50 protein-coding genes are annotated in these 57671 nt (G+C 38.9%); 47 read left to right on the forward strand and 3 right to left on the reverse strand.

The window, feature by feature from the left end:
• The 26 genes from FAY33_RS17030 to gltA form a co-directional block, all read left to right on the forward strand.
• Positions 1–1403: PAAR-like protein (locus FAY33_RS17030; RefSeq protein WP_143322491.1), on the forward strand; the 1403-nt coding region annotated here is incomplete at its 5' end.
• A gap of 14 nt (positions 1404–1417) precedes the next feature.
• Complete coding sequence (locus FAY33_RS17035) at positions 1418–2626, forward strand: tetratricopeptide repeat protein (RefSeq protein WP_143322436.1); 1209 nt, start codon at positions 1418–1420, stop codon at positions 2624–2626.
• 50 nt (positions 2627–2676) lie between these two features.
• Positions 2677–3210 carry a DUF2628 domain-containing protein gene (locus FAY33_RS17040; RefSeq protein ID WP_143322437.1) on the forward strand — a complete coding sequence of 178 codons (534 nt, stop codon included), beginning with the start codon at positions 2677–2679 and terminating at the stop codon, positions 3208–3210.
• Between the two features lie 40 nt (positions 3211–3250).
• The gene (locus tag FAY33_RS17045) at positions 3251–3850 is read left to right on the forward strand and encodes a hypothetical protein (protein ID WP_143322438.1); all 600 of its coding nucleotides are present in this window, start codon (positions 3251–3253) and stop codon (positions 3848–3850) included.
• Positions 3822–8846, forward strand: coding sequence for a DUF6531 domain-containing protein (locus FAY33_RS17050; protein WP_143322439.1), 5025 nt, complete (start codon positions 3822–3824; stop codon positions 8844–8846). The genes FAY33_RS17045 and FAY33_RS17050 overlap by 29 nt, the downstream gene beginning before the upstream one ends.
• A 31-nt stretch (positions 8847–8877) precedes the next feature.
• Complete coding sequence (locus FAY33_RS17055; RefSeq protein ID WP_143322440.1) at positions 8878–9648, forward strand: hypothetical protein; 771 nt, start codon at positions 8878–8880, stop codon at positions 9646–9648.
• Between the two features lie 96 nt (positions 9649–9744).
• Entirely contained in the window at positions 9745–10851 is a 1107-nt protein-coding gene (locus tag FAY33_RS17060) for an RHS repeat protein (protein WP_143322441.1), read from the forward strand.
• Between the two features lie 169 nt (positions 10852–11020).
• Complete coding sequence (locus FAY33_RS17065; protein WP_143322442.1) at positions 11021–11311, forward strand: hypothetical protein; 291 nt, start codon at positions 11021–11023, stop codon at positions 11309–11311.
• Positions 11312–11557: 246 nt separating this feature from the next.
• On the forward strand, positions 11558–11752 hold the full coding sequence (locus FAY33_RS17070) for a hypothetical protein (protein ID WP_143322443.1): 195 nt from the start codon (positions 11558–11560) through the stop codon (positions 11750–11752).
• A gap of 232 nt (positions 11753–11984) precedes the next feature.
• Positions 11985–14972, forward strand: a complete 2988-nt coding sequence (locus FAY33_RS17075; protein ID WP_143322444.1) for an AAA domain-containing protein — start codon at positions 11985–11987, stop codon at positions 14970–14972.
• A gap of 42 nt (positions 14973–15014) precedes the next feature.
• Positions 15015–17633, forward strand: coding sequence for a molecular chaperone (locus FAY33_RS17080; RefSeq protein WP_143322445.1), 2619 nt, complete (start codon positions 15015–15017; stop codon positions 17631–17633).
• Positions 17634–17700: 67 nt separating this feature from the next.
• Positions 17701–18477 (forward strand): hypothetical protein, encoded by a 777-nt coding sequence (locus FAY33_RS17085; protein WP_143322446.1) that lies wholly within the window; start codon positions 17701–17703, stop codon positions 18475–18477.
• A 250-nt stretch (positions 18478–18727) separates the two neighbouring features.
• Positions 18728–19546 carry an alpha/beta hydrolase gene (locus FAY33_RS17090; RefSeq protein WP_143322447.1) on the forward strand — a complete coding sequence of 273 codons (819 nt, stop codon included), beginning with the start codon at positions 18728–18730 and terminating at the stop codon, positions 19544–19546.
• Between the two features lie 262 nt (positions 19547–19808).
• Complete coding sequence (locus tag FAY33_RS17095) at positions 19809–21443, forward strand: ABC transporter substrate-binding protein (RefSeq protein WP_143322448.1); 1635 nt, start codon at positions 19809–19811, stop codon at positions 21441–21443.
• A 176-nt stretch (positions 21444–21619) separates the two neighbouring features.
• Positions 21620–22570 (forward strand): ABC transporter permease, encoded by a 951-nt coding sequence (locus FAY33_RS17100; RefSeq protein WP_243126815.1) that lies wholly within the window; start codon positions 21620–21622, stop codon positions 22568–22570.
• A gap of 11 nt (positions 22571–22581) precedes the next feature.
• Positions 22582–23415: an ABC transporter permease gene (locus FAY33_RS17105; RefSeq protein ID WP_143322450.1), complete on the forward strand. Its 834-nt coding sequence runs from the start codon at positions 22582–22584 to the stop codon at positions 23413–23415.
• A gap of 10 nt (positions 23416–23425) precedes the next feature.
• Complete coding sequence (locus FAY33_RS17110) at positions 23426–24403, forward strand: ABC transporter ATP-binding protein (RefSeq protein WP_143322451.1); 978 nt, start codon at positions 23426–23428, stop codon at positions 24401–24403.
• Positions 24388–25359 carry an ABC transporter ATP-binding protein gene (locus FAY33_RS17115; RefSeq protein ID WP_143322452.1) on the forward strand — a complete coding sequence of 324 codons (972 nt, stop codon included), beginning with the start codon at positions 24388–24390 and terminating at the stop codon, positions 25357–25359. Before FAY33_RS17110 ends, FAY33_RS17115 begins: the two co-directional genes overlap by 16 nt.
• Before the next feature lie 101 nt (positions 25360–25460).
• A complete protein-coding gene (gene recQ, locus FAY33_RS17120) occupies positions 25461–27290 on the forward strand; it encodes a DNA helicase RecQ (protein WP_143322453.1) in 1830 nt (609 codons plus the stop codon).
• Positions 27291–27368: 78 nt separating this feature from the next.
• On the forward strand, positions 27369–28481 hold the full coding sequence (locus FAY33_RS17125) for a TRAP transporter substrate-binding protein (RefSeq protein ID WP_185967677.1): 1113 nt from the start codon (positions 27369–27371) through the stop codon (positions 28479–28481).
• A 103-nt stretch (positions 28482–28584) separates the two neighbouring features.
• Positions 28585–29754, forward strand: a complete 1170-nt coding sequence (locus tag FAY33_RS17130; RefSeq protein WP_143322455.1) for an exonuclease SbcCD subunit D — start codon at positions 28585–28587, stop codon at positions 29752–29754.
• Entirely contained in the window at positions 29751–32909 is a 3159-nt protein-coding gene (locus tag FAY33_RS17135) for an SMC family ATPase (protein ID WP_143322456.1), read from the forward strand. The genes FAY33_RS17130 and FAY33_RS17135 overlap by 4 nt, the downstream gene beginning before the upstream one ends.
• Before the next feature lie 94 nt (positions 32910–33003).
• A complete protein-coding gene (locus FAY33_RS17140) occupies positions 33004–33621 on the forward strand; it encodes a hypothetical protein (protein WP_143322457.1) in 618 nt (205 codons plus the stop codon).
• 20 nt (positions 33622–33641) lie between these two features.
• Positions 33642–34139 (forward strand): dihydrofolate reductase, encoded by a 498-nt coding sequence (locus tag FAY33_RS17145; protein ID WP_143322458.1) that lies wholly within the window; start codon positions 33642–33644, stop codon positions 34137–34139.
• 156 nt (positions 34140–34295) lie between these two features.
• Positions 34296–35186 carry a sulfide/dihydroorotate dehydrogenase-like FAD/NAD-binding protein gene (locus FAY33_RS17150; protein WP_143322459.1) on the forward strand — a complete coding sequence of 297 codons (891 nt, stop codon included), beginning with the start codon at positions 34296–34298 and terminating at the stop codon, positions 35184–35186.
• Positions 35186–36574 carry an NADPH-dependent glutamate synthase gene (gene gltA / locus FAY33_RS17155; protein WP_143322460.1) on the forward strand — a complete coding sequence of 463 codons (1389 nt, stop codon included), beginning with the start codon at positions 35186–35188 and terminating at the stop codon, positions 36572–36574. The genes FAY33_RS17150 and gltA overlap by 1 nt, the downstream gene beginning before the upstream one ends.
• A 53-nt stretch (positions 36575–36627) precedes the next feature.
• On the opposite strand, the gene FAY33_RS17160 is transcribed toward gltA, so the two are convergent.
• Entirely contained in the window at positions 36628–36918 is a 291-nt protein-coding gene (locus FAY33_RS17160; protein WP_143322461.1) for a hypothetical protein, read from the reverse strand.
• A gap of 267 nt (positions 36919–37185) precedes the next feature.
• On the opposite strand from FAY33_RS17160, the gene FAY33_RS17165 reads away from it, so the two are divergent.
• From FAY33_RS17165 to FAY33_RS17180, 4 genes are all read left to right on the forward strand, one after another.
• The gene (locus FAY33_RS17165; protein ID WP_185967678.1) at positions 37186–38436 is read left to right on the forward strand and encodes a C40 family peptidase; all 1251 of its coding nucleotides are present in this window, start codon (positions 37186–37188) and stop codon (positions 38434–38436) included.
• Positions 38437–38615: 179 nt separating this feature from the next.
• Positions 38616–39308 carry a hypothetical protein gene (locus FAY33_RS17170; RefSeq protein WP_143322463.1) on the forward strand — a complete coding sequence of 231 codons (693 nt, stop codon included), beginning with the start codon at positions 38616–38618 and terminating at the stop codon, positions 39306–39308.
• Positions 39309–39381: 73 nt separating this feature from the next.
• A complete protein-coding gene (locus tag FAY33_RS17175; RefSeq protein ID WP_143322464.1) occupies positions 39382–40392 on the forward strand; it encodes a GGGtGRT protein in 1011 nt (336 codons plus the stop codon).
• 253 nt (positions 40393–40645) lie between these two features.
• Complete coding sequence (locus FAY33_RS17180) at positions 40646–41035, forward strand: DUF6483 family protein (protein ID WP_143322465.1); 390 nt, start codon at positions 40646–40648, stop codon at positions 41033–41035.
• Between the two features lie 107 nt (positions 41036–41142).
• Here FAY33_RS17180 and FAY33_RS19600 read toward each other — a convergent pair whose 3' ends face one another.
• A complete protein-coding gene (locus FAY33_RS19600) occupies positions 41143–41304 on the reverse strand; it encodes a hypothetical protein (protein ID WP_185967680.1) in 162 nt (53 codons plus the stop codon).
• Between the two features lie 62 nt (positions 41305–41366).
• Complete coding sequence (locus tag FAY33_RS17185; RefSeq protein ID WP_143322466.1) at positions 41367–42158, reverse strand: superoxide dismutase; 792 nt, start codon at positions 42156–42158, stop codon at positions 41367–41369.
• Between the two features lie 295 nt (positions 42159–42453).
• Between FAY33_RS17185 and FAY33_RS17190 the strand changes: the two genes are divergently transcribed.
• From FAY33_RS17190 to FAY33_RS17275, 17 genes are all read left to right on the forward strand, one after another.
• The gene (locus FAY33_RS17190) at positions 42454–43362 is read left to right on the forward strand and encodes a LysR family transcriptional regulator (RefSeq protein WP_143322467.1); all 909 of its coding nucleotides are present in this window, start codon (positions 42454–42456) and stop codon (positions 43360–43362) included.
• 111 nt (positions 43363–43473) lie between these two features.
• Positions 43474–44628 carry a PLP-dependent aspartate aminotransferase family protein gene (locus FAY33_RS17195; protein ID WP_143322492.1) on the forward strand — a complete coding sequence of 385 codons (1155 nt, stop codon included), beginning with the start codon at positions 43474–43476 and terminating at the stop codon, positions 44626–44628.
• Positions 44621–45805, forward strand: coding sequence for a MalY/PatB family protein (locus tag FAY33_RS17200; RefSeq protein ID WP_143322468.1), 1185 nt, complete (start codon positions 44621–44623; stop codon positions 45803–45805). Before FAY33_RS17195 ends, FAY33_RS17200 begins: the two co-directional genes overlap by 8 nt.
• A 329-nt stretch (positions 45806–46134) precedes the next feature.
• Positions 46135–47067 (forward strand): cysteine synthase A, encoded by a 933-nt coding sequence (cysK, locus tag FAY33_RS17205; protein ID WP_143322469.1) that lies wholly within the window; start codon positions 46135–46137, stop codon positions 47065–47067.
• Positions 47068–47549: 482 nt separating this feature from the next.
• Complete coding sequence (locus FAY33_RS17215) at positions 47550–48293, forward strand: amino acid ABC transporter permease (protein ID WP_143322470.1); 744 nt, start codon at positions 47550–47552, stop codon at positions 48291–48293.
• Positions 48280–49044 carry an amino acid ABC transporter ATP-binding protein gene (locus FAY33_RS17220; RefSeq protein WP_143322471.1) on the forward strand — a complete coding sequence of 255 codons (765 nt, stop codon included), beginning with the start codon at positions 48280–48282 and terminating at the stop codon, positions 49042–49044. Before FAY33_RS17215 ends, FAY33_RS17220 begins: the two co-directional genes overlap by 14 nt.
• Positions 49034–49216 carry a hypothetical protein gene (locus FAY33_RS17225; protein WP_143322472.1) on the forward strand — a complete coding sequence of 61 codons (183 nt, stop codon included), beginning with the start codon at positions 49034–49036 and terminating at the stop codon, positions 49214–49216. The genes FAY33_RS17220 and FAY33_RS17225 overlap by 11 nt, the downstream gene beginning before the upstream one ends.
• Complete coding sequence (locus FAY33_RS17230; RefSeq protein ID WP_243126816.1) at positions 49188–50351, forward strand: M20/M25/M40 family metallo-hydrolase; 1164 nt, start codon at positions 49188–49190, stop codon at positions 50349–50351. Before FAY33_RS17225 ends, FAY33_RS17230 begins: the two co-directional genes overlap by 29 nt.
• A gap of 479 nt (positions 50352–50830) precedes the next feature.
• A complete protein-coding gene (locus FAY33_RS17235) occupies positions 50831–51385 on the forward strand; it encodes a DUF3793 family protein (protein ID WP_143322473.1) in 555 nt (184 codons plus the stop codon).
• Between the two features lie 31 nt (positions 51386–51416).
• Positions 51417–51839 (forward strand): flavodoxin, encoded by a 423-nt coding sequence (locus tag FAY33_RS17240; protein WP_143322474.1) that lies wholly within the window; start codon positions 51417–51419, stop codon positions 51837–51839.
• Between the two features lie 399 nt (positions 51840–52238).
• Positions 52239–52478, forward strand: coding sequence for a hypothetical protein (locus FAY33_RS17245; protein WP_143322475.1), 240 nt, complete (start codon positions 52239–52241; stop codon positions 52476–52478).
• A gap of 436 nt (positions 52479–52914) precedes the next feature.
• On the forward strand, positions 52915–53535 hold the full coding sequence (gene lexA / locus FAY33_RS17250; RefSeq protein ID WP_143322476.1) for a transcriptional repressor LexA: 621 nt from the start codon (positions 52915–52917) through the stop codon (positions 53533–53535).
• Between the two features lie 112 nt (positions 53536–53647).
• Positions 53648–54901 (forward strand): DNA polymerase IV, encoded by a 1254-nt coding sequence (locus tag FAY33_RS17255; RefSeq protein ID WP_347562714.1) that lies wholly within the window; start codon positions 53648–53650, stop codon positions 54899–54901.
• 8 nt (positions 54902–54909) lie between these two features.
• Complete coding sequence (locus FAY33_RS17260) at positions 54910–55221, forward strand: hypothetical protein (protein WP_143322478.1); 312 nt, start codon at positions 54910–54912, stop codon at positions 55219–55221.
• Between the two features lie 69 nt (positions 55222–55290).
• Positions 55291–55848 carry an SOS response-associated peptidase gene (locus FAY33_RS17265; protein ID WP_143322479.1) on the forward strand — a complete coding sequence of 186 codons (558 nt, stop codon included), beginning with the start codon at positions 55291–55293 and terminating at the stop codon, positions 55846–55848.
• 68 nt (positions 55849–55916) lie between these two features.
• The gene (locus FAY33_RS17270; RefSeq protein WP_143322480.1) at positions 55917–56693 is read left to right on the forward strand and encodes a Ku protein; all 777 of its coding nucleotides are present in this window, start codon (positions 55917–55919) and stop codon (positions 56691–56693) included.
• Positions 56693–57622 carry a DNA ligase gene (locus FAY33_RS17275; RefSeq protein WP_143322481.1) on the forward strand — a complete coding sequence of 310 codons (930 nt, stop codon included), beginning with the start codon at positions 56693–56695 and terminating at the stop codon, positions 57620–57622. Before FAY33_RS17270 ends, FAY33_RS17275 begins: the two co-directional genes overlap by 1 nt.
• The last annotated feature ends 49 nt before the right edge of the window (positions 57623–57671 follow it).

Here is a 57671-nt window from a genome sequence, read left to right on the forward strand (position 1 = left end):
CATGCTCAAATGGAGAGAAAAAGGCTGTATTAAACCTCCCTGTGGATCATGGGCAATACCTTCAGGGAAATCCTCAGATCAATACTCAGGATAGTAAGCTAGAAAACCTTGAAGGCTTTGGGATCTGTAAGCTAACAAATAAAAAGTGTGTTCCTCAGCTGTCTCCATGGCTAAATGGAAATCAAAATAAAAAGATATGGAATCAGGCCACTTTAAAGATGGAAGCAACGGTAGTAGATACTGAATCTTATTGTGTTTGTTTGAAAAATCAGGGAATTATTTCTGCAAATAGTTCTGGGCAAACAGTTTTAAAGCAAGATCCTCATTCCGTGTATATAACTACTGATAGAACTGCAATTGTAGTAAATGGTATTCATTTTGATATATACAATCCAAATAGTGAAACAGTTAATAACACTGTAACAATAAAACAGCGTGAAGATTGGTATACAATAATGGAATATACAATGACTGAGGTGGAATTTAGTTTGTCTCAGGCACTGTTAGGAGTTAAATTTGAATTGGAGGATTTTAGTAGGGAAGAAGTATCTTCATATTCAAATCAAAGTGTTAAATATCCAAATGGAAAAAGTAAGACCACGCCTAAGAAAAATAAATTTGTAGATAGCCATACACCATCTGGAAGTAAAGCAGGTAATACAGTGATTTTATCTTCGGCAATATGGTTGGCAGAGAGTGTATTACAACAAATTGCAGATGCGGTTGAGTATACTCATGTGACATTTTATTTCCAGAAGGCGAATACTGGAAAACGTCGAGTAGTCTTACTTGGTGGTACAAAGTCTGATTATTGGAAGTATGTGAATTATGAGTTTTATAAAATGGAAAGAAGTTATTTGTATCATATTGTTCCTGAAAATCTGACCATTGTAACTAGAAATGGGATGAAGGAGACTGTGAAGGATTTAATTTTATATTATATAAGTAAAATTAAAAAAGGACAATCAAATGCAAAGTTATTGGTAAGTGAAGAAGAAATGTGGCTTAAGGATAACGAGTATTATGATTTGACTGTATATCTGTCTCCTCAAAGAAAAGCGGATTATCATCAGATGATTCTTTACTCTTATAATTCAAATTTATGTCAAATGCCTATAATTTATCCAGAAGAATCGTTAACAATTATTAAACGAAAAGGAATCTATCCTTTTGATAAACGTATTAAATTAATTGAATTAATATACAGTACTTGGACGCTTCAAGGAGATAAAAAATTCTGGAATATTTTTGATAAGGCACTGAAGCAACAATATATGAATAATAAAAAACCCTCAATTAGCGATCCCTCTAATGCAACCTTCACTTTTTCCAATTTAAAAGATGAAATTCCTAAAGGGGGAAAGCCAAAATCGGCATTTGATTTAATGAAGACAAATCATTAAGGAAGGGAAGCTATATGAATAATTTCAAATGTTTTTTACTTGTATGTCTGATCATAATTTTAATAACGGGATGCAAAAAAGAGGCACAACTTGCAGATGATACATGGTACATAGTAGATGATTATGCAATCCTTATGTTGTCTAAAGCAACGGAGGAAGAGGCTTATAAATCTTTAATGATTGAATTGAAAGGAAATAAGGAATCACTGGAAGATGCGATTATTACTCTTGAATCAATGAATCAAAATGCAGGAGTAAAAAATGCTGTGGGTGTAGGATATTTACGTTTAAGAAATTATGATAAAGCAGAAGAAAATTTTCGGGAAGCATTATCTCTTGCACAATCATATGAAGATAAAGCGTGTATTTTATCAAATTTATCAGAGGTTATGTTATATAAAGAAGATCTGGATTCTGCAGAAGAATTTGTGGAAGAGGCGCTTGAGTTAAAAGTGTCTGATCCATTAATAAATTTAATTTTAGAATCTAATCTGTCAGTAATACAATTACCAGAGGAAGAAAATTATGTCCAGAGAATATCGAAAATAAAAAAGTTAATAAAAAGAGAAAAGAATATATTAGGATCAAGCCAATTTGTTAGTATACTCAATTATAAAACATTGGGTAATGCTTGTTATCTTGATAATAATATGAAAAAGTTTGAATATTATATGAATAGAGCAATTAAGTTGAATTATAAAACTTATAAATACACGAGTGTGGAGGCTTGTTTATACCAAACAATAGCATTAAATTTATCATATTCTTCTTCATCTAAAGATTTAAATAGGGCTCTTGACAATATAAATAAAAATATAGAATTGTTAAGTAAATGGCAAGTAAAAGACCATTATGATCTATTAAATTCTTATGAAATTAGGGGCAATATTTATCTGAATTTGTATAATGAGGATAAAGCATTGGAAGATTATCAGCATGTTTTAGATCAATGCTCTCCTTATGATGACTTAGCAGCCGTATCTTATTATAATATGGCAAAAGCTTATGAGTATTCAGCTAATAATGAATTAATTGCAGGGTCATATGCAAAAGCCTATTTTATATGGAAAAGGGAAGGCTGGGTGGAATCAAACCAGGAAATAGAAGCAGCCTTAAGACAAATATATGATCGTCAAAATGACGGAAAAGAAAACTATGACAATTGGTTTAATCATCAAATAGAAGAAGCAGAGCAGGAGTTGGTGATTAAGTGGAAGCAGTAATATAAATTAAAAATTTTTATAATGTTTCATAACAATAATGGGAGGTTGTAATGGAAAACAATAATCAGGAAGTCAGAAGTACAGATGTACAGGAAATAAGTTATCAACTGTCTTCCAATTTACAAGAATATCTGGAGCGGTTTGAACAGATAGAAAAAGGGGGAAATAGATTTAACTTTTCAGCCGCCTTTTTTCAGCACTTATGGTTGGCATACCAGTTTATGTTTGGGGATTATATAGTCATATGTATAATAGGTCTTACACTAAAGCTTATTCTGATAATATGGGGGCTTTTATACACCGGTGCTGTGAAGGGGGCAATTGTAACGTATTTATGGATTTGGTTCTTCTTTTGGTTAATAAAATTTATTTTATTAGGATGCTTTGGAGACAGACTTCTTTATAGGAGCATAAAAAAGAGAATCAAAGATAACCGAAAGGGAGTGGTGGGGCTAATCACCCGAATGACTTCCTCTGATAAAACTGTGGTATTTCGTGGGACTGCTGTAGTAACAGGTGCAATTATTTGGATGGTACTATCAAATGGTGTACTTCCTATTCTTATTGATTGGATTCTTTACTGATAAAGAGTGGAGAATATTACACTTAGAAAAAGGAGATTTTATGACACGTCTGGAAGCTATGGAGCAGTATTTAAGACCATTTTTATACAATCAGGTAAGGAAAAAAGTGATATGTATGGAGAGTCGGATAACTGATTGTGTACCAAAAGAAATAGAGGATCTGTTATGGGCGGCTGTTCAGAGACAAAGGACAGATACTTGGACACCTGCATATCTCTCTGTATTTCATTTACACAGCAGCTTGCTGACCGGTACTTACAAGTATCAGATTTGCCTTATGAATGAACAGATATATTTTGATGATGATTTTGAAGAGGAAAACTGGTTTCCCGCTTTTCTATATAGTACCATGGCTGATGAACGAGCAGCATTGTCTCAAGAACTAAAGAAGAATTTTGTGAGGGTTAAGGAATATGAAATCAATTATGGACTCCGTCAGCTGGCAAAGGAATATAAGAAAGTGATGGAAGTGTGCCTGATTAAAATGCTATGTCATATGCATGAGAATCCAGCGTTTATGGGGTTAAGAAAACAAGAACCATTCCATTTTATATTTGGAGATTATATGGGAGAAATAAAATCTATTTTAGAATACAAAGGGGGAAATATTTATGTCAGCAAAGAATGTATTTGGAAATAGCTTTACCGTAAATCAGGAAATAAACATAATAGGAAAAAAGACAGAGATGAAATCCAAAGGTGGAAACTGGCCGAACCTTTCTTTGGGAGAGGTTGCAGTACCGGTTGAGCTTTCTGATATGATTCCTGTTGTCCTTGGTGCAATACCAGCCTTTTCAGGTAGCGGAAATATTTCATCAGAACTAATGGCTGCAATGGGGGCGGTAAGCGCTGCAGGAACCGTTCTGGTAAACCAAAATCAGGCCACAGGTCAGTACACTGCTGAATATATTCTTTCTTTGATGAAGGTCATGAATGGTGCATATGCAAAAGGAGGAAATCTAAGTGAGGATGAGCTGAAGAAATTGATGATGCTTCTCATGGCACAGATGCTAGAAAAGGCCGGACCTGGATTTTCCAACTGGAATCAGGTATTAAAGGAGCTTATGCAGAATGCTTCACTGGAGGATTTCATGAAGGGAGTACAGTCAGCAGTCTGTGCTCTTACGGGAGATCCTGTCAATGCAAACACTGGAAATTTCATTTATGAGAAAGAGGATATAGAAATCAAGTGTTCGGTTCCTCTCCTTTTTAAACGGACTTATAACCGGATTGATAAAAGAGAAGGTTGTATGGGAAGAGGATGGCGGCATAATTATGAGATAGAGCTTCTGATTGAAGACGACCGTTATACTATTATTTGGGAAGATGGACGAGAAGAGATTTATATGCGCCTGAAAGATGGTGGTACGGAGGCATTATTTGGCTGTATCAGCCGTCTGGAAAAAGTAGAAAAGGGATTTTCCTATAAGACTCAGCAAGGTCTCATTTATGATTTTAATCAGCAGGGGCAGTTGTTGAATAAAAGAGATTTAAGTGGAAAAGAAATTCATTTTTCCTACGGAAAAAATGGAAAGCTGGCATATGTTTCAAATGGATATGGGGCAACTCTGAATTACAACTACGACAGTACTTCAGGTTGTTTGACATCCATATCCGATCATAGCGGTCGAAGTGTTATACTCAGTTATCAACTAGGTCAGCTGTGTAGTGTGACAAATGCTGGGGGGGAAAGCTATTGCTACTATTATAATGATGAGAAAATGCTTTACCGGATTCAGAATCCAAGAGGAGTATTTGTCCTTGAAAATAAATATGATGATCAAGGACGCACCGTATGTCAGTTCTTTGCCGATGGAGGGGAAATTCATTATGATTATCAGAAGGAGAATAGCCGTACCCTCGTTACAGATCAAAACAGCAATAAGGTTGCTTACATTCATGATGAGAGATTTCGCAATATCAAGACCGTTTTTGAAGATGGAGAGGAAGAATTTGTATATAATGAGCGAAATCAGATGACCCATCATACAGACAAGAATAGGAACCAGACAAGATATTTCTATGATGATAAAGGAAATATGTCCAAGGTCATTTACCCGGACGGTTCCAAAAGCAACATGACTTATGATGTCAATAACCGCCTTCTTACATGGTCTGTAAATGGTGCCCAGAAGCTAAAGAATGTGTATGATACAAAGGGAAATCTCATAAGAACGTCAGATGCATTAAATCGTGAAAAAGAATTTGAATATGACAGCAAGGGAAATGTTTTAAAAGCAAAATTACCAGATGGAAGTGTGATTTCCTTAAAATATGATATTCGGGGAAACATTACTGATTATATTGACGAGTCAGGCCGAAAGATTAATTATGAATATGATGATTGCAACAGGGTAATCCGGACCATCGATGGGAACAGGCATTCCACAATCTTTGCCTATGACAAATGTGACCGTATTACCTGTGTGACCAATGCCCAGGGGAAAAGGCGTATTTATGAATACACAAAAAATGGAAAAGTAAAAAAAATCATAGATTTTAATGGAGCTGTTACCAGTCAGAGTTATAACTGTATGAATATGGTGGAAGCTTACACTGGGCCGGACGGGGAGAAATTCACCATGGAATATGACCAGATGCAGAATGTAACCCGCCGAATCCTGCCAAACGGAGGAGAATTGGCCTACGCTTATGATAACCTTAATCGCATGCAACAAATCACGCTTCCCACAGGGGGAGTCATTCATTATGAATATGATCCTAACGGAAACTGCACTGCGGTAACGGATCCTAATGGAAATCACACTGTCATGGAGTATGATGAACGGAACCAGATGACGAAAATAATTGATCCTTCTGGTGCGGCCACCGGTTATGATTATGATTTGGAAGGTCATTTAATTGGAATTACAAATGCCATGGGAAAAACTCATACCTATGTTTATGACGAGGCAGGGCAGCTGATCAGTGAGACGGATATTTTAGGAAATAAGACCTGCTATGAGTATAATGAGTTGGGAAAATGCATTTGTATGACAGATCCGGAGAAGCGAAAGACTGTTTATGAATATGCGCAGGGTGGGGATTTGTCCAGAATTATTTACCCCGATGGAACATCAGAAGCCTATTGGTATGACGAAAATGGGAATCTGATACGACGCCAGAATCATAAAGGTGATTTCATTGAAATTATCTATGACTGTGTGAATCAGCCAATAAAGGTGAAAAGCAGTTTTGGACAGGAAAAGAGCTATACATATAATGCTGCGGGAAAAGTGACTTCCATGACCGATCCTCTGGGGCATGTGATTCATTATGAATACTCTCCTGGCGGGAAGCTGACCTCAGTGATTGATGCGGCAGGAAACCGGACGGAATATGCTTATGATGGTATGGGAGAATTAATTACCATTTGCCAGCATGAGGGAAAGAGCATCCTGCTAAATGGAACGGAGAATTTCCAGGGAAAAAGCATTTTTGATAAAAATCAGGTTCATATGACCCAATATGAACGTAATCTCCTTGGGAAGATTGAGACAATCACCAATCCCCTTGGCATTAAGGAGCATTTTTCCTATGATTTAGCTGGAAAAATGACCTTGAAAAAGGATGGAGAAGGATATGAAACTTATTATGCTTACAATCCCCAGGGAGAAATGGAGCAGATCACTTATGCCGACGGGCGAAGCGTTGCATTTTCTTACAATCCCTTACGGCAGTTGATTGAAGTACAGGACTGGCTGGGAACAACCAGAATAGAGCCGGATGAAGTAGGAAGAGCAAAGAAGATTATTGATTATAAAGGACGTGAAGTCTCTTATCAGTGGGGAAAATTAGGAGAGAGAAAAGCACTGACATATCCAGATGGACAAATTGTATCTTATGAATATGACGAGCTGATTCGATTAAGCAGTTTGAGAGATGGAGAGAGAGAAATTCAATATTCTTATGATGAAAATGGCTATTTATCGAAAAAGATTTTTTCCAACGGAATTGTCACCAGTTACGATTATAATTCGGTTGGACAGCTAAACAGACTGACCCATCATCAAGACGGCAAAATATTAGATCAATATGAATATGATTATGACCTTATGGGAAATAAAACTTCCATAAGAAAACAACGAAAGGCAGATGTCTCCTCAGCAAACGGAATTTCACGGGAAATAAGCAGGAAAGTTCAGGAGGAAAGCGGTTTTTATCAGTATCAATATGACTCGATGAATCGTCTTACAGAAGTAAAAAAGGATCGGGAGCGTATAAACAAATATGAATATGATGCCTTTGGAAACCGGGTAAGAAAACAGGCAGGGACAAAGAATATCCGCTATCATTACAATGTGGCAAACCAATTGATTCGTGAGGAGGGAATCTTTCCGGAGCAATCGTATCAGTATGATGGAAGAGGAAACCTAACCGCTGTTCTTTGTGGAGAGGAAGAGGTGAACCGGTATATCTATGATGAAACGAATCGATTAGCGGAAGGATTTAATAAAAAAGGGCAGGCTTCCAAATATCAGTACGATGGACTAGGTAACCGGATTGGAAAGCAGGAATTTACTGTCTCTGATTTGAAATCTGGCCTTGGGATTCAGCCAGAAATGATATTAATGGAACAGCCGGACAGAGAAGTAGATTATCTTCTGGACCTGACCAGGAATTATCATAATCTATTGAAAAAAGCCGAGACATCAGGAGAGAGCGTGGACTCTCAAACTTATGTCTGGGATAACAATGTTGTATTTATGACAGAAAAGGAAAATTCACATGTTTTTATGCAAGACGAATTGGGGAGTACGGTTCGTTTAACAGGGATTTATGATCAACGGCAGACTATATATGGATATGATGAATTTGGACAGGATTTGTATCAAAATCAGGGGGAGGTTCAGCCGTTTGGGTATACTGGGTATCAAAGCGACAACATAGCGAATACATATTTTGCGCAGGCAAGAGAATATTTGCCTGGAATTGGGAGATTTAATGAAAATGATCTTATCTCTGGAACTAAATTAGATCCAATAACATTAAATCGGTATTGCTATTGCAGAAGTAATCCGTTGAATTGGTTGGACTTGAATGGATTAAAACCACAAAAATCAGATAATTTAGCAAGTGACTTTTGGCAGTGGTTATTTGAAGATAGTTATATTATTTCCCATAAAGATAAAAAAAGAAAAAAGAATGATATCAATAAAGTTTCTGTTAGGAGTAGAGAACTCTTTATAGAATCTTTGCAATGGGTGAATAACGGCGTAGAATCTGTAACTAATGAGATTGATTCAATATTTGATGCGAGCGTAGATGCAGGTATTGGGGTTGGTGGATCTTTGTCTGTGGGACCAGTAAAAGGAACTCTTTTGTTAAAACTAGGCTACTATGAGGTGGATGAGCACGGAAGAATGGAATTGAAAACGGCAGGTGAAATTGGTGTTGACTTTTCAGGAAACGTAGGGGCATCTGCAGAAGCTGGATATAATCATAAAACAGGAAAACCATATGGTTCAATTGGATTAGACCAGTATACATTTGATGGTGATATAAAATGGAATATGGGAGGAAGTGTTTATGCTGGAATTGGTGTTGGAGGGAATTTTTCAATTAATATCAGTGAAATAGGGAAAGAAGTGTGGAAAGGGATAGAAAAAGCTTTCGACTGCAAGAGCTCAAAGTAACTTTAAAAGAAGATATAAAAGGAGAGGTTTTATGAAAAAAGTATTATTAAGCTTCATTATGCTATTACTCTTTACTATCACTTGGAGATATCCCCAAATGATAAATGCAGAGAGTCAGAATGTTTATGATTCACAGTCAGAACAGTATTTAACCCCTCTTCTTCAGGCGTTGAAAAATCGTGACGAAAAGGCTATGTATAAACTGTGGATTGATAAGAGTGAGTCAGAGGAAAGCAGCAAACTTTTTGAAATGCTTTTTGACTTGTGGGATGGGGAGAACTGGGATTCTACTGAAAAACTGGGTGAGAAAAAACGAAATTCAGAGGGAAGTACGCCCGGAGCAACGATATACCGATATAAGGTGAAGAATGGTACAGGAAGTAGAGAAATCGAGTTTTCCGTTATAGATGATAGTAATGATATAGACTGGATTCATATTACGGCAGATATTCCAACGCCCCGTTTACTTACATTATTACATCATTTTAGCGGAGGACAATGGTTCATGGCAGTTCTGGCAGTAGCTGAAGTTTTATTTTCATTGTATGTGACTTTTCTGTGCATTAAGAAAAAACCTAGATTATGGGGGTGCTGGTTAGCATTTATCCTGACTATTTACGGAGGAATCATCATTACTTTAGGTGATGATGTTATTTTGACATTTTTTTTCCGTACGTTAACATTTCCTAAAATTTTAGAGCACCAGAAGTTTGGAACGCAGGTATATGTGTCGGTTCCAGTTGGGGCTATAATATTTCTAATTAAAAATAGAGTAGAAAAAAGTAAAAGAGCGGCAGAATAATTATGAGGTACTTCACCTAATAACCTTGATACATTTTATGTTGTAAATGGAAGGGATTTTATTACATGGGGGCATCAGGAAATAAAGACATACAATTTGAATGAATTTAATTCTGAATATGATCCCAATGGGAACCGCACCGTTATGGAGTATGATGAACGGAACCAGATGACGAAAATAACAGATCCTTCCGGTGCAGCAACCATGTATGAGTATGATATGGAAGGACATTTAATTGGGATTACAAATGCCATGGGAAAATCTCATACCTATGTTTATGAAGAGGCAGGGCAGCTGGTCAGTGAGACGGATGTACTGGGAAATAAGACCTGCTATGAGTATAATGAGTTGGAAAAATGTATTTGTATGACAGATCCGGAGAAGCGAAAGACTGTTTATGAATATGCGCAGGGTGGAAATCTGATACGCCGCCAGAATCATAAAGGAAATTTTATTGAAATTACCTATGATTGTGTGAATCAGCCAATAAAGGTGAAAAGTAGTTTTGGAGAGGAAAAGAGCTATACATATAATGCTGCGGGAAAAGTGACTTCCATGACGGATGCACTGGGAAATATAACCTATTATGAATACTCTCCTGGCGGGAAGCTGACCTCAGTGATTGATGCGGCAGGGAACCGGACGGAATATGCTTATGATGGTATGGGAGAATTAATTACCATTTGCCAGCATGAGGGAAAGAGCATCCTGCTAAATGGAACGGAGAATTTCCAGGGAAAAAGCATTTTCGATAAAAATCAGGTTCATATAACCCAATATGAACGTAATCTCCTTGGGAAGATTGAGACAATCATCAATCCCCTTGGCATTAAGGAGCATTTTTCCTATGATTTAGCTGGAAAAATGACCTTGAAAAGGGATGGAGAAGGATATGAAACTTATTATGCTTACAATCCCCAGGGAGAAATGGAGCAGATCACTTATGCCGACGGGCGAAGCGTTGTATTCTCTTACAATCCCTTACGACAGTTGATTGAAGTACAGGACTGGCTGGGAACAACCAGAATAGAGCCGGATGAGGTTGGAAGAGCAAAGAAAATCATTGATTATAAAGGACGTGAAGTTTCTTATCAGTGGGGAAAGACAGGAGAACGCAAAGCACTGACTTATCCAGGTGGACGAACTGTATCTTATGAGATGGAATTATTACCAGCTATGATTATAATTCTGTGGGACAGCTAAACAGACTAACCCATCATCAGGCTGGGAAGATATTGGATCAATATGAATATGATTATGACCTTATGGGAAATAAAACTTCCATAAAAAAACAGCGGAAGGTTGAAATCTCCTCAACAGACGGAAATTCACGGGAGATAAAATTGAAAAAGAGGAATACACTGGTGAACATATGGAAATTATGATTAAAAATTCATCAGAATTATCGTCATATTTAAAGCAGTATAATATTTCTGATTTAAAATATAAAGTAGACTGGAATAAAGAGTTTATTTTGATGACATATCCATATGAAATAAGTAAATGTACATTTAGTTTATCTAATGATAAAGATAGGTTTCATGTTATGGATATTATATATAGAAAAACTTCTTCGTCAAATCTTAATATTTATATTGTAAAGGGAAGGAATTTTGTTACATGGGAAGCATCAGGAGCACATAAAGACATACGATTTGAATGAATTTAATTCTGAATATGAATGCAATCTGCTTGGAAAAATTGAAACGATCATTAATTTTCTTGGTCTAAAAGAGTATTATGCTCATGATCTGGCAGAAAAAATTAATAACAGATAGAGACAAGGCGATTAAAGCTTTAAGGATTTATGCAAAAATATAGAAGTGAAAAGGGAAAAGCGACTGATGCATATTGTTATTATCAGCTTGAATAGAAAATACCTAAGAAAAGAATAAAGTGAGGAAAAGAAATGTTGGATTTTATAGTAATAATTTTAATGATCTTATTTACAGGGAAAATGCTTATAACACCAACCCATGAAATGATTCAGAAATATCCTAAAATACCATCTCCAATAGTAGCAAAAATTGGGGCGGGGATTGCTTTTGTACTTGGAATGGGGCTGGCAGTGTTACAAATACTTATGTGGATGGGGAAATTATAATAAAACATATTAAAAATAAAAAAATGGTGGAGAATGGTTAAAAAACTATCTTCGTTTTTGCTTTTAGGCTTTTTGTCAATAGATGGCTGGAATGTTATGGTTTGCAACTTTGATATATTACGCAGTTAAGCACCAAATGTTTTATATAAGTATTTTAGGAATAGATGTAGCTTTTTCTCCTGTATTTTATTAAAATGTAATAGTACGAAAAGATAAAGGAGTATTTAAACCAATGGATAATGAAGTTAACCTAATTAAGTACTGGAGGAACAGCCTTGCAGATGCAGCAAGGAAAAATATAGATAAAAAGAAGCTAGAGGCAGCTTTTCCAGTCTCTCCATGTGATATACAAAATGGAATAATAGAGGCTTGTTTAGCGGGAAAAATATTTTATGAAGCCTCCAGAATTAAAAGAGAAAATCATAATAGTGATCCTGAAAAAGAGGAATATATTGATATACTGATTTGTCCTATAAAAGCAATGGCAAAGGTGGAACATGGTTCTGAGATTGATACATTGGAACAAATTATTACACCTCTTTGGATTCCCGCGGTCATGTCAAGAAGTGGCAGACTTTTACCTAAACCAAATAGTTTTCCTTGGATTCCCAGAGACTTGCTTGAACCAGCTTTCGGAAAAATAACTACAGTAGGCTGCGTGACCGATGTCGATGATTATTTAACAATACATAAGCAGGTATTTCGACAAGAGGAGGGCTTTAGAGGTGTATGGGAATATAGTAAGGCTATGTTTGAACATGTAGTGAAATGCAAAATGGATGAATATAAGATTGAAAACTATGAAATTGAATCTCATTCATATATACTTTTAGAGTCACCCGTTCAAGGAGCCGCCAGAAATATCATTAATTTATATGACAATATCACAAGAGATAACCAGATCCCATTGCTTCTGAAGAATTACGCCAATATTGATGATGCCAAGCTGACAAAACTTCTTGATACGAATGAAGAGATGGAAATCTGCAAAAGACATATTGGACAAATGGGATATAAATTTTCATTATCACTCTCCCAACGGCAATCCATGCACCATATCCTTACCTTAGAGCATGGTCAGATGCTGGCAGTAAATGGTCCCCCTGGAACGGGGAAGACGACTCTTTTGCAAAGCGTAGTTGCGTCGATGTGGATAGAGGCTGCACTAAAAGAGGAAGAACCTCCTGTCATTGTTGCCGCTTCCGCAAATAATCAGGCAGTAACCAACATCATTGATAGTTTTGGTAAAATTGACGAGTCGGACACTTCATTATTGTCTGGCAGGTGGCTTCATGACGTCAATAGTTATGGTTTATATTGTCCATCTCAGGATAAAGTTAGAAAAACAAAAGGGGAATTTCAAATAGCTGATTGTTCGGCAAAATATAGAGGACCGTTTCCTGAAAAAGTTGAAGATTCAAAATATGTGAAGGAAAACAGGGGATACTTCGTGTCAAAATGCTCACAGTATGCTGAAAAGGAACTGTCAGATCTTTCTGATTGTTTGGAATTTTTACATACTGATTTGAAGTGTGCTGTATTAAAAATTGATGAAGGAATTGCTCTGTTTGAAACATATACCAGACATAAGGAAAAGATATTACCACTTTATTCACAATATAATGGTATAGAAGCGTATCTGGAACAGAAGAAGCTAGAGGTTCATAAGCTGGAATCTGAAATTGAAGAGTTAAAGAAAGTAAAAGATGGCTGGCTGGAACATTTTATAAAACAACACTGGTTGCTAAATTTATTTGCATTTTTACCTCCTGTAAAAAATTTAATTATGTTAAAAAACAGGCGTTACCATAATCTTACCAATTATACGATTGAAGCCGATTTTTCAAATCAGGACGATATATTAAACTTCATGGATAGCAAAAAAAGAAATCTGGAGAAACTGAAAAAAGATGCGGAAACAGATCTAAAAAATGCAGATGATAATTGGAAAGGGTTAAAGGATTTAAATCGTATTCTCTTGGTATGGCTGGAGGAAAATGAGATTAAGTGGGAAAAGAAAAGCAGTATAGATGGTGTCAACAGCGCACAAAGAGAAATAAAGGATTTATATGACGTACTATCCTTTATGGATATTAATTTAAGATATAAAGCCTTTAAAATTGCTACTCATTACTGGGAATGCAGATGGCTTATTCAAATGGAGGAACAAATAAATAGTAACTATAAAGAGACTGTAAACCAGGAAAATATGAAAAAGAAATGGCAAAGATATGCGAAGCTTACTCCGTGTATTGTGTCAACCTTTTATATGATCCCGAAGTTTTTTACAGCGTGGCGAGGCGATGAACAACCTTTGTATGATTTTATCGATTTGCTGATTATTGATGAAGCCGGACAAGTTCCTGCTGAAATTGCAGGAGCTGTGTTCTCTCTTGCAAAAAAATCAATTGTTGTTGGAGATCTGCTTCAAATAGAACCGGTTTGGAGTATCAACGAGAGCATTGACATTGGAAACTTGAAAAGGTACCATATCATTCAATCTGATCGTGATTGTGATGTGGATACATTTTTAAAAACTGGAATGGCAGCTTCTTGCGGAAGTGTAATGAAAATAGCACAAAGGGCAAGTAAATATCAAAAATATGAAGTTGAACGGGGAATGTTTTTGTCTGAGCATAGAAGATGCTTCAGTGACATTATTGAATATTGCAATGAACTTGCTTATAAAGGACGGTTGAAGCCCAAAAGGAAAGATGTCTCTGGTATGCCTCTGCCGCGTATGGGATACCGAAACATAAAGGGGAAGGCAACACAATCAGGAGGCAGTTGGGGAAATCGGGAAGAAGCGAAAAAAATTGCTGAGTGGATAAGAGACAATGGAAGCCAGCTTGAACATTTTTATTCGGAAGAAGCCGATAAAAAAAAGGAGTTAAAGACAATTATTGGAATCGTTACACCGTTTGCCTATCAAGGCAGGCTTATAAAGACAGAGCTAAGGAATTTAAAAATCAATGATATAACGGTTGGGACGGTACATTCCCTTCAAGGCGCAGAAAGAAATATAATTATTTTCTCATCCGTTTATGACTCTGGTCAGAAGAACGGAACATTCTTTTTCGATCAAGGTCCTAATATGCTCAATGTAGCGGTGTCAAGGGCAAAAGACAGCTTTTTGGTATTTGGTGATATGGGAATTTTTGATGAAAATAGTAATAAGCCATCTGGAATTTTAAGAAAATATTTAAAAGCTTGTATATAATTTATAGTTAATATTATTAGTCAAAAGAGTAGGGGGAATAAAATGGATAAGTATGGATATGTGTTAAAGAGGGAAGAAAAGAAGTTTCCCAATGAACGTTATCATAAAGCGGAACTGGAGTTAATGACTACGTTTCAATTACGTGAAATATGCAGGAAAGAAAAAATTCTTCATGGGGTTATAAATTCGTTAGATAAAGAAGAGTTGATCAGGACAATTGTCCGTTTTAGGGGGGCAGATGAGTATTACCTGATTGATCAACATAATGAGACCGGGGTTCAGTCATTGGAGAATCTGCTAAAAGTGACCAGGCTTCAGGAAGAACAGGATTTGCATCTGCAATGCAGCTCTAAGATAGTGGCTTATGAAGGACTCTCTATTGACTATTATGATGGCTTGACAATTCCATATGAGGAATCTTTGGCAGGGACTAATGCTTTTGTGGTTGGTGGCGATATGACTTTATGTGCCATTTTAAATGTGGTTTCTAAGGGAACCAGAACTGATTGTTTATATTTGACCAAAGCGGCTGAACTTCCATGTAAGGAATCCTCTATTAAAAATTACAGCCTTTATTGCATGAGACAAAAGGAATCACAGCTTTTATATCAGATATATAATGGGAAATATGAGTTTAATCCACAATACCTTTCTGTATATAGGGTGCCTTTGCTGGATTTTGGAGTCATGGCTCCAGTTGCTTTATCAATGCCTCTGGCAATGGACTTCGGGACATCTAATACTACTGCAGGAGTTTATCTGGATCGTCAGTATTTTGAGAAAACAGGACTAAGGGAGGGAGAGCTTGGATTAAAATCCAATTCTATTAATTATGTTCCCTTTTATAATAAATCGGTAGACTGGGAAGAAACTACATTGTTTCCCAGTGTGGTGGGTGTACAGTCTGTAGAATCCGGTAAACCTCATTTTTTGTTTGGATATAATGCGATTAAACTGGTGGAGTCCAGTTATATTGATGAAGGGTTTTGCGTTTTTTACGATATTAAAAGATGGGTTGGGGATTACGAAAAACAGGAAGAAATTACAGATCGGCAGGGGAGAAGAGGATTTGTATCCAGAAAGGAAATACTAAGAGAGTATTTTGAATATATTATAATGGCTGCTCGAAATCGTTTTAAATGTGATGTTAAGAGTGTACATATATCCTGTCCGGTAAAACAAAAGACCCAGTTTCAACGATTGTTTTCAGATATTCTTTCAGAATATACAGTAGAGAAGAATGATATGATTGATGAAGGAGTATCTGTTTTGTATAATACAATATCTGGTATGATTCAAAAAGGAAATGTTCAGGAGGGGGAAGAATATAAGGCATTGATTATTGACTGCGGAGGTGGCACTACAGATCTTAGCTCATGCCGTTTTCGGGTTTGGGACAAACGGGTCTCATACCAAATTGAAATAGATACTGCCTACGAAAATGGAGATACGGATTTTGGGGGAAATAATATCACCTTTCGAATTATGCAGCTTTTAAAAATATCCATCGTAAATCAATTGTATAAATCTTCTCTTTTATCTGAGAGGGAAATTCTGTCTGGGTATGATATTGATGTATTCCGATATGTAGATCAAAATGGAAAAGCAAAGCTGTACCAGGAGTTAGAGGAAGAATATAAAAAGGCAGAAGCATATATACCTACCCGTTTTCGTGAATACGAGAACCGGAGCAGAGCAGATTATTATAAGGTGAAGAACAATTTTTACTTTTTGTTTCATCTGGCAGAAGTAATAAAGAAGGAATTCTATAATCATGTAGGTACGCTTCGTGTTGCATTGTCATCTTCAGAAGTGATAGAGAGTGCTACGAACTGGATTCATGTAGATAAATGGAAAATGTCCTGCCGTATGAACCAAGAACTTGAGATTTTTAAAGAATTTCCAACTGTTTATTTTAGTATCTATGAGTTGGAATTATTATTAAAGGGGGATATCTACGCAGTTATTCAAAAATTTATAGATGGAATGTATGAAGATGATGTCCTTGAGGATTATTCCATTATTAAACTAACAGGGCAGTCTTGCAAAATAGATGTTTTCCGTGATGCACTAAAGGAATTTGTTCCTGGTAAAGCAATTCGTTTTAAACGGAAAAGTGGTGATTTGACCAAAGATTATGAATTAAAGATGACTTGTGTAGATGGTGCCTTGCAGTATTTAAAGGATAAAAAATATGGATTTGCCGATGTAACGGTTCGAACACAAGAACCGGCACTTCCCTATCAAATTACAGCATTTACTCATAATGGCGAAGAAGTGATATTAATTCATGAGTTAAAGAGAAATACTACTAGTGGAATGATATCCAGGAATATGGAGGATTTAACTCTAAAGCTGTATTTAAAAGATTTGGCAGGCAAAGAACGGTATCAGTATTCGTTCTATACTTCTCCGAATGATTTTAAAGAGAAGAATTATGAAGAAATACAACAAATTTATGGACAACGCATTCCACAGGCCGATACAGATAATATAATTGAACAAGAAGTAAAGTTCTTTGTATGGGCAAGACCTCTTGATTTGGCATTTTCTGTAGTTCCATTATATCGAAAGGAGAAGAAATTATATCTCGGAAAAGAAGAAGAATTTTATTTTGAGAATGATGGATGGGTTCAAAACTTTTTTGATGGAATGAAATAATAAGAAACAGATGTTTAGAGAAAAAACAGAAGACAAACAGATAAATCATCAGAAAGGAATTAAACAGATGCAAAATTTATATCCACTGTTTGAGCGAAATAGAATTTTGAAAAAGGAATTATTATGGTCTTTGCGGGACTACTCTTTTGCGCATATTCAACTGGAATATCAGGAGTATGAACAGGGAATTCTGCGAGGGTGTAATCTAAGAGTTGAGGAAAAAGAATTAGTGGTTGGCAAGGGAATCTTAAAATTTAAAGAATTTGTCTGTCTATTGACAGAGGAACAGCGCATTCCCTATACTTCCATGGATCAAATACAATATTTAAAAATTAGTGTAGACATAGACAAGAACTCTCAGGATTATATTGCTTATCAGATGAAAATTTTTCTTACAATAATGGAAGAAAAAAAGGGGAATGAGTTTGAACTATGCCGGTTTCATTTAAGAAATGGAGCAAAGCTAAGGGACTCCTATAAGGATTTTACAGATATGGAAACGGAATATGATACGGTTAATTTAATTTATTCCGATTGGGCAGGGCTGGGAGGAAAAACTATGAATCCGGTTATTACACGGTATTTTGCTAAACTTTTATTAGAGAGTGAAGGCAGTGATTTAGAAGACCGGGCATTTGCCTATTTATGTTTGAGTAAATCTGGAGCCATACCTATTAAACCATTGATGTCTTATATCAACAGACGCAGTGGAAGGATAATGGAGGAAAAATTAAATAATCTACTTTTATATCAGTATTTGAATCAAATTATTAATGAGTCTCAAAAAGGAGTGAAACAAGATACCGGAAGCAAAAAAGAAAGACGAAAAATATTAGTTGATTAGTCAGAATAGCTGGTTCTATGATAGAAATTGATTACAAAATGAAAGGGCAAAAACAGTTATTCAGATACTGCGTTTGCTTTTTTCATTGTCGAAACTGATCATAGGGAAGCATCTGAATTTTGGGCGAATAGTAAAATAAAATCATATTTTTTCATAATGGCAGACAATGGGTGGTGTGAGCAGAACAACATTCCGCCGATTAGTATTGTGTTATAGACTACATCACCAAAAGCAGTAGAGAATCGAAATTATGGGATATTATGTTACGGTGCAAGACAATGTGAACATTTACGTAGAAGATTTAAACCCGGACTGCAAGGATACCATTCTTTTCCTTCATGGCTGGCCTGGAAGCCATAAGCTTTTTGAATATCAGTTTAATGTTCTTCCCAGTTTGGGATTTCGATGCATAGGAATTGATACCAGAGGATTTGGCGAGTCTGACAAACCGTTCTGCGGGTATGACTATGCCCGTCTGGCAGACGATGTGAAAGGGGTTATTGATGCCCTGGGACTTAAGGATATTACATTAGTTGGACATTCCACAGGAGGTTCTATTGCGATCAAGTACATGGGCAGACATAATCAATATGGTGTATCCAGGTTAGTACTGGTTGCAGCAGCAGCTCCCAGCCTAATCAAACGCCCTGACTTTCCATATGGGGTTAATAAGGATACGATCTTAAATCTGATTAAGGAAACCTATGTGGACCGGCCAAACATGCTTACTAACTTTGGAAATACATTCTTTTTCAAACTGATTACCTATCCCTTCTCCCAGTGGTTTTTCCAGATTGGTCTTCAGGCGGCTGGCTGGGCAACAGCAGCTATTGAAAAAACCTGGATTGAAGAGGTTTTATTTCAGGAGTTATCTGAGATTACAGTTCCAACCTTAATTATCCATGGAATTCATGATAAGATAGTGCCTTTTGAATTAGGTGAGATCCAGCATCAGTATATTAGAAGTTCCACTCTATTACCTTTTGAGTTCAGCGGTCATGCGTCTTTTTATGATCAAATGGACGAATTTGATAAGGTCCTGTCAGATTTTGCAAAAGGAGACTGTTAGTAAGAAATGGGTGAAAGAAAGTAAACGCTACATAGGTTCTTTCCAAACTTACTTGATTATGATTAACTAAGTTTGGAAAGAATCTTGTGTATCTCGTCATTTCTATGGTAGAATAGGCATGTTTGTATTTTAATACCCAAAAGCCATTGTACATATATTGACTTTTTCTCTCATCTTTGATAACATCCATAAACATACAAGTTATATAGAGATATATGTTATTTGCATAAAATACAGGATTTTGAACCCGGGAGGAAATAAAGTGAAAAAAAAGTTATTAACCATTCTATTAGCAGCAGCTGCCCTAACCACAGCCTGCAGCAATAGTTCAAAGACAAAGACATCTGACGGTGCAGCAGCTTCTAATGCAGCGAACGAAGTTAACATTGAAAGCAAATCAGAAGATACCGATTCAGCCAGCATTTCAAAAGGCGGCAATATCATTATTTCAGAAACCGCTGATCCCCAGAATGTGAATCCCCTCTTTGTAGTGGATCAGACAAGCTTTGATATGCAGCAGGCGTTATACAGTCCATTTTTTGAGATTGTAGGTGGAAAGATTTATTATGGAAATGGTATTGCAGAAAGTGTAACTCCCAATGAAGACAGCAGTGAATTTACTCTGACTTTGAAAAAGGATTTAAAATGGCATGACGGACAGCCGCTTACCGCCGATGATGTGGTGTTCACAATGCAGGTTCTGGTTGATCCTGATCAGAAAGTTCCATATTCTTCCTATGGCATGATTGATGGCAGTCCCATTGAAGCCGAGAAAGTAGATGATCTGACCGTTAAGATTAAACTTCCGGCATCGTCAGCAGGATTTTTAGGAGGATTGAGTCAGGTTTACTGTATTCCCAAACATATCTATGAAGGTGTAAAAGACATCGGCACCAGTGATTTGAATAATACCCCGGTAGGAAGCGGACCATTTAAGTTTGTAGAATATAAATCCGGTCAGTATGTGAAAGTAGAACGGTTTGATGACTGGTTTAATCCGGTATACCTCGATGGAATAACCTTTAAGATTGTAAAAGATGCCAACTCAGCCAATGCAGCTTTGGCAAGCGGAGATATCAATGCACGTCTTATCAGCCCCGAAGAATATGAAACGGTAGCCGGCTATAACAATGTTACCATTTACTCCTACAATTCCGGTCGTGTGAATGCCTTATTTATGAATCAGAATAATGAAGCACTGAAGGATAAAAGGGTTCGGCAGGCAATCAGCTATGCGCTGGATAAAGAAGAACTGACCCAGTTTGCATTTACTTCTTCCAAGTTTGCTTCCCCGGCGTATTCCATTCTGACACCAGATACCTTGTTTTATAAAGGAGATTTGACAAAGTACGACAACGACCAGGCAAAAGCAAAGCAGTTGCTTGAGGAGGCAGGTCAGAGTGATCTGAGTTTGAATATTATGTATATTTCCACAAATAAAACCATGGAAAACGAAGCACTGTATATTCAATCAAAGCTTGCAGAAGCAGGAATTACCATTCAACTAAAACCAATGGATGAATCCACATTTAAAAATAAAATCCAGGAAACCGGGTCCAAAGAATTTGATCTTGTTCTTCATTACTATACATTGGGAGAAGAACCAAGTTTATATTCTGACATATCATCTTCCGATAGCCGTTCTAACTATTCCCGCATTGATGACGAAACGTTAGACGAACTGTGGAAGAAAGGGAATACTGTGTCCGATGAGGCAGAGCGCGCGTTACTATATGAAGAGATTCAGACTCGAATTAACGATAATATGTACATTTACCCTATTGCGTATTCCAATGGTTTTTATGCAGTAGATCAGAGATTTAAAGGATTTGATCAGGCTATTTTAAAGACAATCTATTATGATTATTCTAAAATTTATCAGGAATCCAATCAGTAGATCAGAGGGCATCTGCCCCAATTTAGTGTTATAATAACCGGTAGATAATAGAATGACTGGTTAACAACCCCAGGTTATTATGGAATCAGGAACCGTTTGGATGATTCTGTAATAACCTTTCCGTTGTTTCAGGAACATTCTTCCCTATAGATTGATTTTTGTTTTGGAGGCAAATGATGAAAAAAGCAGTTAGCCGTCTTTTTCAATGTATTTTAACCATGTTTATCGTTTCAATCATATGTTTCATTCTGGTAAAAGCGGCTCCTGGAGATCCGGTTTTAATCTATGTGGAACCCAATATGAGCGAACAGTATATCGAGAGTCTGAGGGAAAGCCTTGGACTGAACAAGCCCTTATATGAACAGTATTTTATCTGGCTTATCAGGATATTAAAAGGGGATTTTGGGAATTCACTGATGAATAACCGCCCCGTACTGTCTCAGATTTTAGAACGGCTTCCAGCTACTGCGATTTTAATGGGAACCAGTATGGTGCTGGGGTTTTTCATATCTGTCTTTGTGGGATTGTATGCGGCAAAGCATAAGAATGGCTGGTTTGACAAAATTACAGGGATGCTGTGCTATGTGGGCATTTCTGTTCCAACGTTCTGGTTTGGAATCCTGCTCATTTATGTTTTAAGTGTAAATAAACGGATTCTTCCAAGTATTGGTATGCACAGCGAAGGAGTGAATACTTTTTCAGATCTGCTTTTGCATCTGGTTATGCCCTGTGCTGTGCTTACATTTGTAAATGCAGCACAGTATATTCAGTATTTAAGAAGCAGTACCATTACGGAATTATCCTCTGATTATGTGATGGTGCAAAAGGCATATGGGATGAAGGAATCTGGCATTCTTTTTTTCCATGTGCTGAAAAATGCAATCCTTCCAATGATCACTGTCCTGGGAATGAGTCTCCAGTCTCTGGTTTCCGGAGCAATTATCACAGAACAGGTTTTTGCCTGGCCGGGAATCGGACAGCTTGCAGTCACTGCAGTCACTCAGTTTGATTATCCGCTGATTATGGGAATTACCATGTTTACGGCTCTGCTTGTGGTCATGGGCAATCTGTTTGCTGATATTCTCTATGCTGTTTTTGATCCCAGAATCCGAAAAGCAAGTATGTAAGGAGGAGACAGATGAGAGAAAATCTTTTGAAAAACATAAAAACAGGTTTTAAGACCAATCGGCTGGCGGTTCTTGGTGTGGCAATCATTGTTCTGTTCAGTCTGCTTTCTGCCTTTGCTTTCCTTTATCCCGTAAATCCCAACGCCATCAGTGTAACCAACCGGCTGGCAGCACCAAGCTTGCTGCATCCGTTTGGAACCGATGATATGGGAAGAGACTATTTCACCAGATGCCTTTACGGAGGAAGATCATCACTATTAGTTGGCTTTCTGTCCATGATCTTATCAACTGCAATTGGAATTATAGTGGGTTCTGTCAGCGGCTTCATGGGAGGGAAAACCGATGCCGTATTGATGCGTCTTGTGGATGCCCTGATGAGTCTTCCGACTTTTCTGATTATGGTTGTGATGAACGCTTATTTTGAACCAGGAATTAAGAATGTTATTTTTATTATTGGATTTTTAACCTGGATGAACATTGCCCGGATCGTAAGGGGAGAAACCATTTCCCTCAATCAGAGAGAATATGTGATCTATTCCAGAATTTCCGGAGAGAGGAAAATGAATATTATTTTCAGGCACATCATTCCAAACATTATGCCAACAATTATTGTTGCTGCAACCATGAATATTGCCAATGCAATTTTAATGGAATCTGCTTTGAGTTTTTTCGGTCTTGGTATTGTTCCTCCCACCGCTTCATGGGGAAGTATGTTAAGCAAAGCCCAGGGGTATATTGCAACGGCACCCTATCTTGCATTTTTCCCGGGCCTTTTGATCCTGCTTACGGTCATCAGTTTTAATTATCTTGGTGAGGTGACACGAAAAATATTTGAACCGAAATAGGAGGAGAACCATGGATTCGTTATTAGAAGTAAAAGATCTGTCTGTATCCTTTTATGGGGAAGCAGGTGAGACAAAAGCGGTGAAAAATGCCAGCTTTTCCATAAAAAAAGGAGAGTTTTTTGGAATTGTGGGAGAGTCCGGAAGCGGAAAAAGTGTTGCTGCAAAGAGCATTTTAGGATTGTTACCAGGCAACGGAAAGGTCAATAGTGGTTTTGTCCAGTTTGATGGCAGAAATCTGTTGACGGAAAGTGAAAAAGAACTTCGTGAGGTGAGAGGCAAAGATATTTCCATTGTATTTCAGGATTCCCTTTCTGCACTGAATCCAGTTTATACCATTGGAGATAAACTGATAGAGCTGCTTCGCCGCAATCACAAGATGACCAGGTTCCAGGCAAAAGAACGGGCGGTGGAATTGCTTACAGCAGTTGGAATTAATAATCCGGAAAAGCAATTAAGGAACTATCCTCATGAGCTGTCAGGAGGAATGCGTCAGCGTGTTATGATTGCCATGGCAATCAGCGGCGATCCCAGACTGATGATTGCAGACGAACCAACCACAGCTCTTGATGTGACGATTCAGGCTCAGATTCTCATTTTGTTGAAGAATATACAGAAAAGTTCTGGCATGAGTGTAATTTTGATTACCCATGATCTAGGTGTTGTTGCACAGATGTGCAGCAGAATTGCCGTAATGTGCGGCGGATATGTGGTAGAAGAAGGAGAAGCAGAGGATATATTTTTTCATCCATCTCACCCTTATACCCAGGCGTTGATTGCCAGTATGCCAAAAGTAGGAGATGAACCTTTTGTTCCTTTCTTAGAACGCCCGGTTCAGGATAGAGAAGGAGAGCTGTGCCCGTTTTTAAACCGGTGCAGCAAGGCGGATCAGACTTGTGAACGCTGTCTTCCTGAAATTTATAGGGAGCATGAAACACATTTGGTCCGTTGCCATAGAAAAGGAGAAAGTAAAAAATGGGAGAACCATTGATAGAAGTAAAAGACTTAGAACTTCATTTTAAACAAAAATCCAGTAAGCTATGGTCCTTTCGTCCTGAGTATTTAAAAGCGGTGGATCAGGTGAGCTTTACCATTGAAAAAGGAGAGACCTTTGGTCTGGTAGGAGAGTCTGGAAGCGGCAAATCAACCATTGGCAAGTCCATTCTCAGGTATTATACTCCAACGGGGGGAGAAATCTTTTATCAGGGAACAGAGATTGGTCATAGAAAAGAGAGCCAGATGCTCCCGTTCCGGAAGAAGATGCAGTCTGTTTTTCAGGACCCCTATGCGTCCCTTGATCCTAGCCATACGGTTTCAGAGATTATCCGGGAACCGATGGAAATCCACAGACTTTATACGAAAGCAGAAAGAAAAGAGCGGGTAGAGAATCTGATTGAAGTGGTTGGTTTAAAAAAGTCTGACCTTTTAAAATATCCCCATGAGTTCAGCGGAGGACAAAGACAGCGCATTTCCATTGCCCGTGCATTATCCGTACAGCCGGAGTTTGTAGTATGCGATGAACCGATTTCAGCCCTTGATGTCTCGCTGCAGGCACAGATTATTCATCTGCTGGAGGAACTCCAGCAACAGTATGGTCTGACTTATTTATTTATCAGCCATCAGCTTCAGGTGGTGCAGAAGTTATGTGACCGGATCGGAGTTTTATATCTGGGGAGCATTCTGGAAACGTCGGATTCAGCCTCTCTTTATAAAGAGCCTCTTCATCCATATACAAAGATGCTGATTTCCTCCATTCTTCCACCGGATCCAACCATTCATGCGCTGGATGAAATTGTAATAGAAAGTGGTGTTCAGAAACGGACAGAAGAAGGATGTAAATTTAAAAACCGCTGTCAAAGCTGTATGGAATGCTGTGAGCATGAAGTCCCTGCTTTAACGGAAGTAAAGCCAGGTCACTGGGTAGCCTGTCACCTGTATGAGTCATGAAGGCGGATCTTCCCGGCTGTTTAAAGGTGGTAGCAAAATCTTCGCAGGAGTGCTATAATAAAAAGAAATGCAAAGGATAAGGAGCAAGAAACAGAAGAGCTATGGATAAATTTCAGGCACTAAAGCATTATTTTGGTTACGATCAATTCCGGGAAGGTCAGGAACCTCTGATTGATGGAATTCTGGAAGGAAGAGATGCCCTTGGGATTATGCCGACCGGCTCAGGCAAGTCCCTGTGTTTTCAGATTCCAGCCCTTATGATGAAGGGGATTACACTGGTGATCTCCCCACTTATTTCTCTTATGAAGGATCAGGTTACGACCCTTAATCAGGCAGGTATTCACGCCGCATATCTTAACAGTTCTCTCACTGCCAGTCAGTATTATAAGGCCCTGTCTTATGCAAAGGAAGGGCGATATCCCATTATTTATGTAGCACCTGAGCGCCTTATGACAGATGACTTTTTAGATTTTGCACTGCAGACAGAGATTTCTATGATTGCAGTGGATGAGGCACATTGTGTTTCCCAGTGGGGACAGGATTTCAGACCCAGTTATTTAAAGATTGTAGATTTTATTGGAAAACTTCCCAAAAGGCCGGTAATCAGTGCATTTACAGCCACTGCCACCAAAGAAGTAAGAGAAGATGTGATTGATATTCTTATGCTTCGGGAACCGGTCCTTGTTGCGACCGGATATGACAGACCGAATCTGTATCTGGGCGTTCAGTCGCCTAAGGATAAATATGCCGCATTGAAAAATTATGTGGATTTACATATGGAGCAGTGTGGAATCGTATACTGCTTAACAAGAAAACTGGTGGAGGAAGTCTGCAGCCGCCTCAATGCAGATGGTTTTTCCGCCACCAGATATCATGCCGGACTTAGCGATGCAGAGCGCAGAGCCAATCAGGAAGATTTTATTTTTGACAGAAGAGCGATTATGGTTGCAACCAATGCCTTTGGTATGGGAATTGACAAATCCAATGTAAGATACGTCATTCATTATAATATGCCAAAAAACCTGGAATCCTATTATCAGGAAGTCGGCCGTTGTTCCAGAGATGGAGAACCCGGGGAATGTATTCTTTTATACAGTGGTAAAGATGTGGTGACGAATCAGATGTTTGTAGACAACAATCAGGACAACCAGGAATTAGACCCCTTAACCAGGAAGATTGTGGTGGAGCGGGACAGAGACAGGCTGAAAAAGATGACTTTTTATTCCTATACCAATGAATGTTTAAGAGATTATATTCTGCGGTATTTTGGAGAATATGGGGAGAACTATTGTGGGAACTGTTCTAATTGTTTGACACAATTTGAATCAGTGGATGTGACCGATATTTCCAGAGCGCTTATCGGCTGTGTGGAGACAAGCAGACAGAGGTATGGCACAACTGTAATTATTGATACCGTTCATGGAGCGAATACAGCAAAGATCAGAAATTACCGCATGAATGAGAATCCCCATTACGGTGCTTTAGCAAAAGTCCCTGTCTATAGACTGCGACAGGTCATGAATCATCTGTTTTTAAATGATTATCTGGCTGTGACTGATGATGAATACTCCATTGTAAAGCTTACTGAAAAATCTCAGATTGTTTTAGAGGCTGAGGAGACTCTCTTTATGAAACTGGCAAAAGAGCAGGAAACCAGTATCAGAGAGAAGAGCAGCAAAAAAAGCAGGAAATCTAATAGCGCTGTGGCAGAACTTAACGAGGCAGATGAAATTTTATTTGAAAAATTAAGAGCTCTGCGTTTTCAAATTGCAAAAGAGGAAAAAGTACCGCCTTATATTGTGTTCTCTGATAAGACTCTGCTTCATATGGCTGTTATCAAACCAAAGACAAAAGAAGAGATGCTGACAGTTTCCGGAGTAGGAGAATTTAAAGTGGAGAAGTACGGAAAGTCATTTCTTGAGATTTTATAAGAGATAAAATGAGAAAATACAAATAAATGAGACCATTCATGGAAAGACTACTTGTATTACCATACAGGAGGAATGACCATGAAACGATTACTGACTTTAATGCTTGTAGCTTCTATGGCGGTGAATCTTACAGGCTGTAGTTATAATTTTAACAAAAAATCAAAAGCAGAAGTTCCCTCTGCAGTAAGCGGCGGGACAGAAGACGAACGGGAAGCAAAGGCGGCGCAGGCATCAGCCGAAGCAGCAACTGCCCCGCGCCAGGAGCCCGAGCTGGTATTCCGCTATGGGGAAATTAATGGGGATGATAATATTATAACCCAGACCGGATATAAATTTGCTGAATACGTGGATGAATTATCCGATGGCCGTATCCGGATTGATGTATATCCGGAACACGCTCTTGGAGACGAACGAAGTTCACTCAGGGATCTGCGCAGAGGCGGAAGAAATATTGATATGTATCGAGGCAATACCAATTCACTTGCAGGGTATGGATTCAAAAAACTGAATCTGTTCGGACTTCCATACGTTTTTGAGAATCGGGAAGGTCTTTGGAAGGTTTTAGACAGCGAGGTTGGGCAGAATCTTTTGTCAGAGGGGACAGAAGTTGGAGCCAACATGATGGGATTATTTTATACGGACGAAGGTCCGAGGAATCTGTTTACAACGAAACAGATCAATGGTCTGGAGGATTTGAAGGGGTTGAGAATCCGCGTTCCGGAATCTGTTTTGATGATGGATACCATATCTGCTTTAGAAGGACGTCCGGTTCCTATGCCCTACACGGAGGTTTATGCAGCGCTGGAGAATGGAATGATTGACGGTGCCGAGAATGCGCTTCCGGGCTATGTTTCCAGCAGATTTTATGAGATTGCTCCATATTACTTATTATCATCCCATGTGTACAGTCCCGGAATTGTCTTAATGGCGGAAGAAAAATGGAATAAATTAAGCCAGGAAGATAAAAGTATTTTATTAGAAGCCGGCAGACTGGCTTCTGAGTGGAATAAAAACGCCATTATGGAAGAAGAGGCAAGGCTGCTCAATGAATTACAGGAAAAAGGTGTAACCGTCTATGAACTGCCTCCTGAAGATTTAGAACGTGCAAAAAGCATGGAAGAGATCGTGAGAGTTGGGTTTACACCTGGGCTGGGAGATCTTTTAAAACGCATTATGGACATACAAAAATAATGTTTTAAGAAAAGGGATGCCTGATAACCAAAAGGTTACAGACATCCTCTTTTATTCTTAAAAAACTGTGTTATGATGGTAGAAAAGACAAAGAGGAGGAAGCATGAAATTTTTTCATTTATCTGACTTACATATAGGAAAACAATTAATCGGCAGAAGTTTAAAGGAGAATCAGGAAGCTGTTTTAAAACAGATTATTGAATATGCCAAAGAGATTCGTCCCGATGCTGTTTTGATCTGTGGGGATATTTATGATAAGACGGTTCCTTCCGGAGAAGCCTATACCATGTTCGGGAGATTTCTTGATGATCTTTCAGAGCTCAGGCCGGAGATTTCAGTTCTGATTATTGCAGGAAATCACGATTCTCCGGAACGGCTCTCTTATGCCGGCTCTTTTTTAGAAAAGCACCGGATTTATTTATCTGTATTTCCTCCCAGAGTGCAGGAGGAGTATTTAAAAAAAGTTGTATTAAGAGATGAATACGGACCCGTAAACTTCTACCTTCTACCCTTTTTAAAACCTGGGTATGTTCGTTCCCTGTTTCCACAAAAGCCACCTGAAGGGTATGAAAGTGCCATCCGGGCTGTGCTGGAGCGGGAGTCAATCGAAGAGAATGAGAGAAATGTAATACTGTCACACCAGTTTTATGCAGGTGGAGGGAAGGACCCGGAGACCTGTGATTCTGAGCAGGCAGTGATTATGGCAGGTGGTTTAGACCGGGTGGATGCTTCTGTATTATCCGCATTTGACTATGGTGCACTGGGGCATATCCATGGATCTCAAAGGGTATACAAAGATACCATCCGCTATTGCGGAACTCCTTACAAATATTCTGTAAGTGAGGAAAATCATAAAAAGTCAATTACAGTGGTAACTCTGAAAGCAAAAGGGGAAGCGCCGGAACTTGCATTTCTTCCCCTTTTTGGGATTCAGGATGTGAGAAAAGTAAGGGGAAGCCTGGATGAGATACTGTCACAGGCAACAGAAGATAACCGCCATGATTTTGTCAGTATCACTCTGACTAATGATGAGGAACCTTATCGTATCAGGGAACGTCTGGAAGAAGTGTATGATCACCTCCTGGAACTTCATGTGGACAATGCCAGAACCCGGAAAATGCTGATGGAACAGGAAGAGATAGTTCCTGTTTTAAATCCGTTGGAGGCATTTTTACAGTTTTACAAAGCCATAAGAAATGAAGAGATAACGGATGAAGTAAAAAAGGTCATGGAACAGATTGTTCAGGAGGCAAAAGAGGAGGAGGGAATATGAAACCGGTAAGATTAGTGATGTCTGCATTTGGTTCTTACGGTGGAACCGAAACCGTAGACTTTGAGGCAATAAGCCATGGGATTTTTTTGATTACTGGTGATACAGGAGCAGGAAAGACTACGATCTTTGACGCCGTTTCATTTGCTCTCTTCGGGGAAACAAGCGGGCAGAAGAGAGAACCCTCCATGATGCGGAGCCAGTATGCTGCTGAGGATAAAGAGACTTATGTTTCCTTTATATTCTCAGAAAAAGATATGCAGTATGAAATAAAGAGAAGCCCTTCTTATACCAGAGTCAGCAAACGAAAGAATAAAGATGGAGAATATACAGGTGTACTTGTTCCTGCGAAAGCATCATTGTTTGTTCCCGATGGATCAGAATATCCAGGAAATTTAAAGGATATCAATTTAAAAATCCAGGAGATTATCGGCATTGATCAAAATCAGTTTTCCCAGATTGCAATGATCGCCCAGGGAGATTATTTAAGGCTTCTTCATGCTTCCTCAAAAGAACGGAAAGAGATTTTTTCAAGAATCTTTAACACCGGAATCTACAGCAGGATTCAGACGAAACTAAAGGAAAAGAATCAACTGTATTACGGAAAACTGGAAGACAACCGGAAGCTTTGTTCCCACGAGTTAGAACATTTGGAATTTTCAAAGGATAGCAGATATCTGGAAGAGTGGCAGGAACTTCTGGAATTTAAAGAGACAAAAACGGATCAGATCAGGATTTTTTTAAACAAGGCATTGGAGGAGATCAGGGAGAAAGAACAGAATTTATGCAGGGAGCAGGAGGAAAGCGGAAAACATTTGCTGGAGATCAACAGCCATTTAAAACTGGCAGAAGAGGTCAATCGGTTATTTTATGGTCTGGAACAGGCAAGGGAGAATTTAGAAGCCTTAAAGAGCCAGCAGAAATTCTGGGTAGAAAAAGAAGAACAATTAAAAAAAGCCCGCAGGGCAGAAAAGGTAAAAGAGGCGGATAACCGGTTATCAGAGAAAAAAGAGGAATATCAGTATACGATTGCAAAAATATCAGGTTTAAAAGCAGATATGGTTCACTCGAGGGAAAAGGCAGAACAGAAAAAAAAGACGGCAGAAGAGGCAAAAATAGCTGTAGACAGCCAGATTCCAGAACTTCAGACAAAGAGAGCCAGACTGCAGGAAGCCATGCCTCTTTATGAAACGTGGAAAAAGCAGGAAAAGGATTATCTGTCTGCGAGAAAAGACGAGAACGAAGCCGGGGAGTATTTTCAGACAATAGACAAAGAGTTTGTGGACCGAAAAAAGCGGCTGTCGTTTTCAGAGTCCCAAATGGAGTCGTTGGAGTCTAAGGCAAAAAAACTTCCTCATATTATCCAGAAAAGACAGGAATTATCTCAGAGATATCAGGCTTTTGTAGATCTTGAATCCTCTTTTGATGATCTAAAGAAACAATATGTGAAAAAAGATAAATCTCAGGCGGAAACGGTCAAAGCCCAGGAAATATATGCAAAAGCAGAAGAAACTTACAATGCCAGATATAAGACCTTTTTGGCGCATCAGGCAGGGATTATGGCGGATCATCTGGAAGAAGGAGAGCCCTGTCCGGTCTGCGGATCACCCCATCACCCGAAAAAGGCATTTCTTGCTCAGGATGCAGTTACCCAGGATATGGTAGAGCAGGCAAAAAAGGACCGGGATCAGGCAGAGTATTTTCGTTCCCTGGCTGCAGAAGCCAGTATAAAAGCGTTTGAAAGCTGCCGGCAGCACGAAGCCAGAATCAGCGAAGAGGCGAAAAAGTGGATTTCCCAGGACTTGGAATTTGATCAACTGGAGGACTGGGTTAAAAAGGAACGTTTCGAAAGTGAAGCATTGCTTTTTAAAATCAAAGAGGAAGAAGCGTCATGCAAAAAGGCGGACCAATCCTTCCGGGACTTGTTGGAAAGCATAAAATCAGACCGGATAATGATTGATAAACTGGAACCAAAGCGGGAGGATGCAAAGGCTATCTGGCAGAAAAAGAATTATCAGTCAGAGATTTTATTATCCCAGCTTCAGGAATTACAGAAAAGACTTCCTTATCCAAAAGAAGATATGGCTGTAAAGGAAGAAAAAAGTCTTATGAACCAGATTGAAAAGTTTCAGACAGCGGCATTAAAAGCAGATCAGGAATACCGCTTTGCAGTGGAAGAAGGGAAGGAGATAAAAGGCCGCCTTGCTTCTGAAATAGAAAGCGGTGATTTGAGGAAACAATTGCTGAAACAGGTTCAGGAGGAATATGAAAAAACCTTAGAAATGTTTGGGTTTGAAACAGAAGATTCTTACAGGAACGCAGTACAGCCCTCCAAAGTAATGGAACAATGGGAACAGGAGATCGGGGAAAATAAAAAAAGGCTTTTAACAGCACAGACCATATGCAGACAGTATGAAGAACAGACGAAAGACCGTCATCAGATTGATCCCATTCCATGGAAAGAAAAAGCAGAACTTCTTTCGCAGAAGCAGAAGGAGCTGCAAAAAGAGGAGAATGAGGCGTATGGAATCAGAAGCCGGCTGGAACAGGCAGATAACAATCTTTGGCGTTTGTGGAAGGAGCGGGAAGATCTGGAACAATCTTATAGGCTTTATCATAATCTCTATAAGACAGCCAATGGAAAATTCACCGTCAGTCTTGATTTCCAGACGTATGTACAGCGTCAATATTTTAAGCAGATGATACAGGCAGCAAACCGTCGGCTGAAAGAGATGACAGACGGTCAGTTTTTATTAAAATGCAGGGAATTTGAATCTCTTGGAAAACAGGGGGAAGTAGGGCTTGATCTTGATGTATACAGCATGGTAACGGGGAAAGTCCGGGATGTAAAAACCCTTTCCGGTGGAGAATCCTTTATGGCAGCTCTTTCAATGGCTCTTGGAATGTCAGATATTATACAAAATACCGCTGGCAATGTTTCCGTAGATGCTCTTTTTATTGATGAAGGGTTTGGTTCTCTTGATGAAGATTCCAGAATGAAGGCGGTTGGCATACTGAGGGAACTGGCGGGAGAAAAACGCTTAATCGGCATTATTTCCCATGTGACTGAATTAAAGGAACAGATCGATAAAAAGCTTGTGGTAAAAAAGAGTGAAAAGGGCAGCGCAATATTCTGGGAACTATCTCCCTTGTCGTGATTTTCCCTGCTGGAAAACGTAGACGAAACAGACTATTTGCTCTATAATAAAGAACAGAACAAACAAGAGTTCACCCATAGAAAGGAATCGTGCCATGTTAAAATGTGAAAGAACGAATGTAATGAATATAGAAAATGCCATTCGCGGCGCAAGGAATCCATTAAGCAGCTGGGACCGCATTGACAGCAGTTATAATGAAGAAGGAGAGTACATATTAGGTCCTAATGACCTGGGACTTGCCATGCGTCTTAGAAAGGCGGGACCGGATCACCGCAAATACATCCGCCAGATTTTTGTATCTGTGGATATTACGGCGCCCCTCTACTGGTGGAAAGAATATGACACTTATAAAGTCTCTACAGTTGCCAATTCCACAAGCACCATGCACAAGATTCATAGCAAACCCTTTACACTTGATGATTTCAGCCATGACCATATGACAGAGCAGACCCTTGCGTTTATGGATTCTGTGGTAGCACAACTGGAATCAATCCGTCTTCGCTATTTAGAGACAAAGAATAAGGAAGACTGGTATGATATGATCCAGCTTCTCCCCTCCAGCTATAATCAGATGCGGACATGTACGGTAAACTACGAGACACTGATCAATATCTATTTTGCTAGAAAAAATCATAAACTTTTAGAATGGCATACGTTCTGCGACTGGATTGAAAGTCTTCCTTATGCAAAAGAGCTGATTCTTGCACAATAACAAAGAAAGGGGCGGAATCTATGAATCTTATTGTTGCAGCAGATAAAAACTGGTCCATTGGAAACCAGGGTCAGCTTCTTGTTTCCATTCCGGAAGATAAAAAGCTCTTTCGGGAGGAAACACTTGGAAAAGTAATTGTAATGGGGAGAAAAACCCTGGAGAGTCTGCCGGGAAAACAGCCTTTATATGGAAGAACTAATATTATTCTCACTGCCAATCCAGATTATAAAGTAAAAGGAGCGGTCATCTGTCATAGCTTGCAGGAGGCAATGGAGCTGCTGAAAGGCTACAAAAAGGAAGACTGCTTTATCATTGGCGGACAGAGTATTTACCAGCAGTTTCTACCTTACTGCAATGTGGCACATGTAACGTTTATTGATTATATGTACAGTGCAGATACTCATTTCCCTGATTTGGATCAGGATGAAGCATGGGAGATGACCGCAGAAAGTGATGAACAGACGTATTTTAATTTATGCTATACATTTCGCAGGTATCAGAGGAAAGAACCGGTTTAACAAAAGTTTGTTAAAAAATTAATTATATTTTGTCAAACATATTGTCATTGACGTATAAAAATGTTAATATGGTGAAAGTAGCATAGACCGGAATTGTGAAAAAAGTGTTCCAGGGAGATGCACGGGTATATTCACGAAGACTTTAGGAGGATAAAGATGTATAGGATTCTAAAAGCAGAAATGCTGGCTGACAAAATCTATCTGATGGATGTAGAGGCACCCCGGATTGCAAAATCCTGCCAGCCAGGAGAGTTTGTTATTGTTAAGACAGATGACAGGGGAGAGCGGATTCCACTGACAATCTGTGACTACGACCGGAAAAAAGGCTCGATTACCATTGTATTCCAGACCGTAGGAGCCAGTACAGAGAAGATGGCAGCCTTAAAAACTGGTGACAGTTTCGAAGATGTGGTTGGTCCATTGGGAAATCCTTCGGAATTCGTACATGAGGATATAGAGGAATTAAAGAAGAAAAAGTTTTTATTCGTTGCCGGAGGAGTAGGAACTGCTCCTGTTTATCCCCAGGTAAAATGGATGAGAGAACATGGCATTGACGTTGATGTAATTATAGGCTCCAAGACAAAGAACCTGCTGATTCTGGAAGATGCCATGAGAGAGCAGGCAGGCAATTTATATGTAACAACGGATGATGGCTCTTATGAAAGAAAGGGCATGGTTACAGAGGTAATCAAGGACCTGGTTCAGACTCAGGGGAAGAAGTATGATGTGTGTGTAGCCATCGGTCCCATGATTATGATGAAGTTTGTCTGTCTTTTAACGAAAGAGCTGGAGATACCGACAATTGTCAGCCTGAATCCGGTTATGGTAGATGGAACAGGTATGTGCGGTGCCTGCCGTATAACAATTGGTGGTGAAGTGAAATTTGCCTGCGTAGACGGACCGGAATTTGATGGTCATAAGGTAAATTTTGATGAAGCAATGAAACGTCAGATGATGTACAAGTCAGAAGAAGGACGTGCAGCGTTAAAAGAGGCAGAAGGCGACACCCATCATGGCGGATGCGGACAGTGTGGAGGTGACGAATAATGGACGTTTTAAAGAAAGTACCAGTAAGAGAACAGGATCCAAAGGTAAGAGCTACTAATTTTGAAGAGGTCTGCCTTGGATATAACGAAGAAGAAGCCAGAGAAGAAGCAACCCGCTGCATAAAATGTAAGAATCCAAAGTGCGTGGCAGGCTGTCCTGTATCCATTAACATACCAGGTTTTATTAAGCAGGTGGAAGATGGGAACATAGAAGAAGCTTCAAAGATTATTGCATTATCCTCTGCCCTTCCGGCTGTATGTGGACGTGTATGTCCCCAGGAGAGCCAGTGCGAAGGAAAATGTATCCGCGGCATCAAGGGAGAACCTATTTCCATTGGAAAACTGGAGCGTTTCGTTGCAGACTGGTCCAGAGAACACGGAATTGTGCCAGAAGCTCCTGAGAAAAAGAATGGCATAAAAGTGGCTGTTATCGGTTCCGGTCCATCCGGTCTTGCCTGTGCAGGTGACCTTGCAAAGCTCGGATATGAAGTGACTATTTTTGAAGCACTTCATGAACCAGGAGGCGTTCTGACTTACGGAATACCAGAATTCCGTCTTCCAAAAGAAAGAGTCGTTCAGCCTGAGATTGATAATGTAAGAAAACTTGGTGTAACCATTGAGACCAATGTTATTATAGGAAAATCCGTGACAATTGATGAGTTGTTTGAAGAAGAAGGTTTTCAGGCAGTATTCATCGGTTCCGGTGCAGGACTCCCCATGTTCATGGGAATTCCAGGTGAGAATGCCAATGGCGTGTTCTCTGCCAATGAGTATCTGACAAGAAGCAATCTGATGAAAGCATTCCGCGATGATTATGATACACCTATTGCTGCAGGCAAAAAAGTTGCAGTGGTAGGCGGTGGAAACGTAGCAATGGATGCTGCCAGAACTGCACTTCGTCTTGGGGCAGAAGTACATGTTGTATATAGAAGAAGTGAAGCGGAGCTTCCAGCCAGAGCAGAAGAAGTCCATCATGCAAAAGAAGAAGGAATTATCTTTGATCTTTTAACCAACCCTGTTGAGATTCTTACAGATGAAAAGGGCTGGGTAAATGGAATGAAGTGTGTAAAGATGGAACTTGGAGAAGCTGATGCAACAGGCAGAAGAAAGCCAGTTGAGGTGGAAGGATCAGAATTTGTTATTGACGTGGATACCGTTATCATGTCCCTTGGAACGTCTCCCAACCCTCTGATTTCCAATACCACAAAGGGGTTAGAGATTAATAAACGCAGATGTATCATTGCGGAAGAAGCGACTGGAAAGACCAGCAAAGAGGGTGTTTATGCCGGCGGTGATGCCGTAACAGGTGCTGCAACCGTAATCCTGGCTATGGAAGCCGGACGTGCAGGAGCCAAAGGAATTCACGAATATCTTTCTTCAAAACAATAATTATAATACATAAAAAGGACTGCTGATACAGTCCTTTTTATGTGCAGAAAATGTTATTTGTAAAAATATAAAATCACACCAAAGACAAGCAATAGCACAATAAATACCAGATAGGTAAGAAGACTCTTTTTTCCGCTTTCATCTTGAACCTTTGTTTTTAAAACATTTGTTACAAAAAAGTAGACTAAGAACTGGAGTATAATCAGTAGAAAGGGCAGCGTCATTGTTCCTATTGTAATATAGTTGTATACTCCCCAGATAAAGAGAGCAATGATGAGAAACAAATAACTCCATTTGATTCCTTTCAAATTTATATCCCATTCCATTTCATCCATTTTTTTCATATGATTCCTCCTTAATGTCAAAACTATTTTACATTTATAGAGTAATGCAAATTCTTATAAATGTCAATAGTTTTTTACATTTTTATTCTGCTCTCTTATTCATTAAAGTGTAATGATTCTGGAACATGCAATTTTCATACATACCTTTGATAAAAGAAAAGTTTCTCATTAATATTAAAAAAATCTAAAATATATGAAATAAGACTTGAATTATACATGGGTTTTGGTTAACATATAAGATAGAAAATATAAAAAAAGGAACTGACGATGAAACGAAAAATACTCAACAATAGCAGTAAGAATAAGCTACAGGCACTACGAAAATTATTTTTTAGTCTGATGATCGGGTTGATGGTTGTTAGCCAGACGGTTCCTGCCTATGCAACTTCCAAAGCGGAAAAAGAGAAACAGGAAGCGCAAAAGAAGATGGAAGAAGCCAATAAAAAGGCAAAAGAAGCGGAAAACAAAAAAAGTGCCGCTCAGAACCAGGTGTCCAAGCTTACCGTTAGTTTGACGGATCTTTTATCGGATCTCAAGGTTCTTGAAGACGATATGGCAAGAAAAGAAGCGGAGATCAAGCAGGCACAATCCGATTATGAAGAAGCAAAAAAGGAAGAAGACAAGCAGTACAGTGCTATGAAGAAGAGAATTCAGTACATGTATGAGAAGGGAGATACCGAATATCTGGATATCTTTTTGAAAGTGAAGAACATGTCTGACCTTCTTAATAAGGCGGAATATGTGGAAGGTATTTACACATATGACCGTAAGATGTTAGTTAATTTCCAGGAGACCAAGCAGAAAGTTGCAGATTATAAGGACGACCTGGAAGAGGACAAGAATGAGATGGAAGGCATGAAGCTGGAATATAAGGAACAGCAGGCACAGCTTGAAACTCTCATCAGCACTAAGAAAAAGGAAGTCACCAATTTTGACAGCCAGCTTGCGAACGCAAAGAAGGATGCGGCTGTATATGCCCAGACCGTAGCCAAGAAGAATAAAGAGATTCGTGAGGCAAAAGAGGAACAGGCAAGAAAGAAGGCAGCAGAAGAAGCGAAAAGAAAAGCAGCCGCTGCAGCAGCTCAAAGTAAGACAGCGAAGAATCCTTCTCCTGGAGCGGCGAATGCCAACAGCAAGTACACAGGACCATCTGCAGCTAAGAGTACTGGCGGCAGTGCCCAGGGACGAGCTGTGGCAGATTACGGACTTCAGTTTCTTGGCAATCCTTATGTTTTTGGCGGAACCAGTCTGACGAATGGAACGGACTGCTCCGGATTTACGCAGGGAATCTACCGGAAGTTCGGATACTCAATACCAAGAAGTTCTTCAGCCCAGCGCTCTGCAGGAAGAGAAGTTCCTTATTCCGAAGCTCAGCCAGGAGATTTAATCTGTTATGCAGGTCATGTAGCAATCTACATAGGGAATGGACAGATTGTTCACGCCAGTACTCCAAAGACAGGAATAAAGGTAGGAACCGCAACATATCGAACTATTTTATCTGTCAGAAGAATTGTTTAGTTTACATAAAAAAACAAGCCGAAAGAGAGTTATGATTCCATGCTCCCTTCCGGCTTTTTGTTTTGGGCAAAAAACACTTGCGGAATTCGACAGAATATGAGAAAATATAATCAAGTATGATGTGATATATTTAACAAAGTACTTTTCACAATTATTACTTATTTGAAAGGAGTTTTAACATGATTTATTCACAGGAAGTAGAAGAGATGTGCATCGTAGCACAGGGCGTTCATCACGGCGCAGCTCCAATCCCAGAAGAAGCAAAATGGGTAAAATCTAAAGAAGTTAAAGATATCTCCGGTTTGACACATGGTATTGGCTGGTGTGCTCCCCAGCAGGGTGCCTGCAAGCTGACTCTTAACGTAAAAGAGGGTATTATCCAGGAAGCATTAATAGAAACAATCGGCTGCTCCGGTATGACACATTCTGCAGCAATGGCAGCAGAGATTATGCCTGGCTTAACCGTTTTAGAAGCATTAAATACAGACCTTGTTTGTGATGCAATCAACACTGCAATGAGAGAATTGTTTTTACAGATCGCTTACGGCAGAACCCAGAGTGCATTTTCAGAAGGTGGTCTTCCAGTAGGTGCGGGCCTGGAAGACTTGGGAAAAGGTCTTCGTTCACAGGTTGGAACCATGTATGGTACTTTAAAGAAAGGTCCTCGTTATTTAGAGATGGCAGAAGGCTATGTAACAGGTATCGCTTTGGATGATGAAGATCAGATCATTGGATATCAGTTTGTAAGCCTTGGCAAGATGACTGACTTTATTAAAAAAGGTGATGATCCGAATACTGCCTGGGAAAAAGCAAAAGGACAGTATGGCCGCGTAGAAGAAGCAGCAAAGATCATTGATCCAAGACATGAATAATCAGTCCGGCGAAAGCCTGACAGGTTCGGTTATCTAAGCGAAGAGATTGGCCAATAATAAGGAGGACAAGATAATGGCTTTATTTGAATCATATGAGAGAAGAATTGACAAAATCAATTCCGTTTTAAACAGCTATGGTATTGCTTCTATTGAAGAAGCTGAAAAGATTACAAAAGATGCAGGTCTTGATGTATACGAGCAGGTTAAGAAGATACAGCCAATCTGTTTCGAGAATGCCTGCTGGGCTTATACCGTTGGTGCAGCAATTGCAATCAAAAAAGGATGCAGAAAAGCAGCAGAAGCAGCAGAAGCAATCGGCGAAGGACTTCAGGCTTTCTGTATTCCAGGTTCTGTTGCAGACCAGCGTAAAGTAGGTCTTGGACACGGTAACTTAGGAAAGATGCTTTTAGAAGAGAATACAGATTGTTTCTGTTTCCTGGCAGGTCATGAATCCTTTGCAGCAGCAGAAGGTGCAATCGGTATTGCTGAGAAGGCAAACAAGGTTCGTCAGAAACCTCTTCGTGTTATCTTAAATGGTTTAGGAAAAGATGCTGCTCAGATCATTTCCAGAATCAATGGATTTACATATGTGGAAACAGAGATGGATTATTATACAGGCGAAGTAAAGGAACTTTTCAGAAAATCTTATTCCGAAGGATTAAGAGCAAAAGTAAACTGTTATGGATCCAATGACGTAACCGAAGGTGTTGCAATCATGTGGAAAGAGGGCGTTGATGTTTCCATTACTGGTAACTCCACAAACCCAACCAGATTTCAGCATCCGGTAGCAGGAACTTACAAGAAGGAATGTACAGAGAAGGGCAAAAAGTATTTCTCCGTAGCTTCCGGTGGTGGTACAGGACGTACACTTCATCCAGATAACATGGGTGCAGGTCCTGCTTCCTATGGTATGACTGATACAATGGGACGTATGCACTCTGACGCTCAGTTTGCAGGATCATCTTCTGTTCCGGCTCATGTGGAGATGATGGGTCTGATCGGAATGGGAAATAACCCAATGGTCGGAGCTACTGTAGCTGTAGCTGTTGGAATCGAGATAGCAGCTAACGAAGGTAAATTCTAAGAAAAAGCTTGAATTTATAAGGCATTTTAGTAGATAGGTAAAGAGGGAGGAGTCCGGTTTTGGATTCCTCCCTTTTAGTGTAAAAAAAGAGACGTAATATGGCAGTACAGAATGAAATGGATTATATCTCAATGCAAGGAAAATCTGGTCTGGAGAATAGGATTGATAATTAATGGTAATCGGTGTATTCTTACTTTATAAGAGAATGGAATTTTATGGGGAAGCAGATGCAGATGATTAAGGAGGACAAGATATGACCTTTGATGATGAAAAAGACTATATCATGAGAATCATTAAAGAAATGGTAAGAGTACTTTTTTCATTAATACTCGGAAAACAATATAATTCTGTTGAGCTGCCAGACGAAAATAAATATGAGATTTCCGGGAAAAAATTAAAAGATTTATATACTGTAGCGGATAATGGTGGGATAAACGAGGTAGAAAATCTGATATTGAGTAATTTAGATTACAGTAATAAAAACGATATAATGGCAGGAGCACTTTTTTACAAGTATATAAGTGAGAAAGACGATGAGTTTTTATTGCAAAACAATTATTCAAAGGAGGAAATCCTTGAAGGGCTAAAACAATTGATTCAGAACACAGAATACAGCAATTTATTTGATATTTTTCATTCATAGATTTCTTTTCCTTGTTTCGATGTAAATACAGTCATGGACGAAAAAGGCAGCAGGAAAGGAAGAGGCACCTGCATCCCGGTTTCCTCTTCCTTTCTCCGCAAAAATCTTTATTCTTTTCCTAGTTCCGTATTCCCATTGTGATTACCGCAATAGATCCCTTTTTTAATAGGAGAAAAAATAAATCCAAGGATGATTCCTGACATAAAGAAGGCTGCAACAACGAGTAGTTTTTCCCCATGATTCCATTGTTGATTAAAAAATTCTTTCATAGATAAAACCCCGCATTTCTACAATGATTTATAGTGATAAAATCTATTATGTGAAAAGCGTTTTAAACTATACACGGATTTAGAGGGAAAAGACTTTTTTTAAAATTCATTACTACAGCCGGAGGCACTTCAAAATCCGGTGTTGGTTGTGTATCGGGAGATGGAAAGTTGGTTTCAGGCTCCGGTATGATTACGTCTTCCAAGGTATCGCCAGTGGTGTTCTGAATCGTATTGATGCACTGTTTGTAAAGCTCATTGGCAACCTCCCAGTTAATCACATGAAACCAGTCTTCTATGTAGGATGCCCGGTCGTTATATTTCCTCAGATAATAAGCGTGTTCCCACACATCCATGGACATAACGATGCAGTACCCATCTACAATTGGACTATCCTGATTCCGTGTGGTAACAATTTCAAGAGTGCCGTCAGGAGCAACCACAAGCCAGGCAAATCCGGAACCGAATACGGATAAAGCCTTTTGTTTGTATTTGTTAAAAAAATCCTCCAGAGTTCCAAAGTCCCGGATGATAGCTGGATAAAGCTCATCTGCGGGAGAACGGTTTAGAGAATTGGTCATGCCGTTAAAATATAAAATATGATTATAAACACCTCCGGCATAATCGAGAATGGGCTGGCGAACCTCTTCTGGAAGGATTTCTGGCTGTGTGATCAGTTCAATAAGGGAAAGGTTCTGCAGTTCAGGATAATCTCTTATAATAGCATTGAGTTCTGCCACATATCTTTGTAAATGCCGGTCATGATGAAAATACATGGTCTGTGTATCAATATAAGGCTCAAGTGCGTCATATGCGTAGGGGAGCGGTGGGTTCACAAATGGGAAATGCTCATTCATAGTCTGTTATCCTTTTGCATTTTTGTATATGTATATTCAATTGCATTTGATATATGATGGATAAGCAAGACAAGAAAAAAATAGTGAAATCCAAAAGAAAGAAAAGGATATGATTTGGTTATAGATTTTACCTATATCCAGATCATGCTTAAATATATTATCTTTTATTTGTCGAATCGGGTATAATAAGATAAAATTACCAGAACTATGCCACGCTCTAGATGAATGACGCAAACAGACAGGCTGCCGTGACTTATGGCAGCCTGTTGAATGCGTGTAAAGGAAAGGAGGAGCCATGACATTACAGCAGTTGCGCTATGCCATATGTATTGCCAATCAAAAGTCCATGAATAAGGCAGCAGCCGAATTGTTTATTACACAGCCAAGTTTATCAAGCACCATCCGGGATCTGGAAGAAGAGATCGGTCTTCAGATCTTTATCCGCTCGAACCGGGGAATTGTCATTACCCAGGAAGGGGAAGAATTTTTAGGGTACGCAAGGCAGATGTTGGAACAATACCGGCAGATGGAAGAGCGTTTTATAAAAAAAGAAAAATTTAAAAAGAAATTTAGTGTCTCTATGCAGCATTATACCTTTGCTGTTCAGGCATTTATTCATATGGCAAAGGAATTCGGCATGGATGATTACGAATTTGCAGTCCATGAGACAAAGACTTATGAAGTTATTTTAAATGTTAAGAACCAGAAAAGTGAATTAGGGATTCTATACTTAAATGATTTTAATCAGAAAGCTATTGAAAAGCTTCTTTTTGACAATGATCTGGAATTTGTGGATTTATTCCAGTGCGGAATCTATGTTTATTTATGGAAAGGCAATCCTCTTGCCTCCATGGAACGAATTGGATTTGAGGATTTGAAGAATTATCCTTGTCTGTCTTTTGAACAGGGGAATAATAATTCCTTTTATCTGGCAGAAGAAGTATTCAGTACCTATGAGTACAAACAGATCATAAAAGCTGATGATCGTGCCACCCTTTTGAATTTGATGGTGGGGTTAAATGGATATACTCTTTGTTCTGGCATAATCTGTGAAGACTTAAACGGTGGAGAGTATCGGGCAATTCCTCTTGATACAGAGGATAAGATGCGGATTGGTTATATAAAGAAGAAAAAGATGCCTTTAAGTATTCTGGGAAAAAAATATATTGATGAGTTAAAAAAATATGAGGCTCAGCTTCTTTAATATGGTATAATCATAGAAATAAATTATAGCAGGTTATTGTTTTTTCGTATTAACGGTCTGACATCTCTCATTGGTATACTAAATTAAAATAAAAGAAAGCGGTGAATGAGTATGGAATATGGAATTTCAACAAAATGTTTGTATGGAAATGGATTAGAAGAAACAGTCGATCGGTCAGGCGCAATCAGTTTTCCTATTTATCAGACGGCAACATTTGCACACAGAGGGGTGGGAGAAAGTACAGGCTTTGATTACAGCCGTCTCCAGAATCCTACCAGAGAGCAGTTGGAGAAAGTTGTAGCAGCTTTGGAAAATGGTGTGGACGCTCTTGCATTTTCAAGCGGAATGGCTGCAATTACAGCATTAATGGAATTATTCCGTCCAGGAGATCATATTATTACGGACTGTGATTTATATGGGGGAAGCATCCGCCTTTTTGACAATATCAGCAAGAAAAACGGCATACAGATCAGTTCCGTAGACTGTTCCAACTGCTCCCATGAAGAATTCGAAAAATTAATTGGTGAACATACAAAAGCAATCTTTATCGAAACGCCCACCAATCCCATGATGAATGTAATTGACATTGCAAAACTTGCTGAGATTTCGAAAAAACATGGAATTTTATTGATTGTAGATAACACCTTTATGTCGCCCTATTTTCAGAATCCATTGAAGCTGGGAGCTGATCTTGTGGTTCACAGTGGGACAAAGTATCTGGGAGGACATAATGATACCATAGCTGGTTTCCTTGTGGCTTCTACACAGGAGCTTTCTGAAAAACTGCGCTTCATTATAAAAACCGTAGGTTCCGGGCTGGCGCCTTTTGATAGCTGGCTGATTTTAAGAGGAATCAAAACCCTTGCACTCCGTATGGAACGGGCAGAAGAGAATGCGAAGAAGCTGGTTTCCTGGCTTTGTCAGGAGGAGAAGATTACAAAAGTCTGTTATCCTGGTCTTGCCGATCACCCAGGTCATGAGATCTGCAAAAAGCAGGCAAGAGGATTTGGCTGTATGGTTACCTTTGAAGTGGAATCAAAGGAACTTGCTTATAAAGTGTTAAAAGAGGTTCGCCTTATCCGCTTTGCAGAAAGTCTTGGAGGTGTGGAGACCCTGATCACTTATCCAATCACTCAGACTCATGCTGATGTACCAAAAGATGTGCTGGCTGCCAATGGGATTACGGACCGGATTTTAAGATTATCTGTTGGAATTGAAGATGTGGAAGATTTAATAAAAGAATTGGAGCAGGTGTTTCATGAATAAAAATAGAATTGATTTTGACCAATCCGTTGACAGAAGGAATACCAACTGTCTGAAATATGATTTTGCAGAGCACAGAGGGAAGCCCAAAGATATCCTTCCTCTTTGGGTGGCAGACATGGATTTTAAAGCCCCGGAGCCGGTCCTTGAGGCACTGACCCATCGTGTGGAACATGGAATTTTTGGATACAGTGAGGCTCTGGAGGACTATTTTGAAGCAATAAAAGACTGGATGGAGAAAAAACATGGCTGGGCTGTGGAACGGAGATGGCTGGTCAAAACTCCTGGTGTGGTGTTTGCCCTGGCAATGGCGGTTAAGGCATTTACAGAACCAGGTGATGCGGTAATGATTCAGCAGCCGGTTTATTATCCGTTCAGTGAAGTAATTGAAGACAATGACAGAAAGATTGTGGACAATACTCTGGTTCTTTCCGAAGATGGGGTGTACCGCATGGATCTTTTGGATTTTGAGAAAAAGGTTGTAGAGAATCATGTGAAACTTTTCTTTTTATGCAATCCGCATAACCCGGTGGGAAGAGTGTATACAAAAGAGGAACTGGAGAAGCTGGGAGAGATCTGTGTCCGTCATAATCTGATTGTGGTCAGTGATGAGATTCATCAGGATTTTGTATACCAGGGAAGGCATCAGGTCTTTGCAAGCCTTAACGATGAATTAAAGAAACGGACCATTACCTGCACCGCTCCCAGCAAGACCTTTAACATAGCCGGTCTGCAGGTATCCAATATTTTTATTCCCAGTGGGCAATTAAGAGCCGGATTTAAAAAGCAGGTTGCTGCTTCAGGTTACAGCCAGCTTAACACTCTGGGTCTGACCGCCTGTGAAGCAGCATACCGGCACGGAGACGCCTGGCATGAGGAACTGATGGAGTATCTGAAAGGAAATCTGTCTTTTGTACGGGAATATTTAAAAGAGAATCTTCCCCAGATCAAACTGGTGGAACCGGAAGGAACCTATCTGATCTGGCTTGATTTCCGTCAGCTTGGGCTCACGGAAGAGGAACGGGAAGATCTGATTGTGAAAAAAGCCGGACTATGGCTGGACAGCGGTGCCATATTCGGACCGGCTGGAGAAGGGTTTGAACGAATTAATATTGCCTGCCCCAAAGCGACCTTAGCGTTGGCATTTGATCAGTTAAAACAGGGCATATCCACTTTATAAAAAAATATGAAAAAAACATTGACACATCCTCTTACATGGTTTAATATAAATATAACATACAAACATATCAAATAGGTATGTAAAAGGAAAAGGTGGTTTCATATGAAAAGGGAATCTATTTTAAGAAATCATAAATTTATAAATATACGATGTTGTTGTCGGGCTGTATATGTGGCAGAGAATACAGTTTTATTGTAATGCCGGTTAGGAAGCCTGACAGCTTTAAGGGATGGAATGGAATTTATTTCATGTAGACCGAAGAGCAGGTGCCAGGATTGGCGTCTGCTCTTTTCTCATAAAAACAAAATTATAAAATGGAGGGTAATGATATGGGAACAATCAAAGAAAGTGCCGTAGAACTTATTGGAGGAACACCGATTCTGAAGTTAAACCGTTATAGTGCCAGTGAAGGAGTAAAGGACGCAACCATCCTTGCAAAACTGGAGTACTTAAATCCGGCTGGTTCTGTAAAAGACCGTATTGCATTGGCTATGATCGAAGATGCGGAAAAGACCGGTATTTTAAAAGAAGGTGCCACCATCATTGAACCAACCTCAGGAAATACTGGAATCGGTCTGGCAGCAGTTGCTGCAGCAAAAGGCTATAAGACCATTCTTACACTTCCAGACACCATGAGCGTGGAGAGAAGAAATCTGTTAAAGGCTTATGGCGCAGAACTGGTATTGACAGAAGGTGCAAAAGGCATGAAGGGAGCTATTGCAAAGGCAGAAGAATTAAAGGCTGAGATCGAGGGAGCTGTGATCTTAGGACAGTTCGTAAACCCAGCCAATCCCAAAGTGCACAAAGAGACAACCGGTCCAGAGATCTGGGAGCAGACAGACGGAACCGTTGATATCTTTATTGCGGGAGTAGGTACGGGCGGTACTGTAACAGGCGTAGGTTCTTATTTAAAAGAGAAGAATCCTGATGTGAAAATCGTAGCCGTAGAGCCTGCAAGCAGCCCGATTCTTTCCGGTGGTAAACCTGGCCCTCATAAAATTCAGGGAATCGGAGCAGGATTTGTGCCGGAAGTTCTTGATACAAAGATTTACGATGAAGTGATTACCATTGAGAATGAAGATGCGTTTAAAGAGGGAAAAACATTTGCCGTTACTGAAGGAATCTTAGTTGGTATCTCATCTGGTGCAGTTTTAAAGGCAGCAAAGATGCTGGCAGAAAGACCTGAGAATAAAGGAAAGACAATTGTTGTATTATTACCAGATTCTGGAGACCGTTATCTGTCCACTCCTTTATTTGGCTAATATAAGAAGGAACTTGACTGGTGGTATAAATAGCTGGTTGTAAGGAGATCTTATTGCCAGCTACATTTATATCTGAATCAGAGAGATTGATAGAATGCAATGGGGAAACAGCAGGGGAGAAGGATAAAAATGGCTGAGAGTATGATGGATTCCAAATCGGTTATAACTATCAGAGAGAGACTCTGCTGAAAAGCTGCACATGGTATTTGTGACTGAAAAAGCAGGTGTCTGACGGCATCTGTTTTTTTGGTACACATAAAAAGAAGAGAGAATAACTATTTTGTTACTCCTTTTGGAGACGGGCAAGCAGGCATGTCATTGCATGAAAGCTTCTGGGGGTGGAATGCATAGTTAGTAGAAGATTTAAACAAAGCCTTAAAAGAAGTAATTAAAGATGGAACTTCGAAAGAAATCAATGCAAAATGGTTTGGTTCGGACGATTCCCCTTCTTATGAATAACAAGGCAAAGCTGGAGGAGCAAGATGAGCAAAATATTTGATTGGCAGTTAGTATTTACAGAGATTCCTGCATTATTAAAATACCTGCCTGTAACCCTGCAACTGACCTTAACTGCCCTGATCATCGGGTGGGTAGTAGGACTTTTTATTGCATTTGTAAAGATTCATAACATTCCGGTATTACGGCAGATTTGTACTCTGTTTGTTTCCATTGTAAGAGGAACTCCTATTATCGTTCAATTGTATCTTACCTATTTTGGAATCCCCATTGCCTTAAAGTACTATAATTTCTATAATGGAACAGATTTTAATGTCAATGGAATTCCCCCAATTATATTTGCAATTGTAGCACTGGGGCTGAACCAGTCAGCTTTTGATTCAGAGACCATTCGTGCGGCAATACAATCGGTGGAAAAAGGTCAGGTAGAAGCAGCTAAATCGTTGGGAATGAATGGATTGCAGATCTTTTTCAGAGTTCTGTTTCCACAAGCAGTTACGGTTGCAATTCCTTCTCTTGGCAATTCCCTCATTGGATTGGTGAAAGGAACCTCTCTTGCATTTACCTGTTCCGTTGTAGAAATAACAGCGCAGGGAAAAATTCTTGCAGGAAGCAGTTACCGGTATTTTGAGATTTACTGTTCTCTTGCAATTATTTACTGGGTATTGACCATTTTTATTGAAAGACTTTTCAGCTATATTGAAAAGAGAATGAGCGTGCCTGATCAGGTGACGGTTTTAAAAGGAGGGTTGGGAAATGAACGCAATTGAAATTCGGGGATTAACGAAAAAGTACGGGGAAAATGTGGTGTTGGACCATGTGGATTTAACCATCAATGAAGGAGATGTTGTAGCTATCATCGGACCCTCCGGAACTGGAAAATCAACACTTTTACGCTGTATTAATCTCTTGGAAAAGCCAGAGGAAGGTTCCGTTGTTATCAATGGAAAAACCATAGATTTAACTACCAAATCCGCAAAAGAGAAGCTGGAACTCCGAAAATATACGGAGATGGTATTCCAACAGTTTAATCTCTTTAAAAACCGGACGGCACTGGAGAATGTCATGGAAGGTCTTGTGGTTGTCAAGAAATTAAAGAAAAAAGAAGCAAAAGAGATTGCTGTCAAACACTTGGAAAAGGTTGGAATGGGAGACCGGATTTCTCATTATCCAAGACATTTATCCGGCGGTCAGCAGCAGAGAGTTGCGATTGCAAGAGCCCTTGCCATGGACCCCAAACTTCTTCTTATGGATGAACCAACCTCAGCTCTGGACCCGGAATTAGTCAGCGAAGTGCTTACCACCATCCGGAATGCGGCAAAAGAAGGCAATACAATTTTGCTGGTCACTCATGAGATGAACTTTGTTAAAAATGTAGCAAATAGGATTCTGTTTCTTGAAAATGGAAAAATTGTTGCGGATGGAACACCAAAAGAAATCTTTGACAACCCGGAGAACCAGCGGTTAAAAGAATTTCTGGTGAAGATTCATATGCTGGAAAGTCCGGATTATGCCATTTAGAAATGACGTGATAAAAGAGGAACTGCTAGGTAAAAAATTTTTAACCCGTGAAGTAGAAAAAGATGGGAAGTTTAAACGGCAGAATAACCGTTTCACAATTTCCTTTGGAATAGAGGTCTTGTTGTTAAAAAAGGAGGATATTTATGGAAGCAAAAAGCAGCGTTATAAATAAAAGAAGACTGGTAGACCAGTTTAAGAAGATGGTGGAGTTTGATTCTGAAACCTACCATGAGAGAGAGATTGCAGACTATCTGACCAAAGAACTCCAATCACTTGGATTTGAAGTGAGCGAGGATGAGGCAGGGATTCAGCTTAAGGAGCGCATTGATGGATACGGCGATCAGGCACCTACCGGCAATCTCTACGGATTTTTAAAGGGCAATACAGAGGGCAGTCCCATTCTTTTATCTGCTCATATGGATACCGTAAGACCGGGAATCGGAAAATGTGCAGTAGAAGATGAAAACGGTGTGATTACTTCCCAGGGAGATACGGTTTTAGGTGCAGATGATCTTTCTGGAATTGCTGCAATCCTGGAAGCGGTACGGGTGGCGAAAGAACAGAATCTTCCTTATTCTGATATCGAAGTATTATTTCCTGTTGCTGAAGAAAATTACGGAAAGGGAAGTCAGTTGGTGGACTATTCAAAGATTCAGTCAAAACAGGCTTATGTATTTGATTTAAGCGGTGAGATTGGTCTTGCAGCAACAGCAGCGCCGACCCTTATTTCTTTCGGTATTAAAGTAAACGGCAAGAATGCTCATGCGGGATTTTGCCCTCAGCTTGGAATTAATGCGATTGAAATTGCAGCCCGTTCCATTGCACAGTTGAAACAGGGCTGGGTAGATGAGGAGACAACCGTGAACGTCGGAACAATTACTGGAGGAAAACAGACCAATATTGTCTCCGATGAATGTACTGTTTTAGGGGAGATCAGAAGCTTAAAAGATCACCGTGCCATGGAAGAATTAAATAAATTAAAAGAAGTATTTGAAGCGACCGCAAAAGATTATGAAACTACGGTTGATTTCTGGTTTGAAAAACAGATTGAAGCCTATGCCGTGAATGATGATGAGGAAGTGGTAAAACGGTTTTTCCGTGTCTGTGAAGGATTGGGACTGAACGCGCAGACCCAGTATACTCTGGGTGGCAGCGACAACAATCATTTTGTCCGCAATGGTATCCGGGGAATTGTTCTTGCCTGCGGTATGAACGAAGTTCACACTCCGAAAGAATATACCACTGTGGATCAGTTGGAGACAACCGCCGCTCTTGCACTGGGGCTTATATCCCCCACTGGAAAATAAGGAAAGCATATACAAAAAAGAAGAAGCCCCTGCCTCTTCTTTTTTCATATTCTTTTATATTAATCCATGGACAGTTCATTGATTGAAGATGTTCCATGGAATCGTAATTAGGTTGAGCCGGCAAAGAAGTCATATAAGGCAACTCTGCCGACTTAGTAACAACATATGTATGTAAGCGCTCTGACTGCTTTGTGTATTTGTTCTATGTTTGTATCTATATCATACCGCAAAATTGTGAAGAAATTTTGTACGTTATATAAAAAAAGGGTAAAAAGTATGAAGATTTCCTGTAAGAATTTGGATAATTATACAGGTCCCTTTTGCAGATAATAAGATATAGTAGAAAATTTCCCATTAAGGCAAATGCCTATTGATTACAAAGGTGAAATATGGTATTTATATATTAGTTAGGTAAAACTAACCGAAAGCTTTTGCCCTTGAAAAAGATGGGAGACAAATATGACTTTGGAGGTACCGATATGTTACTTGAAAAGCACCTGATCGAATATTGTTCCCCGACACTGGCTTCCATTAAGACGGCAAGCCTTTTTAATCATTCTTTTTCATCGGAAGAAGAGCTGCAGGAGCAGTTGATTCATTTAAACAGTCAGCTAGGCGAAAAAGGAATTTCCCTTATCGAACTATACCGGCGTAATAATAAGGCGCTCATTTACGTTTACCGGAGGTCTCATTTAAGAGAGGACTTAAATCGCCCTGGCGTAAGGCGTTTTCTTGAAAAATATGGTTACAGTCGTATGGAAGTAGAGGAGGCTCTTTTAAAGCTGAGAGAACGTTTGAAAGAGGATGGCTCATTTCCTCATGAAATTGGAATATTTCTTGGATATCCTCTGGGAGACGTGATCGGATTCATTCAGAATGCCGGAAAAAACTGTAAGTGCATCGGCTGTTGGAAGGTTTACTGCAATGAGTGTGAAGCGGAGAAAAAGTTTAAACGCTATCAGAAGTGCAGAACGATCTACGCCCGCTTGTGGCAGAATGGAAGAACGGTCTGGCAGTTAACTGTAGCTGCCTGAACAAATAAATAGGAAAGAAGAGGTAGGTAGGATGAGTAAAGTAGCAGTTGTTTTTTGGAGCGGCACTGGTAATACAGAAGCAATGGCAAATAAAGTAGCAGAGGGAGCCAAAGAGGCGGGAGCAGAAGTTTCTTTATTCACTCCTTCTGATTTTAATCCAGGTCAGATTGATGAGTTTGATGCATTGGCATTCGGCTGTCCTTCCATGGGAAGCGAAGAACTGGAGGACGGAGAATTTGAGCCTATGTTCCAGAGCTGCGAACCCAAATTGTCTGGAAAAAAGATCGCTTTATTCGGTTCTTATGGCTGGGGAGACGGAGAATGGATGCGCAATTGGGAAGATACCTGCAAGGGAGATGGTGCAGTTCTCGTTCATGACAGTGTTATCTGCAACAATGAACCGGATGCCGAAGGAGAAGCTCAGTGTGTTGAACTTGGAAAGGCACTTGCTTAAAATTATAATGTTTCTATAGAAATAAGGGTGACTGCTGCGTTTGGTGGCAGTCACCCTTATTTTGTATCCAAGCAATTACTTACTGCAGTTAAAAAAACACGATGCAATTCTGGCAATTCAGAATTGTACCGTGTACGAATGATGACCTATCCGGGAATCGAACACATGTTTGTATTATCGCATCAATAACTATAGGAGGTTTGACACTTCATCCATTAATTGTAGTCAACATATGTAGTAAGAAATTCATGTGTGAATACGAGTTCACATATAAATACATTTGATATCATAGTTTTATTAAGTATACTTATATATGAATTTGTATTTTCTGGTATACAATTGCCCAATTTATGATATAATCTATACGTTGAATAATATCATATAAGGAGGCAATATATCATGGCAAGAGGAGTTCGTAAGACACCAATAGAAAAACTCAATGAGGAACTCATAAAAACAAAAGATGAAATAGTAAGCCATAAGAATGCCATTAAATCGCTTGAAGAAAAATATAAACAATTAGAAGGGGAGTTGAAATTAGAAGAATTAAAAGAGTTATCCAATGTGCTAGAGGACAACAATATTTCAATTACTGAATTAAAAGACCTGATCATAAATAAGAACAAAACTGAATCTTAATATAAATTAGGCTAGTCTCATGACTGGCTTATTTTATTTAGCAATACATAAAAAACCGCCCCTTGTACTCTGACCGGAGTAGGGACGATCTTTCAAACCATTATTCCGAGGTCAACCACTTTGTGGGCGGTTGATTGTTAATATCTCTCACGGCAAATATGAAAGATATCTGATATGCTAGCAGTCGGAATATTTATGCTAAAACATATCTTGTCATTGCTGACTTACATAGATAAGTTAAAAAAATAGCCTACCCTGCAGCGAACAGGGACGTGAGATATCACCTTGAATATGTATTATCTCTTTATAATCCCAATATAGCACATATTACTATGAAAATCAATAGAAAAAATATTAAAAAATAGAACATACGTTTGATTTTTGTTTCGGTTTATGTTATGCTAAACATGCTTCATTAAAAATTGGAGGTGGTTACATGAATAAACTCACTAAAAAACAGCAATTGGTACTAGATTATATTAAGCAATCAATTTTAAAAAATGGATACCCTCCAACCGTGAGAGAAATTGCCACTGAAATTGGAGTAAAATCTGCATCAACCGTACAAAGGTATATAGAGGTATTGATAAAAAAAGAATATATGAGAAGAGATCCGACAAAGCCCAGAACCATTGAGATTATTGATGACTGCTTTAATCTTACCCGCAGAGAGGTCGTGAATGTCCCTGTGTTGGGAACAGTCGCAGCCAGTCAGTCTCTTTATGCTGAGAAAAATATAGAGAATTGCTATCCGATTCCTTCTGATTTTCTTCCCAACGAAGAGACCTTTATGTTAAAGATGAGAGGTAACAGTATGATTAATGCAGGCATATTGGAAGGAGACCAGATCATAGTTAAGATGACATCGGAAGTAAAAAACAATGATATTGTTGTGGCTCTTATAGATGATATTATCACGATAAAACGTTTCTTTAAAGAAGATGGACACTATAGGCTTCAACCAGAAAACGATTCTATGGAGCCGATCATTGTAGACCATGTGAAGGTTCTAGGAAAAGTTATTGGACTGTTTCGGAAAGGTATACACAATATATAAATCATAAAATTAATTAGGGAAGCAGAAATGCTTCCTATAATTCCCACTATTAAACGAACATACATTCGATTATAATGTATATAATATAGTTGGAGGTGATGTTTTGCAAAAGGTGATTTTTCATATTGACGTAAACTCTGCATTTTTGAGTTGGGAAGCTGTGTATAGACTCTACCATTTAGGAGGTACATTAGACTTAAGAGATATTCCATCTGCTGTCGGAGGAGACGTATCAAAAAGACATGGCATAATACTCGCTAAAAGCATACCTGCTAAAAAATATAAAATACAAACGGGTGAGCCAGTAACGGACGCTATAAGAAAATGTCCAGATATAGTAATAGTACCACCCAATTATAATCTTTATCAAAAATCTTCACAGGCGTTTGTTGACATTATAAAAGAATATAGTCCAGCCGTCGAGCAGTACTCTATAGACGAAGTGTTTGTCGACATGACAGGGACAATTAATCTATTCGGTGATCCGAAAGAAGTGGCTGATAGTATAAGAGAGAGAATATACAACGAACTTGGATTTACTGTAAACATTGGAATATCAAGCAATAAAGTATTAGCAAAAATGGCGTCGGATTTTAAAAAGCCTAATTATACTCATACCTTATGGCTTGATGAAATTAAGGATAAAATGTGGATATTACCCGTATCAGATCTATTTTTTGTTGGTAGAGCAACAACCAAAAAGTTATATGGAATTGGAATTAAAACAATCGGTGAATTAGCACAAACAGATTTAAAAACAATGAAGGCACACCTTGGGAAACATGGTGAGGTAATATGGTCATTTGCCAACGGTATAGATTTTTCCTCTGTTGAACCAATTCCACCTCCTAATAAGGGGTATGGTAATAGTACGACAATTTCATTTGATGTGACCGATGTTCAAACAGCCAAGTTGGTACTACTTTCGTTAGCCGAAACAGTGTCAGCAAGGTTAAGAGTTGATGACGTAAAAATAAAAGTAGTTTCCGTAGGGATTAGAGATTGCAATCTTAGATATTACAGTCATCAAAATAAATTAAGTGTGGCTACAAATATAACCAAAGAAATATACGAGGCTGCATGTAAAATTTTCGACGAAGCATGGGATAAGGTGCCTATACGCCATCTCGGAATACACACTAGTCAAGTTGTGAGCGAAGAAACAAGGCAACTGAATTTATTTGACGGTTATGACTATGAGAAGTTTGAAAAATTAGATAAAGCAATAGATAATATACGTAAGAGATTTGGAACGGACTCTGTTGTAAGAGCAAGCTTTGCCAAGTCCGGAAAGATTGACCATATGAGTGGTGGAATAAGTCGTGAAAAGCGAACTGTTGATTATAACAAACAAAATGTATTATAGGTGATAATATGAGTGCTTTTGGAATCGGAACAAATACAAATGATATAGACAGCGGCGAGATAAGAGGAAAAATGTATCATATCGCATGTAAAGTATGGTTTACTGCCAGTTGTAGCCCAAGACCACTAAGCATCAAATTTGAAGGCGACGACGGGATAATACAAAGCGTGACTGATATTTGCATTAAAAGCAGTGAGGATAAAAATTACTCCGGTATTGCATCAAAGGAGTTTCTGTGTGAATCAATAATTGGCGGGTTTTTGCGGGACTTTAAATTAATATTTTTTATAGAATCATGTAAATGGATTATGGTAATATGATTTTATGTTAATAATGGGCATAATGGAATAGAGGTATGAATCAATTAAGTATAGAAACGAGGTAGGGGTATGTGTGGAAGATATTATATCGAAATAGATAATGTGGAGCTGCAATCAATAATTGCTGCTGTAGAGAGAAAAACTGCTATTAAGACAGGTGAAATATATCCAACAAATACAGTTCCTGTATTATCACCTACTGGAGATATGACGGCTATGCGTTGGGGTTTTCCAAAATACGATGGGAAAGGCGAGGTTATAAATGCCAGAAGTGAGACAGCAGTAGAAAAGAATATGTTTCGAAAACCTATGGCTGAAGGACGTTGTTTAATCCCCGCCAGTTGGTATTTTGAATGGGAAAAGCAAGGCTCTAAGAAAATTAAACAAAGATTATATTCTCCAGATAATGATATTTTATGGTTGGCTGGCTTATCAAAAATAGACCATAAGACAGGCGAATCCATTTTTGTTATTCTGACTCGTCCTGCATGGTCTGGTATATCCTTTATCCACGATAGGATGCCAGTAATATTGCCAAAAGAAAAACATGATGAATGGCTCAATGGGAACGATCCGGTAAATACTATGATTAATTCTGTTCAAAAATTAGAACATCAAACAACATGACGTGGCTTCTCTATATGTATAAATAAGCACCCATTAATCCACACTAAAAATAAAAAGGCGGTGTTAATATGGCAGTAGCACATAAAAGCGCTATTAGTGTTGGGTTACTTTATATACCCGTTGGTTTATACAAAACCACAAAAGATATAACGGTTAGTTTTAATCAACTTTGTAAAGACACACACGAGAGAGTTAAGTATAAAAAAATATGTCCATCTTGTAACAAAGAGGTAGACTCAAGTGGAATTATAAAAGGTTATGAATATGAAAAAGGCAAATATGTTACATTTACAGAAGATGAACTTGAAAGGATCAAAACCAAGAAAGATAAAACAATACACATAGAACACTTTGCAAAATTATCAGATGTAGATCAAATATTTTATGAAAAGAATTACTATATCGTACCAGAACCAGGAGCTGAAAAGGCATGTGAACTATTGAGACAAGCAATGTTGTCGCAGAAGAAGGTTGGTATAGCAAAAACTGTTATAGGAGCTACAGAAAATCTAATGGTATTGTATCCTACGAAAGAATGTATAATTGCCAAAACATTATATTATCAGGCTGAGATTCAAGCGGTGCCAGTAACAGTAACTAAGGCAGATGTTACAAAACCAGAGGTAGATATGGCAAAAACCATGATCGAATCCATGACTAAATCTTTTGATCCTAGCCTATACCACGATGAATATCAAGAAAGACTGAGACAGGCTATTGAAAGTAAGATAAATGGAAAAGAAATCGTAAATGCTGATACAGGATCACAAAACAATATTATTGATCTTATGGAAGCTATGAAGAAAACCGTTGAAATGGCAAAAGGGAATAAAGGATTAGCATAATGGATATTTTTGATACAAAGAACATTAGCCCTATGCTTATATCCGAAATGCAAGACCCATTCAATTCACCAGAATATATTTATGAGATAAAATGGGACGGTATTAGATGTGTGTCTTTTCTGAGTGATGAAACAGATATGCGTAATAAGCGAAACAAACTTATGATTCCCATATTTCCTGAATTGGAGAACCTGCACAAACAAGTTAAAACTAAGTGCATCCTTGACCACGAATTGCTTGTTCTCAGGAGCGGAGTGCCTGATTTTTATGAAGTACAAAAACGGGCATTGATGTCTAACCCATTTAAAATTAAATTAGCTTCCGATAGATTCCCAGCGAGCATAATAGCTTATGATATTTTATATTACAAAGACAAGGAAATAACTATGCTCCCGCTTATTGAGCGCAAAAAGTATCTTGAAGATGTTGTGATGGAAAATAATTTAATATCTGTATCTCGATATGTTGAAAAAGATGGAATTAAACTATATGAGCTTGTTAAAGCCAAATCTCTTGAAGGGATTGTTGCCAAAAGAAAAGATAGTTTGTATTGGCAAGGAAAGAAAACGAAAGACTGGATTAAATGTAAAGTAATGTCAACAGAAGATTGCGTAATATGCGGCTATATACTCAAGGCTAATAATATGACCAGTCTTGTATTGGGGCAGTATGATGATGATGTGCTTACCTATAGGGGTCACGTAACCCTTGGCGTGAGTCTTAGGATATTAAATCAGCATAAGTATAAGGTGGTTGATTATTCGCCATTTGGATACATTCCAGAAGGCAATTCTGAGGCTGTATGGCTTACTCCTGAACTGGTTTGTATCGTTGAATCAATGCCCACTGAAAAAGATGGCTTTAGACAACCTGTTTTTAAGGGAATTAGAGATGATAAGGCAGCAAGAGAGTGTATTTTGAGATCTTAATAAAAACAATATTTTATCGTAAAAATGAAACGAGATTGAGAAATTAAAA

This window comes from Clostridium sp. HBUAS56010, from assembly GCF_007115105.1.
Taxonomy (GTDB): domain Bacteria; phylum Bacillota; class Clostridia; order Lachnospirales; family Lachnospiraceae; genus Lacrimispora.

Bases quoted from the DNA above. Each gene is read 5' to 3' on its own strand.
- FAY33_RS17055 (WP_143322440.1), top strand. From the start codon at position 8,878: ATGAAAAAAGTATTATTAAGCTTCATTATGCTATTACTCTTTACTATC.
- FAY33_RS17040 (WP_143322437.1), top strand. From the start codon at position 2,677: ATGGAAAACAATAATCAGGAAGTCAGAAGTACAGATGTACAGGAAATA.
- FAY33_RS17170 (WP_143322463.1), top strand. From the start codon at position 38,616: ATGATTTATTCACAGGAAGTAGAAGAGATGTGCATCGTAGCACAGGGC.
- FAY33_RS17220 (WP_143322471.1), top strand. From the start codon at position 48,280: ATGAACGCAATTGAAATTCGGGGATTAACGAAAAAGTACGGGGAAAAT.
- FAY33_RS17145 (WP_143322458.1), top strand. From the start codon at position 33,642: ATGAATCTTATTGTTGCAGCAGATAAAAACTGGTCCATTGGAAACCAG.
- FAY33_RS17115 (WP_143322452.1), top strand. From the start codon at position 24,388: ATGGGAGAACCATTGATAGAAGTAAAAGACTTAGAACTTCATTTTAAA.
- FAY33_RS17070 (WP_143322443.1), top strand. From the start codon at position 11,558: ATGTTGGATTTTATAGTAATAATTTTAATGATCTTATTTACAGGGAAA.
- FAY33_RS17175 (WP_143322464.1), top strand. From the start codon at position 39,382: ATGGCTTTATTTGAATCATATGAGAGAAGAATTGACAAAATCAATTCC.
- FAY33_RS17240 (WP_143322474.1), top strand. From the start codon at position 51,417: ATGAGTAAAGTAGCAGTTGTTTTTTGGAGCGGCACTGGTAATACAGAA.
- FAY33_RS17080 (WP_143322445.1), top strand. From the start codon at position 15,015: ATGGATAAGTATGGATATGTGTTAAAGAGGGAAGAAAAGAAGTTTCCC.
- FAY33_RS17180 (WP_143322465.1), top strand. From the start codon at position 40,646: ATGACCTTTGATGATGAAAAAGACTATATCATGAGAATCATTAAAGAA.
- FAY33_RS17275 (WP_143322481.1), top strand. From the start codon at position 56,693: ATGGATATTTTTGATACAAAGAACATTAGCCCTATGCTTATATCCGAA.
- FAY33_RS17225 (WP_143322472.1), top strand. From the start codon at position 49,034: ATGCCATTTAGAAATGACGTGATAAAAGAGGAACTGCTAGGTAAAAAA.
- FAY33_RS17135 (WP_143322456.1), top strand. From the start codon at position 29,751: ATGAAACCGGTAAGATTAGTGATGTCTGCATTTGGTTCTTACGGTGGA.
- FAY33_RS17195 (WP_143322492.1), top strand. From the start codon at position 43,474: ATGGAATATGGAATTTCAACAAAATGTTTGTATGGAAATGGATTAGAA.
- FAY33_RS17245 (WP_143322475.1), top strand. From the start codon at position 52,239: ATGGCAAGAGGAGTTCGTAAGACACCAATAGAAAAACTCAATGAGGAA.
- FAY33_RS17160 (WP_143322461.1), bottom strand. From the start codon at position 36,918: ATGAAAAAAATGGATGAAATGGAATGGGATATAAATTTGAAAGGAATC.
- FAY33_RS17065 (WP_143322442.1), top strand. From the start codon at position 11,021: ATGGAAATTATGATTAAAAATTCATCAGAATTATCGTCATATTTAAAG.
- FAY33_RS17265 (WP_143322479.1), top strand. From the start codon at position 55,291: ATGTGTGGAAGATATTATATCGAAATAGATAATGTGGAGCTGCAATCA.
- FAY33_RS17125 (WP_185967677.1), top strand. From the start codon at position 27,369: ATGAAACGATTACTGACTTTAATGCTTGTAGCTTCTATGGCGGTGAAT.
- FAY33_RS17075 (WP_143322444.1), top strand. From the start codon at position 11,985: ATGGATAATGAAGTTAACCTAATTAAGTACTGGAGGAACAGCCTTGCA.
- FAY33_RS17085 (WP_143322446.1), top strand. From the start codon at position 17,701: ATGCAAAATTTATATCCACTGTTTGAGCGAAATAGAATTTTGAAAAAG.
- FAY33_RS17130 (WP_143322455.1), top strand. From the start codon at position 28,585: ATGAAATTTTTTCATTTATCTGACTTACATATAGGAAAACAATTAATC.
- FAY33_RS17110 (WP_143322451.1), top strand. From the start codon at position 23,426: ATGGATTCGTTATTAGAAGTAAAAGATCTGTCTGTATCCTTTTATGGG.
- FAY33_RS17150 (WP_143322459.1), top strand. From the start codon at position 34,296: ATGTATAGGATTCTAAAAGCAGAAATGCTGGCTGACAAAATCTATCTG.
- FAY33_RS19600 (WP_185967680.1), bottom strand. From the start codon at position 41,304: ATGAAAGAATTTTTTAATCAACAATGGAATCATGGGGAAAAACTACTC.
- FAY33_RS17100 (WP_243126815.1), top strand. From the start codon at position 21,620: ATGAAAAAAGCAGTTAGCCGTCTTTTTCAATGTATTTTAACCATGTTT.
- FAY33_RS17050 (WP_143322439.1), top strand. From the start codon at position 3,822: ATGTCAGCAAAGAATGTATTTGGAAATAGCTTTACCGTAAATCAGGAA.
- lexA (WP_143322476.1), top strand. From the start codon at position 52,915: ATGAATAAACTCACTAAAAAACAGCAATTGGTACTAGATTATATTAAG.
- FAY33_RS17140 (WP_143322457.1), top strand. From the start codon at position 33,004: ATGTTAAAATGTGAAAGAACGAATGTAATGAATATAGAAAATGCCATT.
- FAY33_RS17165 (WP_185967678.1), top strand. From the start codon at position 37,186: ATGAAACGAAAAATACTCAACAATAGCAGTAAGAATAAGCTACAGGCA.
- FAY33_RS17270 (WP_143322480.1), top strand. From the start codon at position 55,917: ATGGCAGTAGCACATAAAAGCGCTATTAGTGTTGGGTTACTTTATATA.
- FAY33_RS17185 (WP_143322466.1), bottom strand. From the start codon at position 42,158: ATGAATGAGCATTTCCCATTTGTGAACCCACCGCTCCCCTACGCATAT.
- FAY33_RS17090 (WP_143322447.1), top strand. From the start codon at position 18,728: ATGGGATATTATGTTACGGTGCAAGACAATGTGAACATTTACGTAGAA.
- recQ (WP_143322453.1), top strand. From the start codon at position 25,461: ATGGATAAATTTCAGGCACTAAAGCATTATTTTGGTTACGATCAATTC.
- gltA (WP_143322460.1), top strand. From the start codon at position 35,186: ATGGACGTTTTAAAGAAAGTACCAGTAAGAGAACAGGATCCAAAGGTA.
- FAY33_RS17215 (WP_143322470.1), top strand. From the start codon at position 47,550: ATGAGCAAAATATTTGATTGGCAGTTAGTATTTACAGAGATTCCTGCA.
- FAY33_RS17235 (WP_143322473.1), top strand. From the start codon at position 50,831: ATGTTACTTGAAAAGCACCTGATCGAATATTGTTCCCCGACACTGGCT.
- FAY33_RS17200 (WP_143322468.1), top strand. From the start codon at position 44,621: ATGAATAAAAATAGAATTGATTTTGACCAATCCGTTGACAGAAGGAAT.
- FAY33_RS17035 (WP_143322436.1), top strand. From the start codon at position 1,418: ATGAATAATTTCAAATGTTTTTTACTTGTATGTCTGATCATAATTTTA.
- FAY33_RS17105 (WP_143322450.1), top strand. From the start codon at position 22,582: ATGAGAGAAAATCTTTTGAAAAACATAAAAACAGGTTTTAAGACCAAT.
- FAY33_RS17260 (WP_143322478.1), top strand. From the start codon at position 54,910: ATGAGTGCTTTTGGAATCGGAACAAATACAAATGATATAGACAGCGGC.
- FAY33_RS17190 (WP_143322467.1), top strand. From the start codon at position 42,454: ATGACATTACAGCAGTTGCGCTATGCCATATGTATTGCCAATCAAAAG.
- FAY33_RS17230 (WP_243126816.1), top strand. From the start codon at position 49,188: ATGGAAGCAAAAAGCAGCGTTATAAATAAAAGAAGACTGGTAGACCAG.
- cysK (WP_143322469.1), top strand. From the start codon at position 46,135: ATGGGAACAATCAAAGAAAGTGCCGTAGAACTTATTGGAGGAACACCG.
- FAY33_RS17045 (WP_143322438.1), top strand. From the start codon at position 3,251: ATGACACGTCTGGAAGCTATGGAGCAGTATTTAAGACCATTTTTATAC.